At 66.9% G+C, this 57,375-nt stretch carries 48 protein-coding genes (1 of these 48 only partly in view); 34 read left to right on the plus strand and 14 right to left on the minus strand.

Annotation, left to right across the window (positions count from 1 at the left end; all coding sequences use genetic code 11):
- From AC1DOQ_RS20970 to AC1DOQ_RS20995, 6 genes are all read left to right on the plus strand, one after another.
- A partial coding sequence (locus AC1DOQ_RS20970; RefSeq protein WP_477368750.1) for a cell division protein ZipA C-terminal FtsZ-binding domain-containing protein occupies positions 1-970 on the plus strand: 970 nt, incomplete at its 5' end.
- Positions 971-979: 9 nt separating this feature from the next.
- Positions 980-3,361, plus strand: coding sequence for an NAD-dependent DNA ligase LigA (gene ligA, locus AC1DOQ_RS20975; RefSeq protein WP_477368752.1), 2,382 nt, complete (start codon positions 980-982; stop codon positions 3,359-3,361).
- A gap of 10 nt (positions 3,362-3,371) precedes the next feature.
- Positions 3,372-4,247, plus strand: coding sequence for a UTP--glucose-1-phosphate uridylyltransferase GalU (gene galU, locus AC1DOQ_RS20980; RefSeq protein ID WP_477368754.1), 876 nt, complete (start codon positions 3,372-3,374; stop codon positions 4,245-4,247).
- A complete protein-coding gene (gene def / locus AC1DOQ_RS20985) occupies positions 4,244-4,777 on the plus strand; it encodes a peptide deformylase (protein WP_477368756.1) in 534 nt (177 codons plus the stop codon). The genes galU and def overlap by 4 nt, the downstream gene beginning before the upstream one ends.
- Complete coding sequence (locus AC1DOQ_RS20990; RefSeq protein WP_477368758.1) at positions 4,774-5,280, plus strand: hypothetical protein; 507 nt, start codon at positions 4,774-4,776, stop codon at positions 5,278-5,280. Before def ends, AC1DOQ_RS20990 begins: the two co-directional genes overlap by 4 nt.
- A gap of 23 nt (positions 5,281-5,303) precedes the next feature.
- Positions 5,304-6,311, plus strand: a complete 1,008-nt coding sequence (locus AC1DOQ_RS20995; protein ID WP_477368760.1) for a fatty acid desaturase family protein — start codon at positions 5,304-5,306, stop codon at positions 6,309-6,311.
- On the opposite strand, the gene AC1DOQ_RS21000 is transcribed toward AC1DOQ_RS20995, so the two are convergent.
- Complete coding sequence (locus tag AC1DOQ_RS21000; RefSeq protein WP_477368762.1) at positions 6,268-8,028, minus strand: DUF885 domain-containing protein; 1,761 nt, start codon at positions 8,026-8,028, stop codon at positions 6,268-6,270. The two genes, AC1DOQ_RS20995 and AC1DOQ_RS21000, sit on opposite strands and share 44 nt — an antisense overlap.
- Positions 8,028-9,680, minus strand: coding sequence for a M28 family peptidase (locus AC1DOQ_RS21005; protein WP_477368764.1), 1,653 nt, complete (start codon positions 9,678-9,680; stop codon positions 8,028-8,030). The genes AC1DOQ_RS21000 and AC1DOQ_RS21005 overlap by 1 nt, the downstream gene beginning before the upstream one ends.
- 190 nt (positions 9,681-9,870) lie before the next feature.
- Here AC1DOQ_RS21005 and AC1DOQ_RS21010 point away from each other — a divergent pair, with 190 nt between their 5' ends.
- The 3 genes from AC1DOQ_RS21010 to AC1DOQ_RS21020 are packed head-to-tail and all read left to right on the plus strand — an operon-like array spanning position 9,871 to position 13,147.
- Complete coding sequence (locus AC1DOQ_RS21010) at positions 9,871-10,290, plus strand: hypothetical protein (protein ID WP_477368766.1); 420 nt, start codon at positions 9,871-9,873, stop codon at positions 10,288-10,290.
- Positions 10,291-11,751, plus strand: a complete 1,461-nt coding sequence (locus AC1DOQ_RS21015; RefSeq protein ID WP_477368768.1) for an ATPase domain-containing protein — start codon at positions 10,291-10,293, stop codon at positions 11,749-11,751.
- A gap of 25 nt (positions 11,752-11,776) precedes the next feature.
- Complete coding sequence (locus tag AC1DOQ_RS21020) at positions 11,777-13,147, plus strand: hybrid sensor histidine kinase/response regulator (RefSeq protein ID WP_477368770.1); 1,371 nt, start codon at positions 11,777-11,779, stop codon at positions 13,145-13,147.
- A gap of 3 nt (positions 13,148-13,150) precedes the next feature.
- On the opposite strand, the gene AC1DOQ_RS21025 is transcribed toward AC1DOQ_RS21020, so the two are convergent.
- The 6 genes from AC1DOQ_RS21025 to AC1DOQ_RS21050 all read right to left on the minus strand — a co-directional run bounded on the left by AC1DOQ_RS21025 (position 13,151) and on the right by AC1DOQ_RS21050 (position 20,567).
- Entirely contained in the window at positions 13,151-14,362 is a 1,212-nt protein-coding gene (locus AC1DOQ_RS21025; protein ID WP_477368772.1) for a pyridoxal phosphate-dependent aminotransferase, read from the minus strand.
- 14 nt (positions 14,363-14,376) lie between these two features.
- The gene (locus AC1DOQ_RS21030) at positions 14,377-17,220 is read right to left on the minus strand and encodes an EAL domain-containing protein (protein WP_477368774.1); all 2,844 of its coding nucleotides are present in this window, start codon (positions 17,218-17,220) and stop codon (positions 14,377-14,379) included.
- A gap of 16 nt (positions 17,221-17,236) precedes the next feature.
- Positions 17,237-18,082: a phosphate/phosphite/phosphonate ABC transporter substrate-binding protein gene (locus tag AC1DOQ_RS21035; protein ID WP_477368776.1), complete on the minus strand. Its 846-nt coding sequence runs from the start codon at positions 18,080-18,082 to the stop codon at positions 17,237-17,239.
- 127 nt (positions 18,083-18,209) lie between these two features.
- Positions 18,210-18,737 carry a DUF3466 family protein gene (locus AC1DOQ_RS21040; RefSeq protein ID WP_477368778.1) on the minus strand — a complete coding sequence of 176 codons (528 nt, stop codon included), beginning with the start codon at positions 18,735-18,737 and terminating at the stop codon, positions 18,210-18,212.
- A complete protein-coding gene (locus AC1DOQ_RS21045) occupies positions 18,668-18,919 on the minus strand; it encodes a hypothetical protein (RefSeq protein WP_477368780.1) in 252 nt (83 codons plus the stop codon). Before AC1DOQ_RS21045 ends, AC1DOQ_RS21040 begins: the two co-directional genes overlap by 70 nt.
- A gap of 142 nt (positions 18,920-19,061) precedes the next feature.
- Positions 19,062-20,567: a peptide MFS transporter gene (locus AC1DOQ_RS21050; RefSeq protein ID WP_477368782.1), complete on the minus strand. Its 1,506-nt coding sequence runs from the start codon at positions 20,565-20,567 to the stop codon at positions 19,062-19,064.
- A 217-nt stretch (positions 20,568-20,784) separates the two neighbouring features.
- On the opposite strand from AC1DOQ_RS21050, the gene AC1DOQ_RS21055 reads away from it, so the two are divergent.
- The 3 genes from AC1DOQ_RS21055 (at position 20,785) to AC1DOQ_RS21065 (ending at position 27,035) form a co-directional block, all read left to right on the plus strand.
- Positions 20,785-22,959 (plus strand): hybrid sensor histidine kinase/response regulator, encoded by a 2,175-nt coding sequence (locus AC1DOQ_RS21055; protein WP_477368784.1) that lies wholly within the window; start codon positions 20,785-20,787, stop codon positions 22,957-22,959.
- Between the two features lie 347 nt (positions 22,960-23,306).
- Entirely contained in the window at positions 23,307-26,537 is a 3,231-nt protein-coding gene (locus AC1DOQ_RS21060) for a PAS domain S-box protein (protein ID WP_477368786.1), read from the plus strand.
- A 141-nt stretch (positions 26,538-26,678) separates the two neighbouring features.
- The gene (locus AC1DOQ_RS21065; RefSeq protein WP_477368788.1) at positions 26,679-27,035 is read left to right on the plus strand and encodes a hypothetical protein; all 357 of its coding nucleotides are present in this window, start codon (positions 26,679-26,681) and stop codon (positions 27,033-27,035) included.
- On the opposite strand, the gene AC1DOQ_RS21070 is transcribed toward AC1DOQ_RS21065, so the two are convergent.
- The 3 genes from AC1DOQ_RS21070 to map are packed head-to-tail and all read right to left on the minus strand — an operon-like array spanning position 27,008 to position 31,229.
- Positions 27,008-27,754: a pseudouridine synthase gene (locus tag AC1DOQ_RS21070; RefSeq protein ID WP_477368790.1), complete on the minus strand. Its 747-nt coding sequence runs from the start codon at positions 27,752-27,754 to the stop codon at positions 27,008-27,010. The genes AC1DOQ_RS21065 and AC1DOQ_RS21070 overlap by 28 nt on opposite strands.
- A 50-nt stretch (positions 27,755-27,804) precedes the next feature.
- On the minus strand, positions 27,805-30,396 hold the full coding sequence (locus AC1DOQ_RS21075; protein WP_477368792.1) for a [protein-PII] uridylyltransferase: 2,592 nt from the start codon (positions 30,394-30,396) through the stop codon (positions 27,805-27,807).
- 8 nt (positions 30,397-30,404) lie between these two features.
- Positions 30,405-31,229: a type I methionyl aminopeptidase gene (gene map, locus AC1DOQ_RS21080; RefSeq protein WP_477368794.1), complete on the minus strand. Its 825-nt coding sequence runs from the start codon at positions 31,227-31,229 to the stop codon at positions 30,405-30,407.
- Positions 31,230-31,452: 223 nt separating this feature from the next.
- On the opposite strand from map, the gene rpsB reads away from it, so the two are divergent.
- The 17 genes from rpsB (at position 31,453) to AC1DOQ_RS21165 (ending at position 48,182) form a co-directional block, all read left to right on the plus strand.
- Entirely contained in the window at positions 31,453-32,199 is a 747-nt protein-coding gene (gene rpsB / locus AC1DOQ_RS21085; RefSeq protein WP_477368796.1) for a 30S ribosomal protein S2, read from the plus strand.
- 110 nt (positions 32,200-32,309) lie between these two features.
- The gene (gene tsf / locus AC1DOQ_RS21090; protein WP_477368798.1) at positions 32,310-33,218 is read left to right on the plus strand and encodes a translation elongation factor Ts; all 909 of its coding nucleotides are present in this window, start codon (positions 32,310-32,312) and stop codon (positions 33,216-33,218) included.
- 88 nt (positions 33,219-33,306) lie between these two features.
- The gene (pyrH, locus tag AC1DOQ_RS21095; RefSeq protein ID WP_477368800.1) at positions 33,307-34,023 is read left to right on the plus strand and encodes a UMP kinase; all 717 of its coding nucleotides are present in this window, start codon (positions 33,307-33,309) and stop codon (positions 34,021-34,023) included.
- A gap of 33 nt (positions 34,024-34,056) precedes the next feature.
- Entirely contained in the window at positions 34,057-34,617 is a 561-nt protein-coding gene (frr, locus tag AC1DOQ_RS21100) for a ribosome recycling factor (protein ID WP_477368802.1), read from the plus strand.
- Positions 34,618-34,720: 103 nt separating this feature from the next.
- Entirely contained in the window at positions 34,721-35,476 is a 756-nt protein-coding gene (uppS, locus tag AC1DOQ_RS21105) for a polyprenyl diphosphate synthase (protein ID WP_477368804.1), read from the plus strand.
- Positions 35,476-36,303, plus strand: a complete 828-nt coding sequence (locus AC1DOQ_RS21110) for a phosphatidate cytidylyltransferase (protein ID WP_477368806.1) — start codon at positions 35,476-35,478, stop codon at positions 36,301-36,303. The genes uppS and AC1DOQ_RS21110 overlap by 1 nt, the downstream gene beginning before the upstream one ends.
- 21 nt (positions 36,304-36,324) lie before the next feature.
- Positions 36,325-37,503: a 1-deoxy-D-xylulose-5-phosphate reductoisomerase gene (gene ispC / locus AC1DOQ_RS21115; RefSeq protein ID WP_477368808.1), complete on the plus strand. Its 1,179-nt coding sequence runs from the start codon at positions 36,325-36,327 to the stop codon at positions 37,501-37,503.
- Between the two features lie 4 nt (positions 37,504-37,507).
- Positions 37,508-38,851: an RIP metalloprotease RseP gene (gene rseP, locus AC1DOQ_RS21120; RefSeq protein ID WP_477368810.1), complete on the plus strand. Its 1,344-nt coding sequence runs from the start codon at positions 37,508-37,510 to the stop codon at positions 38,849-38,851.
- A 53-nt stretch (positions 38,852-38,904) separates the two neighbouring features.
- The gene (bamA, locus tag AC1DOQ_RS21125) at positions 38,905-41,265 is read left to right on the plus strand and encodes an outer membrane protein assembly factor BamA (RefSeq protein WP_477368812.1); all 2,361 of its coding nucleotides are present in this window, start codon (positions 38,905-38,907) and stop codon (positions 41,263-41,265) included.
- Between the two features lie 65 nt (positions 41,266-41,330).
- On the plus strand, positions 41,331-41,840 hold the full coding sequence (locus AC1DOQ_RS21130; protein ID WP_477368814.1) for an OmpH/Skp family outer membrane protein: 510 nt from the start codon (positions 41,331-41,333) through the stop codon (positions 41,838-41,840).
- Positions 41,841-41,928: 88 nt separating this feature from the next.
- Positions 41,929-42,987 carry a UDP-3-O-(3-hydroxymyristoyl)glucosamine N-acyltransferase gene (gene lpxD, locus AC1DOQ_RS21135; protein WP_477368816.1) on the plus strand — a complete coding sequence of 353 codons (1,059 nt, stop codon included), beginning with the start codon at positions 41,929-41,931 and terminating at the stop codon, positions 42,985-42,987.
- Complete coding sequence (gene fabZ / locus AC1DOQ_RS21140) at positions 42,984-43,508, plus strand: 3-hydroxyacyl-ACP dehydratase FabZ (protein WP_477368818.1); 525 nt, start codon at positions 42,984-42,986, stop codon at positions 43,506-43,508. Before lpxD ends, fabZ begins: the two co-directional genes overlap by 4 nt.
- Entirely contained in the window at positions 43,508-44,299 is a 792-nt protein-coding gene (lpxA, locus tag AC1DOQ_RS21145) for an acyl-ACP--UDP-N-acetylglucosamine O-acyltransferase (protein ID WP_477368820.1), read from the plus strand. The genes fabZ and lpxA overlap by 1 nt, the downstream gene beginning before the upstream one ends.
- Entirely contained in the window at positions 44,283-45,452 is a 1,170-nt protein-coding gene (gene lpxB / locus AC1DOQ_RS21150; RefSeq protein WP_477368822.1) for a lipid-A-disaccharide synthase, read from the plus strand. Before lpxA ends, lpxB begins: the two co-directional genes overlap by 17 nt.
- On the plus strand, positions 45,452-46,120 hold the full coding sequence (gene rnhB, locus AC1DOQ_RS21155) for a ribonuclease HII (protein ID WP_477368824.1): 669 nt from the start codon (positions 45,452-45,454) through the stop codon (positions 46,118-46,120). Before lpxB ends, rnhB begins: the two co-directional genes overlap by 1 nt.
- Positions 46,117-46,920 (plus strand): TrmH family RNA methyltransferase, encoded by an 804-nt coding sequence (locus tag AC1DOQ_RS21160; RefSeq protein WP_477368827.1) that lies wholly within the window; start codon positions 46,117-46,119, stop codon positions 46,918-46,920. Before rnhB ends, AC1DOQ_RS21160 begins: the two co-directional genes overlap by 4 nt.
- A gap of 59 nt (positions 46,921-46,979) precedes the next feature.
- On the plus strand, positions 46,980-48,182 hold the full coding sequence (locus AC1DOQ_RS21165; RefSeq protein WP_477368829.1) for an EAL domain-containing response regulator: 1,203 nt from the start codon (positions 46,980-46,982) through the stop codon (positions 48,180-48,182).
- 84 nt (positions 48,183-48,266) lie between these two features.
- On the opposite strand, the gene ppsR is transcribed toward AC1DOQ_RS21165, so the two are convergent.
- Positions 48,267-49,115: a posphoenolpyruvate synthetase regulatory kinase/phosphorylase PpsR gene (gene ppsR, locus AC1DOQ_RS21170; protein ID WP_477368831.1), complete on the minus strand. Its 849-nt coding sequence runs from the start codon at positions 49,113-49,115 to the stop codon at positions 48,267-48,269.
- A 182-nt stretch (positions 49,116-49,297) separates the two neighbouring features.
- Here ppsR and ppsA point away from each other — a divergent pair, with 182 nt between their 5' ends.
- The 3 genes from ppsA to AC1DOQ_RS21185 all read left to right on the plus strand — a co-directional run bounded on the left by ppsA (position 49,298) and on the right by AC1DOQ_RS21185 (position 54,306).
- The gene (gene ppsA / locus AC1DOQ_RS21175; protein WP_477368833.1) at positions 49,298-51,742 is read left to right on the plus strand and encodes a phosphoenolpyruvate synthase; all 2,445 of its coding nucleotides are present in this window, start codon (positions 49,298-49,300) and stop codon (positions 51,740-51,742) included.
- A gap of 448 nt (positions 51,743-52,190) precedes the next feature.
- Complete coding sequence (gene ltrA, locus AC1DOQ_RS21180; RefSeq protein WP_477368925.1) at positions 52,191-53,552, plus strand: group II intron reverse transcriptase/maturase; 1,362 nt, start codon at positions 52,191-52,193, stop codon at positions 53,550-53,552.
- 208 nt (positions 53,553-53,760) lie between these two features.
- Positions 53,761-54,306, plus strand: coding sequence for a metal-dependent hydrolase (locus AC1DOQ_RS21185; RefSeq protein WP_477368835.1), 546 nt, complete (start codon positions 53,761-53,763; stop codon positions 54,304-54,306).
- A gap of 19 nt (positions 54,307-54,325) precedes the next feature.
- On the opposite strand, the gene AC1DOQ_RS21190 is transcribed toward AC1DOQ_RS21185, so the two are convergent.
- Complete coding sequence (locus AC1DOQ_RS21190) at positions 54,326-54,658, minus strand: YnfA family protein (RefSeq protein WP_477368837.1); 333 nt, start codon at positions 54,656-54,658, stop codon at positions 54,326-54,328.
- A 24-nt stretch (positions 54,659-54,682) separates the two neighbouring features.
- The gene (locus AC1DOQ_RS21195) at positions 54,683-55,852 is read right to left on the minus strand and encodes a GGDEF domain-containing protein (RefSeq protein ID WP_477368839.1); all 1,170 of its coding nucleotides are present in this window, start codon (positions 55,850-55,852) and stop codon (positions 54,683-54,685) included.
- 278 nt (positions 55,853-56,130) lie between these two features.
- Here AC1DOQ_RS21195 and AC1DOQ_RS21200 point away from each other — a divergent pair, with 278 nt between their 5' ends.
- Complete coding sequence (locus AC1DOQ_RS21200; RefSeq protein ID WP_477368841.1) at positions 56,131-56,565, plus strand: NfeD family protein; 435 nt, start codon at positions 56,131-56,133, stop codon at positions 56,563-56,565.
- A 39-nt stretch (positions 56,566-56,604) separates the two neighbouring features.
- A protein-coding gene (locus tag AC1DOQ_RS21205) for an SPFH domain-containing protein (protein WP_477368843.1) crosses the window boundary here: on the plus strand, positions 56,605-57,375 show its 5' portion. The gene runs 150 nt beyond the window's last position; only the first 771 of its 921 coding nucleotides appear in the window; its start codon is at positions 56,605-56,607; its stop codon lies off the right edge, out of view.

A 57,375-nucleotide genomic window follows, 5' to 3' on the forward strand; every position in this document is an offset into this window, starting at 1 on the left:
GGCCCGGGCCGATGCCGTGGCCGAGCCCGCGGTGCGCGAGCCGCAGCCCGGCGCAAGTGCCGGTGCCGGCGCCGCCGCTTCGGCCGGGCCCGCCGCTGCCGCCGCCCTCGATCCGCTCGCCGGCCTGCCTGGCACCAAGCCGGACACGCCGCCGGCCCAGCTGGCCGAGAACCTGGTCGACCCGCTGATCGACTGCCTGATCCCGCTGAACACCGAAGGCGCACTGCGCGGCGACAAGATCCTGCCCGCGCTGCTGAAGCTGCGCCGCGTCGGCAACAAGCCGGTCCACTTCGTCGGCCTGGCCGTCAACGGCGACTGGGAGCCGATCGTGCATGGCGGCGTCTACACCAAGCTGCAGGCCGGCGTCCAGATGGCCACCCGCACCACCTCGCTGAACGAACTCGAATACTCGGAGATGGTCACGCGCCTGCGCGCGGTGGCCGACGAGATTGGTGCCGAGCCGGAAGTGCCGGACATGATCGAGGTGATGAGCGAGGCGAAGAACCTGCACCGCTTCGTCGCCGGCCACGATGCCCAGCTGGGCGTGAACCTGGCCTCGAAGGGCGCGCCGTGGGCGATGTCGACCCTGATCGGCGCGCTCGAGAACCAGGGCTTCGACGTGGGGCCAAGCGGCCGCTTCGCGATGCCGGACAAGGAAGAGGGAAGTGCAGGCGGGGTCCTGTTCACCCTGTCGACCAACGTCAACCTGGGCGCCGACACGACCTCGCGCCTGACCCTGCTGCTCGACGTGCCCTGCGTGACCCCGGCCCGCGACGGTTTCGGCAAGATGGTCGCCTGCGCCAAGTCGCTGGAGCTGCGCCTGGACGCCGCCATCGTCGACGACTTCGACCAGCCGCTGTCGGACGAAGCGCTGGGCGAGATCGCCGGCCAGGTCGGCGAGTTCTACCAGGAGATGGAAGCGGCCGACATCCCGGCCGGCTCGACCCGCGCGCTGCGCCTGTTCAGCTGAGGCTTTTCCATGAGCGAGCAGCAGAACTACCTCGAGCGGATGGCGTGGCTGGTCAAGGAACTGAACCACCACATCTATAACTACCACGTGCTCGACGCGCCGACCATTCCGGACGCCGAATACGACAAGCTGTTCCGCGAACTGCAGGAACTGGAAGCGGCGCATCCGGAAGCGGTGTCCAACGACACGCCGACCTCGCGCGTGGGCGGTGCGCCGATCCCGGAATTCAGCCAGGTGACGCACGCGATGCCGATGCTGTCGCTGAACAACGGTTTTTCAAGCGAGGACATCGACAACTTCGACCGCCGCGTGCGCGAAGGCCTGGACCTGCCGAACGGCGCCCGGGTCGAGTATGCGGCCGAGCTCAAGTTCGACGGCCTGGCGATCAGCCTGCGTTACGAGAACGGCGTGTTCGTGCAGGCCGCGACCCGCGGCGACGGCTATACCGGCGAGGACGTCAGCGCGAATATCCGCACCATCAAGGTGATCCCGCTGCGCCTGCGCGGCGATGCCGATGGGGAGACTGCGCCCGAGGTGCTGGAAGTGCGCGGCGAAGTCCTGATGTTCAAGCAGGACTTCGAGCGCCTGAACCAGCGCCAGCGCGAGCTTGGGCAGAAGGAATTCGCGAACCCGCGCAACGCCGCCGCCGGCAGCCTGCGCCAGCTCGACGCCCGCATCACGGCCCAGCGCAAACTGCGCTTCTTCGCCTACGGCATCGGCGTGCTCGAAGGCGCGGACATGCCGCAATCGCACTCTGCGGTGCTGGACTGGTTCGAACGCCTCGGTTTGCCGGTGTCGAAGGAGCGCGCGGTGGTGAAGGGCTGCGAAGGCATCCTCGACTACTTCCGCTCGATCGGCGAGAAGCGCAAGTCGCTGCCCTACGAGATCGACGGCGTGGTCTACAAGGTCGACCGCATCGCCGACCAGGCGCGGCTCGGCTTCGTCTCGCGCGCCCCGCGCTTCGCGCTGGCGCACAAATTCCCGGCCGAGGAAGCGCTGACCACGGTCCAGGCGATCGACGTGCAGGTGGGCCGCACCGGCGCCATCACGCCAGTGGCGCGCCTGACGCCGGTGTCGGTCGGCGGCGTGACCGTCACCAACGCCACCCTGCACAACGAGGACGAAGTGCGGCGCAAGGACGTGCGCATCGGCGACACCGTGATCGTGCGGCGCGCCGGCGACGTCATCCCCGAGGTGCTGGCGGTGGTGCTGGAGCGCCGTCCGCTTCCCGAGCCGGCCGTCTACGAACTGCCGAAGACCTGCCCGGTGTGCGGTTCGCACGTGGTGCGCGAAGAGGGCGAGGCGGTGGCGCGCTGCTCCGGCGGCCTGACCTGCGCGGCCCAGCGCAAGGAGGCGATCCGCCACTTCGCCGGCCGCCGCATGATGGACATCGAAGGCCTGGGTGACCGCTACATCGACAGCCTGGTGGAGTGCAACCTGATCCACGGCGTGGCCGACCTCTACCGCCTGACCCTGGACGACCTGCTGGCCATGAAGCGCCTGGCGGACGAGCGCGACGACACCACGCCGGAACCGGACAAGCCCGCCGTCAAGCAGGGCAAGGTGGCGACCAAGTGGGCCGACAACCTGCTGGCCGCGATCGCCGCCAGCCGGCGCCCGCCGCTGGAGCGCCTGCTGTTCGCGCTCGGCATCCGCCACGTGGGCGAATCGACCGGCAAGACCCTGGCCGACTGGCTGGGCAGCCTGGCGCTGGTGCGCCGCGCTCCCGCCGCGCTGCTGCGCGTGCTGCCGGACATCGGCGGCACCGTGGCCGAGGCCATCGCCGAATTCTTTGACGAACCGAAGAACCAGGCCGCGCTGGATGCGCTGCTGGCCGCCGGCGTCGAACCGCAGGGCGAGCATGCGCCCAAGGCCCAGCTGCGCGAGCGCCTCGACGAGGTGCAGCTGCTGGCCGCACTCGGCATCCCGAAACTGACCGAGCCGCGCGCGAAGCAGCTGCTGGCGGATGGCCGCACCCTGGACGACCTGGCCCACCTGAAGATCTTCAGCGTGTTCGGCCTGCCGTCGACGGTTGCTGAGTCGCTGGAAGAGTGGATGGCGGTGCCCGCCAATCGCGAGACCGTGCGGAAGCTCGCCGACCTGCGGCGCGAACTGCTGGCACAGTTGCCGGAACAGGCGCCGGCGGGCGAAGAAGGCCCGTTGGCCGGCAAGACCTTCGTGCTGACCGGGACCTTGCCGACCATGTCGCGCGACCAGGCCGGCGCCTTGATCGAGGCGGCCGGCGGCAAGGTGTCCGGTTCGGTGTCGAAGAAGACTTCCTACGTCGTGGCTGGCGCCGAAGCGGGCAGCAAGCTGGAAAAGGCCGAGAGCCTGGGCGTGACCGTGCTGGACGAGGCAGGCCTGCTGGCGCTGCTGCCCAAATCAACCTGACGGAGGCAGAATGAGTGCAATCAAGAAGGCCGTATTCCCGGTGGCCGGCCTCGGCAGCCGCTTCCTGCCGGCCACCAAGGCGCAGCCGAAGGAAATGCTGCCGATCGTCGACAAGCCGCTGATCCAGTACGCGGTCGAGGAGGCGGTCGCCGCCGGCGTCACCGAGATGATCTTCATCACCGGCCGCAACAAGCGCGCCATCGAAGACCACTTCGACAAGGCCTACGAACTCGAGGCGGAGCTGGAGGCGCACGGCAAGGCAGAGCTGCTGAAGCTGGTGCGCGGCGTGATCCCGAAGAACGTCAACTGCATCTACATCCGCCAGTCCGAGCCGCTGGGCCTGGGCCACGCGGTGCTGTGCGCGCAGCCGGTGGTCGGCAACGAAGCCTTCGCGGTGCTGCTGGCCGACGACTTCATGGACAGCGCGCCCGGCCACAAGCCGGTGCTGGCCCAGATGACCGAGCTCTACGACTACGAGAGATGCAGCGTGCTCGCGGTGCAGGACGTGCCGCGCGCGAACACCCGCCAGTACGGCATCGTCAGCGCCAGCGCCTACCGTCCGGACCTGGAACTGGTGTCGGGCATCGTCGAGAAGCCGCTGCCGGACGAGGCGCCGTCGACCCTGGCGGTGGTCGGCCGCTACGTGCTGTCCGGTTCGATCTTCGATCACCTCGCCAGGATCGGCGCCGGCGCCGGCGGCGAGATCCAGCTCACCGACGGCATCGCCTCGCTGATGGCCGACGAGCGCGTGCTGGCCTACCGCTACGCCGGCCAGCGCTATGATTGCGGTTCCAAGCTCGGTTACCTGAAGGCGACCGCGGCGATGGGGCTGAAGCATCCGGAAACGGCGGCCGGTTTCGCCGAGTTCCTGAAGGAGCTGAAATGATCCGCGAGATTCTGAAGATGGGCGATCCGCGCCTGCTGCGCCTTGCCGAGCCGGTAAAGGAATTCGATACGCCCGAGCTGCACGCGCTGGTTGCCGACATGTTCGAGACCATGCACGCGGTCGACGGCGCCGGCCTGGCCGCGCCGCAGATCGGCGTCAACCTGCAGCTGGTGATCTTCGGCTTCGGCCGGAACCAGCGCTATCCGGACGCCCCCGCGGTGCCGGAGACGGTGCTGATCAATCCGGTCCTGACCCCGTTGTCCAGCGAGATGGAAGAGGGCTTCGAAGGCTGCCTGTCGGTGCCGGGCCTGCGCGGCAGCGTGCCCCGTCATACGCGTTTGCACTATGAGGGCTTCGATCAATATGGAAAACATATCAGTCGCGACGTCGACGGTTTCCATGCGCGCGTGGTGCAGCACGAGGTCGACCACCTGCTGGGCATCCTCTACCCGATGCGCATCAAGGACTTTTCCCGCTTCGGCTTCACCGAAGTGATGTTCCCCCATCTCGATCCGAAAGCAGACGATTGAACACGTTTTTCCCCAAGACCGCGGCAGCCTGCCTGGCGCTGGCTGCGCTGGCGCTGGCGCCGCTTGCCCATGCCGACGAGCTGTTCACGAAGATCGACGCCGCGCCGAAGAGCGAGCTCTGGATCGACAGCGGTTTCGCCACCTGGCACTTCAACCGCGACAAGGACCTGAACGGCGCCAACTGGGGCCTCGGCGGCGAATACCGCTTCTCGGGCACGATGGCGGCCGCCTTCGGCCGCTTCTACAACAGCGACCGCGAGTACTCGAACTATGCCGGCGTGATCTGGCAGCCCTACGCGATCGGCCCGGTGCGCCTCGGCGCGGCGATCGCCGCCTTCAACGGCTACCCGCACATGCGCGACGGCGGCTGGTTCCCGGCCGTGGTGCCGACCCTGACCTACGAATACCGGCGGGTCGGCGTCAACGTCGGCATCATCCCGAGCTACAAGGACAGGCTGTATGGCGGGATTTCCGTGCAGCTGAAGCTGAAGCTGTTCGAATAAGCCACCCCTGAACCGGAGCCGCCATGCGCCTCGACTGGACCCAGCCTCTCCCGCGCGAGCAGATCCGTCCATTCCTGGCGAAGTCCGACCTGGCGGGCTGGCGCATGCTGGCCTTCAACTGGGGCCTGGTCGCGGCCTGCTTCGGGCTCGTGATGTGGCGGGCCAATCCCTTGATCGTGGCCATCGCGCTGGTCGTCCTGGGCGGCCGCCAGCTCGGCCTCGGCATCCTGATGCACGAGACCGCGCACCGTTCGCTGTTCAGGACCGCGGCGCTCAATGAGTGGGTCGGCCAGTGGCTGTGTGCGGCGCCGATGTTCGTCGAACTCGGCATCTACCGCCGCTACCATTTCACTCATCACCAGCAGGCCGGTACCGATGCCGACCCCGACCTGCCGAATTACGAAAACTACCCGGTCAGCCGCGCCTCGCTGCGCCGCAAGCTGCTGCGCGACCTGAGCGGCCGCTCCGGTCTGCGCGCGTTCGCCGCCCTGGTGATGCTGTATGCGAGCGCCGACCAGCGCAGCGGCTACAGCTACCGTGCCGGCGGCCAGGAAAAGCGCGTGCCGAGCGCGCGTACGCTGCTGCGCAACAGCTGGCGTTGCGCGCTGGCGAATGCGTTCATGCTCGCCGCCTGCGCCGCGGCCGGGCAGGCGTGGACGTATCTGCTGTGGCCAGCCGCGTGGCTGACGACCTACATGCTGTACAGCCGCATCCGCAACGCCGCCGAGCACGGCGCGCTGCCGGGCACGCGCGAGCCCGACATCTGGCGCAATACGCGCACCGTGCTGGCCTCGTGGTGGGAGCGGCTGACGGTGGCGCCGAACTATGTCAACTACCACTTCGAACACCATCTGGTGCCGGCGGTGCCGGCCTGGCAGCTGCCGCGCTTCCATCGCTGGCTGCGCGAGCATGGGGCCTATGAGGCCGGCGCGCCGCTCGAACGCGGCTATGCGCAGGTGCTCAGGCGCATGACCGGCCGCGGCGGGGTCAGTCCTGGTGCGGATACGGCGACTTCCCGCCCTCCGCAATGAAGGCGTCGATGCGCGCCTCCAGCACCGGCAGCGGCACGGAGCCGAGCTGCAGCACGGTGTCGTGGAAGGCGCGGATATCGAACTTCGGCCCCAGGGCCGCCTCCGCTTTTTTACGCGCATTCATGATCGCCATCTCGCCCAGGTAGTAGGAGAGAGCCTGGCCCGGCCAGGAGATGTAGCGGTCGACCTCCGTCTCGATCTCGTGATCGGACAGCGCCGTGTTGTCGTGCATATAGGCCTGCGCCTGTTCGCGGGTCCAGCCCTGGGCGTGGATGCCGGTGTCGACCACCAGGCGCGCGGCACGCCAGGCCTGGTAGCTCAGCATGCCGAACATTTCGTAGGGCGTCTCGTAGATGCCCATCTCGGTGCCGAGGCGTTCCGAATACAGGGCCCAGCCCTCGCCGTAGGCCGAAATATAGGCTTTGCGGAACGGCGGCACGCCTTGCTGTTCCATCGCCACCGGCATCTGGAAGGCGTGGCCGGGCGCCGATTCGTGCAGGGTCAGGGCCGGCAGGCTGTAGAGGGCGCGGGCCGGCAGGTTATAGGTGTTCACCAGGTAGACGCCGGGTCCGCCGCGCGCCGAGGTGTAGTAGGGCGCCTGGTCGGGCGGCACCGGCACGATGGCGAAGCGGCGACGCGGCAGGTAGCCGAAGTACTGCTCGGCCTTGCCGTCGAACTTCTTGGCGATCCAGGCCGCGCGCATCAGCAGTTCGTCGGGCGTCTTCGCATAGAACTGCGGATCGCTGCGCAGGAAGGCCAGGAAGGCCGGCAGGTCGCCCTTGAAGCCAGCCTGGTTCATGGTCTCCTGCATCTCGGCGCGGATCTTCGCCATCTCGGCCAGGCCGATCCGGTGGATCTCGTCGGCGCTCAGCGACGTGGTGGTGTACTCGACGATCTTCGACTGGTAGTAGGCGCGGCCGTCCGGCAGGCTGCCGGCGGCCAGGGCGACGCGCGCCTTCGGGATGTACTCGCTGCGCACATAGGCCAGCACTTCCGCATGGGCCGGTTGCACGGCATCGCGGATCGCGGCCGCGCCTTCCGCGCGCAGGCGCTCCTGTTCGGCCGCCGGGATCGCCGAAGGCATGTTGCGGAAGGGCGTGTAGAAGATGGTGTCCTGCGGGCTCTTCGCCTCGGCCACCGAGGCCAGCGGCGCATCGCGTCCGGCCAGGGTCACGCGCGGCGGCGTGAAGCCGCGCGCCAGGCCGGCGCGCATGTTCGCCAGCTGCTCGCGGAAGTAGCGCGGCATGTCGCGCAGCTGGGCGATGTAGTCGCGGTACTCCTGCGCCGACTTGAAGGAACGCCGCGCGGCATAGGTGATGTCGGTCCAGAAGGCGCTGTCGGCATTCACCGGCTGCTCGTATTCGCGGAAGCGCTGGGCTTCGTACAAGGCCTGGATCTGGGCGCGGTAGACGGCGTAGTTGATGCGCTCGGGCCTGGACAGCGAGCCGGGGTCGATGCCGTCGAGGCGCTTCAGCACGCCCTCCCAGTAGCGGCGCCGTTGTTCCTGGGTGGCGGCGTCGACGTGGGGCAGTTCCGGGCGCCGGCCCTTGGGCAGGTCCTCGTCGTCGGCCAGGCGCTGGTCGATGCGCCATTGCCATTCCTGCCGGTAGATGGCCTGGAAGCGGGCGTCGGCCTGGGTGGCCGAAGCGATGCCGGAAAGCCCGAGCAGCAGGGCAAGCAGGGCCGGGCGGGAGCAGCGCATGGTCGACTTCATCATCAGCGCTTCACCTTGCCCCAGGCCTCGGCCGCGCGCCACACCGGCATCGCCGGCGCATTCGCCACCGCATAGCCCAGGTTCAGGGTGAACTGGGCCTGCTGCACCATGCCCGACAGGTCCCAGCTCGGGTCGTACTGGTCGCTGACCTGGTGATAATCCTTGGTAAAAGCGCGCATGCGGGCGCCGGACCCCGCCGGATCGTGGACGAAGGTAAAGCTGCCGTCGCCGGAGAACACGGCCGAGCCGACGTTGAAGGCGGGAACGCCGGCCCTGGCGAACATGAAGTGGTCGGCGCGGTAATAGGCGCCGCCCAGGTCCGGCACCGCCGGCGCCAGGCTCAGGCCCATGTCCTTCGCCACCTGGCGCGAGGTGTCGAGCAGGGAGCTGCGCTCGGCGCCGGGCACGCCGATGTCGCGGGTCGGACCGACGAAGTTCATGCTGTCGAGGTTCAGGTCGGCGGCGGTCCTGGCCAGCGGCCACAGCGGCGCGCGCGTATAGGCCAGGCTGCCCAGCAGGCCCTGCTCCTCGGCGCAGGGCCACAGGAAGATCTGGGTGCGGCGCGCCGGATGGGCCACCGCCGCCTGGGCCATCGCCAGCAGGGCGGCGGTGCCGGAGCCGTTGTCGATGGCGCCGTTCCAGATGTGGTCCGGCTGGCCGCCGTCCTGGCCACCTCGTTCGTCGATGCCGAGGTGGTCCCAGTGCGCCGAATAGATCACCGCTTCCTCGCGCAGCTTGGGGTCGGTGCCGGGCACGATGCCGGCCACGTTGTACTCGGCCACCTGGCGTACCGCGCTCTTCACCTCGGCGTGGGCGCTGGCCTTCAGCTCGACCGGGCGGAAGCCCTTCACCTCGGCGCGGGCGCGCAGCTGGTCGAGGTCCTGGCCGGCCGCCGCGAACAGGCGGCGCGCCATGTCTTCGCTGATCCAGCCCTGCAGCGCGTTGCCGGGGCCGGCCAGGTGGAACTGCTCGTGCGAGAAGCTGTTGACCGGCACGCTCCACGGGTAGGAGGCGGACGCCGTCGTATGGATCAGCAGGACGCCGGCCGCGCCCTGGCGCAGCGCCTCCTCGAATTTATAGGTCCAGCGGCCGTACCAGCTCAGCGATTTGCCGGCAAAGCGCTGTGGCTCGGCGGTGGTCGGCTGCGGGTCGTTCACCATCGCCACCAGCAGCTTGCCCTTCACGTCGGCGCCCTGGAAATCGTTCCAGTGTTCCTCGGGCGCATCGATGCCGTAGCCGACGAAGACCATCGGCGCGTCCAGCCGGGTCTCGGCCTGGCCGCTCGCGTTGGCGTACACGGCATCCTGGCCGAAGGCCGCCTCGATGGTCTTGCCGCCGGCCTCGAAACGCAGGCTGCTGCCGGGCCGGGTCTTCTGGCCGACCAGCTCGACCCTCTGGCGATAGCCCTTGCCGGCGGCCGGTTTCAGGCCGATCGCGGCGGCCTGGGTTTCCAGGTAGCGCACCGTCAGCTCGCCGCCGCGCTGGCCTGTGCCGCGGCCTTCGAGCAGGTCGTCGGCGAGGAAGGACAGGTGGGCGCGCAGCGGCGCTTCCAGCACGGCGGGTGCGGTGGCGGCGGGAGCGGCGGCGTGGATGGCGGGCAGGGCGGTAATCAGGATGGCGCCCAGCAGGGCGGCGCGGAATCGGCGGTCTGGCATGGCTACGGCTTGTTGTCGTGTTTGTATGAAGCGAGGATATTAGCAGTCCAGGCCGCCTGGCGGCATTAAATCGGCCAGGAAAATATTGTCACGATTTTACAATTCGTGGCCCGGGGATCCCGTTATAATGTTCGCCACATGCCTTGGCCGCCTCGGCGGTGCCGCACCAAGATAACTCCAGTTGACCTGCATGGAAAGAGACGACAACAAGCGGCGACAATCCAGCGATGACGGGACGGCGCAGCCAAAGGCGAGCGCTACCGTGGACAGGCTGCGCCCGTGGCGCCGCATCAGTGGCCAGTTGGTCACCCTGATCGGCGAGAGCGGGTTTTGCGCATTGTTCGGCCGCGCCCTCCGCACGATGGCGGTCCGTTACGATTGGATGAGCGTGGATACCTCGCGCAAGACCATCGACGGACTGCTCCTTGCGTTGGAGCGCGACCTGGCAGGCGTCGAGCGTGCCGTGGCCGACATCGCGAACGCGGAGTTGCTGAACACATTCACCAGACAGCTGTCGTCGCTGATCGGCGAAGCGCTTACGGCCCGGCTCCTCGAGCAGGCCGGGGCCGCGGAGCAGGACGGACCGGAAGATGTACAGGAGCACAAGTAAATGACCGACAAAGTACGCCTGGGATTGCTGGCAACCGGGGTTCCGGGCCTCGATGTCCTCCTCGGCGGCGGCCTGACCGAATATTCCTTCACCCTGATTGCCGGCGCCCCCGGCAGCGGCAAGACCACGCTCGCCCACCAGATCATGTTCGCGCTGGCCGGTCCCGAACGGCGCGCCCTGTTCTTTACCGTGCTGGGCGAGCCGCCGCTGAAGATGCTGCGCTACCAGCAGCAGTTCGCCTTCTTCGACATGGCCAAGGTCGGGCCGGATATCCGCTACGTGAACCTGGCCGACGATTTGCGTGCAGGCCATTTCCACGGGGTATTGGAGCGCATCATGCGCGAGGTCGAGGATTTCGGCCCCGGGCTGGTGTTCGTCGACTCCTTCCGCTCTGTGATGCAGGCTGCGCGCAGCGGCAACGAGGGACTGTCCGACTTGCAGCAATTCATCCAGGAACTCGGTTCGCGGATGGCGACCTGGCAGGCCACCACTTTCCTGATCGGCGAGTACTCCCAGGCGGATGTCGAAGCCAATCCGATCATCACGGTGGCCGACGGCATGATGACCCTTTACCAGGCTGCCGACGACAATTCGATGTTGCGCAAGATCCGCATCAACAAGATGCGCGGCCAGGCGCACATGACGGGCTCGCATACCATGCGCATCACCGACGACGGCATCCGGGTCTATCCACGCGTGCTGCCGCCGCTGGCCGACGACCGCCTGCCGGGCGGCGCGATCGACCGCATCCCGTGCCGCATCCCGACCGGTACGCCCGGGCTGGACGAGTTGCTGCGTGGCGGCTTGCCGCAAGGCCATACGATGCTGGTGTCCGGGCCCACCGGCATCGGCAAGACCATCCTCGGCACCCGCTTCCTGCAGGCCGGCGCCGACCTCGGCGAGAAGGGTGTCGCCCTGTATTTCGAAAAGGGCACCGCGCGCCTGCGCAACGCCGAGCTGGCCGAGCTGTCGCAGAGCGGCCGGGTCGAGGTGGTCGAGAGCCGTTCGCTGTCGCTCAGCGTCGAGGAACTGCTGGACGGCCTGATGAACGCGATCGAGCGCACCGGCGCTACCAGGGTCGTCATCGATTCGCTGTCCGAAATCGAGCTCTACCTGGCGCCGGAAGTGCGCGCCGACCTGCGCCTCGCGGTGTTCCGCACCCTGACCGCCCTGGCCAAGCGCGGCGTGACGGCCTTGGTGACGGTCGGCATGGAAGACGACTACATGGGCCTGCGTTTCAGCCCGAGCGCCTTGTCTTTCCTGACCGATGCGGTAGTGGCCATGCGCTTCGCCGAGATCGAAGGCGAGCTGCGCAAGGTCATGACGGTGGTAAAGGTGCGCGGCTGCGATCACAGTAACGACCTGCGGGAGTACAAGATCACGGACGCCGGCATCGAGGTCGACGCCAAGCCGAGCGAATACGACGGGCTGCTGACGGGACATCCGACGCTAAGGCGCTGACGGGAAGGGCATGGACGAGGACGCAATGGAACCGCAAGACGACGACATCACGGCCTCGCAACAGCGCGCGAGCACGCTCGAGACACCGCGCGCGGCCCTGCCGGAAGAATACCTGCTGCGCCGCATCCGCGTCCTCGAAGACGAGGTCGAGACCCTGCGCGCCGCCGCCGCCGAACGGCGCCGCCTCGAATCCACCCTGGAGCAGCTGCGCGACGCCAACGAGCACCTGGTGCTGGCGGCGGTGCAGGCCCAGCACCTGCAGGAAGACGCGGAAGCCGCCAACCGGCGCCAGAACGAATTCCTGGCGATGCTGGCGCACGAGCTGCGCAACCCGCTGTCGCCGATCGGCATGGCGGCCTCGCTGCTGGAACGTGCCCCGGATGCCTCGCCCCAGCTGCACAAGCTGTCGCGCGTGATCGCGCGCCAGGTCGACCATATGGCCAAGCTGCTCGACGACCTGCTCGACGCCGCCCGCATCAGCAGCGGCAAGATCACCTTGAGCACCCAGCCGCTGGTGCTGGCCGACGTGCTGCAGCAGGCGGTCGAGACCATGCAGCCCTGCATCCAGGAACGCCGCCAGAGCCTGCAGCTCGAACTGCCGCCGGAAAACGTGGTGGTCGAGGGCGACCAGGTGCGCCTGACCCAGGTCTTCACCAACCTGCTGGCGAATGCCTCCAAGTACACCGGCGACGGCGGCAGGCTGCACGTGCGGACCCGCGCCGGCGCCGACGAGGTGTCGGTGGCGATCGAGGACAACGGCAACGGCATCGCGCCCGAAATCATTCCCTATATCTTCGACCTGTTCACCCAGGGGCCGCGCTCGCTGGCGCGCTCCGAGGGCGGCCTCGGTATCGGCCTGAACGTGGTGCGCAATCTCGTGTCCATGCATGCCGGCACGGTGGCGGCGGAGAGCGGCGGCGCGGGCCAGGGCAGCTGCTTTACGGTGCGCCTGCCGCGTTCCGGCAGTCACAGCATCGACCGCGGCCCGTCACAGGTGGCCGTCACCGGCGGACGCAAGCGGGTGCTGGTGGTGGAAGACAATCCGGATACCTGCGCCACCCTGGCCGCCTGCCTGCGCGAAGAGGGGCACGAGGTGGTGACCGCGCTGGATGGGCGCAGCGGCCTGGCGGCGGCGCTCGAGCGGCCTTACGACGTGATCGTGTGCGACATCGGCCTGCCGGGCCTGGACGGACTGGGCCTGATCCGCGCGGTGCGCGCGGCGATGGGCAAGGGAGAGCAGGGCACGCGGCCGTTGGCGATCGCGCTGACGGGCTACGGCCAGCCCGAGGACGAGGCGCGCGGCCGCGAGGCCGGCTTCGACCACTACCTGGTCAAGCCGGTCGGGCTGGATGCGCTGCTACCGCTGATCGACGCCTCGCAGGCGCAGCACAGTTAATTCCTATTTGCGCAGCAAGCGGGCGAGGCGCTGCACGGCTTCCTCGATCCGCTCGTACTTGGTCGCGTACGAAAAGCGCACGTGGCGGCTCGGCGCCGCGAAGCCGAAGTCGTCGCCCGGCACGATCGCCACATGGGCTTCTTCCAGCACCGCCTTGCCGAAGGCCGTGCTGTCGCCGGCGTGGCGATGCGGCAGGTGCGAGATATCCGAGTACACGTAGAAGGCGCCGTCCGGCATCACCGGCACGGAAAAGCCCAGTTCGCGCAGGGCCGGCACCAGGAAGTCGCGGCGGCGCTGGAATTCCAGGCGGCGCGCTTCGAAAATCTCCAGCGCATCGTCGCGGAAGCAGGCCAGGGCGGCATGCTGGGCGATGGTGGGCGCGCAGATGAACAGGTTCTGGGCCAGTTTCTCGATCGCCGGGACCAGGACTTCCGGCACCACCAGCCAGCCCAGGCGCCAGCCGGTCATGCTGAAGTACTTCGAGAAGCTGTTCACGGTGATGACATTGTCGTCGAGCGCCAGCGCGCTGACCGCCTTGCCGTCGTAGGACAGGCCCTGGTAGATCTCGTCGACGATGGCGAAGCCGCCGCGCTGCCTGACGGCCGCCAGCAGCTCGCGCGCCTGCGGCACGGTCATCGAGGTGCCGGTCGGGTTCGAGGGCGAGGCCACCAGCACGCCGCGGGTGCGGTCGTGCCAATGCTCGGCCACGTGGGCCGCCGTGAGCTGGTAGCGTTCCGCGGCGCTCGAATACAGGAGGGTCGGCTTGCCGCCGAAGGCGCTGACGAAGTGGCGGTTGCAGGGATAGCAGGGATCCGGCATCAGGACTTCGTCGCCCTCGGCCACCAGGGCGGCGCAGGCCAGCAGCAGGCCGGCCGAAGCGCCGGCGGTGACCACGATGCGGCGCGGATCGATGTCCAGGCCGTAGGAGCGGGCATAGTGGCCGGAAATCGCCTCGCGCAGCGCGGGCAGGCCGAGCGATTCGGTGTACTGGGTGGCGCCGCCGCGGATCGCTTCCATGGCGGCCTGCGCCACCATGTCCGGCGCGGTGAAGTCGGGCTCGCCGACGCTCATGCTGATGACGTCGATGCCGGCGCGGCTCATGGCGGCGGCCTGCTTGACCATTTCCATGACGCGGAAGGGTTCGATGGCGTCGACGCGGGATGCGACCTGGAGAGCGCGGGTCGCGAGCGCGCTGGTGTTCTGGGTATCTGGCATCCGCTTATCTTACCTCAGGCCGGCGCCGGCTGCTCGGTGCGCAGCAGCCGGGCGCAGTCGGCGGCCGGCAGCGGCTTGCTGACGTAATAGCCCTGGATCTCGTCGCAGTCGTAGCGTTCCAGCTCGCGTAACTGTTCGATATTCTCGACGCCCTCGGCCACCACTTTCAGGTTCAGGCTGTGCGCCAACCGGATCACGGCCTTGGTGATGGCGGCGTCGTCGAGGTCGTCCGGCAGGTCGCGCACGAAGGTGCGGTCGATCTTCAGGGCGTCCAGCGGGAAGCGCTTCAGATAGGCCAGGCTCGAATAGCCGGTGCCGAAATCGTCCACCGACAGGCGCATGCCGAGCGCCTTGATGCGCGACAGGATCGCCACCGCCGCCTCCGGATTCGTCATCAGCATGGATTCGGTCAGCTCGAATTCCAGCAGGGTCGGGTCGATCCCGGCCGTGCCCACGATGCGCTCGACGACGGCGGCCAGGTCGGCCTGCTGCAGCTGGCGCGCCGACAGGTTGATCGCCACCGGCGGCGCGGGCAGGCCGGCCGCTTCCCAGCTGCGCAGCTGGCGGCAGACCTCGCCGATCACCCATTCGCCGGCCGGCAGGATCAGGCCGGTGTCCTCGAGGATGGAGATGAATTCGAGCGGCGGCACCAGGCCGCGCTGCGGATGGTTCCAGCGCAGCAGGGCCTCGAAGCCGCTGATGTTGCCGCTCGAGAGCTCCAGCTTGGGCTGGTAATGCAGCAGGAATTCGCCGCGTTCCAGCGCCTGCCGCAACTGGGATTCGAGCTGCAGGCGCTGGGCCGCGTTCTCGTGCTGGGCCGCCGAATAGAACTGCCAGGTGTTGCGGCCGCTGTTCTTGGCGCCGTACATGGCGGTGTCGGCGCTCTTGAGCAGCTGTTCGGCGCTGGCGCCGTCTTCCGGATAGGTGGCGATGCCGATGCTGGCCGAGACGAACAGCTGCTGGCCCTGCAGGTGGAAGGGCTGGGCCAGCGCCTCGACGACGCGGGTGGCGATCAGCGAGGCGTCTCCATTGTCACCGAGCCAGGGCAGCACGACCGCGAATTCGTCGCCGCCCAGGCGCGCCACCACATTGTCCTGGCGCGCGCAGGTTTCCAGGCGCGCCGCGGCCTGCACCAGCAACTGGTCGCCGACGCCGTGGCCGAGCATGTCGTTGACGTTCTTGAAGCGGTCGAGGTCGATGAACATCACGGCCGCGCGGTGGCCGTGGCGGCCGGCGCGGGCGATCGCGTCTTCCAGGCAGGCGCCCAGCTGGCGCCGGTTCGGCAGATTGGTCAGCGAGTCGTACTGTGCCAGGTAGGTGAGGCGCCGGCGCGCTTCCTGGCGCTCGACCCAGGTGGCGAGGATGTTGGCGATCCCGCGCAGGAACACGGCGTCGTCCTCGTCGAAGCGGCGCTGGCCGTCGCAGTAGGCGCCCAGCACGCCGTAGCGGCCGACGCCGGTGTCGAGGCCGGCGCGCAGGCCGTGCATCGCCGCCAGCGGCGCGAACCAGGGGCGCAGACCCGTCGCGGCCGGTTCCGCCAGCGGATCGCCGGCGCAGCCGAGCTGCAGTCCGGCCGCCTGCGCCAGCCGGCCGGCGCCGCTGCGCAAGCTCAGCTGGCGATTCGGGCCGATCTCGAACAGGGCGGCGCAGGGCATGCCGAGGCCATGCGCGGCGGCCTGCACGGCGTCGTCGAACAGGTCGTCGAGGTCGTTGGCGGCCAGGGCCTTGCGGCCGAGGTCCGCGATCAGGGTCTGGCGCTTGGCGTTCTCGACGATCGCGCGCTCGAATTCCTTGCGCTCGGTGATGTCGATGTCGATGCACAGGTAGCGCTCGATGCCGCCGTCCGCCTCGAAGATCGGGACGATGGTCCGGTACCATTGCAGGCGGCCGGCGCGGCCCTCGACCACGACCTCGCCGTTCCAGACCTGGGGCGAGGGGCTCCAGGGCGCGGCGCTGCCGGCCGGGCGGCCGAATGCGGACAGCTCGCGGCCGAGCGCCTCGGCGCGCGGGTAACCGCTGCTGCGCTCGAACAGTTCGTTGACGCCGACGATGCGGCCGGCCGGATCGACGTCGCACACGATGGCGGCCTGGTCGACCGCGTTCTTGTGCTGCATGAGCGAGTTCATCAGCGAATCGATGCGCTGGCCGTACTGCACGCGCAGGCTGGCGGCGCCGCGGTTGACGGCGCGGATCGCTTCCTGGATCTCGGTCGGGGCGTCGGCCTGGAGGTCGGCTTCGGCGGTGACGCGGCCGGCGGCGACGTCGTCCTCGAAGGAGCGCAGGCGGCCGAGGTTGGACAGCCAGCGCTTCAGCAGGGTCCGCAACAGCGCCACCCCGAGCACGAAGGCGACCAGGGCGAAGGTCGCGGTCTCGATCACCAGCGCCCATAGCTGGGAGGCGATCTTGTCGGCGTCGAATTCGAGGCGGATTACGCCGTAGTCGCGGCCGCCGACGCTGGCCACGCGGTTGACCTCGTACAGCTTGGAGGCGATCAGCTGCGTGAGCCAGCCTGGTGCCGGCACGCGTTCGAACTTCGGCGCCTGCACCCGCAGCGTGCCGCCGGCGACGTCGATGAAGGCGGCGCTCTTGAACGGCGACTGGAACAGCATCTTGCCGAGGGTGCGCTGGACGGTGTCGTAGTCGCCGATCACGGCGCTGTCCTCGATGTTCTGGGTCGCCACCTCGATCAGGGTCATGGCCGCGTCCTGGGTCTCGTCGATGTGCTGCAGGAACTGGTAGCGGTAGAACAGGGCCAGGCCGATGCCGAGGAAGAGCAGCATCGTCATGCTGAAGACGGCGAATACCCGCCCGGCCAGGGAACGCGGCAGCAGCATCGGAAAGAGACGTAGCACGGTCATGGCGCCGTTCCCGTGGTTAGCGCAGGCTGGCCGGCGCGTCGGCGTAGAAAGCCCGGTAGCCGGCGTAGTCGGCATCGGTGGCCGGGACGAAGGCGACCGGCTTGGGTGCGCGCACCAGCTCGGTTGCGGCGTCGAGGATCTTGCGGCCCTCCGGGTCGTCGCGCATGCCCAGGAAGGCCCTGGCGACGGCGCGCAGCTCGGCGGCGGGAACGCGCGGCGAGGCCATCAGCGCCAGTTCGTTGTAGGGAGGCGAGCTCCACAGTACGCGGAAGGCCTTGCCTTCACGCTTTGCATAGCCGTCGACCAGCTGGGAGTTGGCGCCGGTCGCCTTGACCTTGCCGGCGAACATCTGGCTGAAGGCGGCGTCGTGATTGCCGGTGAAGACGGGGGTGACGGCAATATTCTTGCGCAGCAGCTGGGCATAGGGAATCTTGTAGGCCACCAGGGCTTCGGGTCCCGGGAAGGCGATGGCGTTGCCGGCCAGCTGGCCGACATCCGTGACCGGCGAATCGGCCGGGACCACGATCACGCCGTGCACCGGCGGCGCGTCGCGGCGGCCGAACACGGTCCAGCCCATCTTTTCGCGATCCGGGCTGAACAGGTGGTTGGTGAAGGCGAAATCGACTTCGCGCGCCAGCACGTAGCTGGTGGTGTCGGCCGAGGTGCGGCCCAGCTTGAGGTTCAGGTGCACGCCGCTCTTGTTCGAGACGTAGCGGATGATGGGATTCCAGAAGCTGGCCGAGATCTGCAGGTTGTACTGGTTGACCGGCGAGAAGTTGTAGCTGTGCGGTTCGGCGGCCGCGGCGCGCGCGAACAGGAGACAGGCCAGCATCGACAGGCCGGTTTTGGGGAGCGTGTGCATGGTGTCGTGACGGGTGATGGGCGCGGCTGCGCCCGGTAGAGTCCCGCACTATATATTAGTTTTCTTGTTTGCAACAGATGGAGTCTGTTCGCCAACTTCCTTCTGATGCGCACACGCGACAGCCAGCTCAGCAGGGGCGCCGCAGCCGGCGTGCCCCGCGCAGTCCGATGGCGCCGATGCCGAGCGCCAGCATGGCCCAGCCGCCGGGTTCCGGCACCGGCGATACCAGGTCGAGACGCACCGCGTGGCAGTCGCTGAACACCCCGCCGCGGCAGGCGGTCGCCGCGATCTGCCCGGCGTCGTTGATGGCGTTGGCATCCGTGATCACCCAGCCGCCGTCCGGATCGATCAGCGTGTTCAGGTCGACCATGCCGCCCCGGCGGTCGTACAGGAAGGCATGCGAGCCGTGGGCCGAGGTCGTGTTCGGAATGCCGCCGACGGCCTGGCCGCGGTCGTTCAGGCCGTACACCGCGCTGTCGCCGTAGCCCAGCGGGACCAGCAGCTCGAAGCTGCCGTTGCGATACAACACCGCATGGGAGGGGAATTCCAGAAAGGTATCCATGCCTTCGGAGGCGGCGCCGCCGATCAGTCCCTTGTCATTGATCGCGTACGCATCGCTGCCGGCGCCGTCGGGCGGGGTGCCCAGCGCGCGCATGCTGCCGCCGGCGTAGCGGAAGCCTTGCCGGATGCCGTGGCGGCGCTGCCGACCACCTGGCCATGGTCGTTGATGGCGACGGCCATGCTGTTCTGGCCGCCAAAGGTGCCGATCTCGGTGAAGGCGCTGCTGGTGTACACGAAGCCGCGGGTATTGCCGCCACTGGTGAAGCGGCCGACCACGTCGCCCCTGTGGTTGATGTCGGCCGCCGCGCCGCGGCATCGCGGCCTGAGCGGTATCAGGGATATGCGCCGCGCATGAGTCCGCGGCCAGGAGGAGGGATACGATGGGGGCGCAGGACGCGCCCCCGGATGGTGCTCGCGCTTACTGGTGCGACTGGTGGCTGGCCGTCAGCTTGCGCATCAGCGGCAGGGCCAGCAGGGCGATCACGGTGCAGGCGACCGCGCCCATGCCCAGTTTGTTGAACAGGCTGGTATAGATCGGCAGGGTCTGGACCGGATCGGTCAGGTCCTTCGGCACGCTGGCCAGGTTGGCGACCACGCCGCCCAGGTATTGCGAGATACCGGTGGCAACGAAGTAGGCACCCATCATGAAGCCGCTCATGCGGGCCGGCACGTAGCGCGCCACCATTGCCAGGCCCAGGCCCGACACCAGCAGTTCGCCCAGCGAGTACAGGCCGTAGCCGGCGATCATGACCCACGACGAGGTCATGCCGTTCACCGCGAAGGCGCCGGCCACGCCGTAGGCGAAGAAGCCGGCGGCGACGGCGGCGAAGCCGAGCGCGAACTTGCCGGCGATCGACAGGTCCTTGCCGGTACGGCCGGCGGCCGAATACACCCAGGCGAGCACCGGGCTCAGCACCATGATCCAGATCGCGTTCAGGGCCTGGAACTGGGCCGGCGACCAGGTCCACAGGTGGGCGCCGAAGACGCTGAAGTCGAGGTCGACGTTACGCAGGGCGAACAGCGACAGCGAAGTCGACATCTGCTGGTAGAAGATGAAGAAGAACACGGTCTGCAGGGTCAGCACCAGGGCGGCGATCAGGCCGGCGCGCTCGCTCGGCTCGCTCTTGCGGATCAGGTGCACGAAGATGCCCAGCACGACGAAACCGGCCAGGTAGACGAAGGCGCGCGCCAGGCCCTGGTTTTCCAGGATCTCGGCCGAGCCGAACACCACCAGCACGGCGCCGCCCAGCACGGCGGCCAGCTTGCCGACCTGCAGGGGACGCTCGTCCGGCAGGCTGCCGACGTGGGCGATGGTGGCGCGCATCAGCGCCACGTTCAGCAGGCCGACCACCAGGCCGACGGCGCAGACCGCGAAGGCGGCGTGCCAGCCGAAGTTGTTGCCGTAGGTGGCGTTGACGTAATCCTTGATCCAGGGCGTGGCCAGCATCGAGACGGTCGAGCCGACGTTCACGGCCATGTAGTACAGGGTGAAGGCGGAGTCGATCTTCGAATCGTCGCCTTCATAGATCTTGCGCACCAGGTTGGCGGTGTTGGGTTTGAACAGGCCGTTGCCGACCACTACCACGCCGAGGGCGCAGAACAGGAAGCGGGTGCTCTCGGTCGGTACCGCCATCAGCGCGTAGCCGACGGTCAGGACCATGGCGCCGAGATACATCGAGCGCTTGGTGCCCAGCACCTTGTCGCCGATCCATCCGCCGATTGCGGGCGCCACGTAGATCAGGGCGGCGGCCGCGCTCCAGACCAGGTTGGCGCGGCTGTCCTCGAAGCCGAGGCGTTCGACCATGTAATAGACGATCAGCGCCTGCATGCCGTAGTAGCCGAAGCGCTCCCACAGCTCGATCAGAGCGACGGTGAGGAAGGAACGGGTTTGTGTGTAGGGTAGGGGTAGGGTTTCGGTTTTCATGGGTCTCCCGGATTCTCGGATGCCTGCCTTGTGGACAAGCAATCCCCGGATGCTACGCGACCCCGGCCCTTCGCGCAATGCCGGAAAACACCGCGTAAAGACTGTTGTGGCGGGCCCTGCGGCTTTTTTCGCTGTCGTGCGGCACGAAAAAACTTGCTGAATATAAAATGGAATGCTGCCGAGTCCGCCCCGACCAATTGAGGATCGAAACGACATCATGAGAGTGCGCACCCACCTGAGCCTGCTTGCCGCGGCGGTCTTCCTGCCCATGATCGTCGGCGCCGGCGTCGCCATCAAGCTGCTGCTGGATGCGGAGCGCCATGCGGTGCTGCGCGGCATGCAGGAACTGGCGCGGGCTTCCGTGCTGGCGATGGACCAGGAGCTGACGGCCGCGATCGCCGCCGGCCAGGCCCTGTCGACCTCGGCCCGCTTGCAGCAGGGCGATTTCGCATCCTTCTATACGCAGGCGCAGGCGGCCAACGCCGGCAGCGCCCGCCAGACCGCGGTGCTGCTCGAGGATGGCCGGCAACTCTTCAATACCGCAATCCCCTACGGCCAGCCGGCCGCGGCCCCGGCGCGCGGCGCCCTGCAACGGGTACGCGCCGTGTTCGAGCGCCGGCGCCCGACCGTGTCGAACCTGATCGTCGGCAGTGCCACCCACCGCTACATCATCTCGGTCGAGCTGCCGCTGGTGCTCGACGACGGCCGCCGGGTGCTGCTCGACCAGTGGTTCGGTATTTCCCACCTCAACAGCCTGCTGCCGCGCGACGTGCCGGCCGGCTGGCAGGTGGCGGTGTTCGACCGCGACGGTGCGACCCTGGCGCGCAACGGCGCCTGGTCGGCCGAGATCGCCTCGCGCGCCCGGCCCGACCTGCTGGCGGCGCTGAACGCCGGCGCGGTCCAGGCCGAGGCCGCCGATGCCGGCGGCGCGGCGCTCACGGTGGCGCTGGCCCGCTCCGCCCTGTCCGGCTGGACGGCGGCGATCGGCGTGCCGTCCAGCGAGCTGGCGGCCACCGCGGCGCGCGCGGTGTCGCTGATCGCCGCCACCCTGCTGTGCGCGGTGGTGCTGGCGCTGGCGGGGGCGATCCTGTTCGCGCGGCGCCTGCTGGCCGCCACCGAATACCTGGGTGCCGCCACCGAGGGCATGGCCGAAGGCTGGCTGCCGCCGCCGGCCGACTTGCGGATCACCGAACTGAACAGCCTGCAGCAGGTGCTGCACGCCGTCTCGCGCCGCCTGCAGAAGGCCGAGACCGGCCGCCGCAAGCACCTGGCCGAAGTGCAGGCGGCGCGCAGCGTGGCCGAGTCGCAGAACCGCGCCAAGGACGAATTCCTGGCCATGCTGGGCCACGAGCTGCGCAATCCGCTGGGCGCGATCAGCTCCGCCATCGCCCTGATCCAGATGGGGGCGAAGGGGCCGGCGGCGGAGCGCGCCCACCAGATCATCGGGCGCCAGAGCCGTCACCTGGCGCACCTGGTGGACGAGCTGCTCGACGCCAACCGCGTGTTGAGCGGCAAGGTGGTGCTGGCGCTGGCGCCGCTCGACCTGGCGGCCGCCGTGCGCGAAGCTGCGCTGACCCTGCAGACCCGGGGCGCCACCAGCGAGCATCACGTCGAGCTCGACCTCGAGCCGGTATGGGTGAACAGCGATCCGACCCGGCTGCAGCAGGTGATCGGCAACCTGGTCGAGAACGCCGCCAAGTACACCCAGGCCGGCGGCCACATCCGCGTCAGCACGCGCCGGCGCGAGGACATGGCGGAGCTGGTGGTGGCGGACGACGGCAAGGGCATCGAGGCCGAGTTGCTGCCGCGCGTGTGGGATGTGTTCGTGCAGGGCAAGGTGGCGAACCGCAGCAAGGGCGGGCTCGGGATCGGTCTGGCGGTGGTCAAGTCGCTGGTCGAGCAGCAGCGCGGCTCGGTGGCCGTGGTCAGCCGCGGCGCGCGGCAGGGCAGCACCTTCACGATCCGGCTGCCGCTGGCGCCGGAGGCGGTGGCCGCCGTCGAGGCGCCCGCGCCCGAGGCGCCGCCGCTGGACGGCCTGCGCGTGCTGGTGGTCGAGGACAACGAGGACCTGCGCGAGATGATGTGCGCGCTGCTGGCCTCGCGCGGCTGCGCGGTGGACAGCGCCGCCGACGGCCACGGCGCGATCGCCCTGGCCCGCAACGCGCTGCCGCAGATCGCCTTCGTCGACATCGACCTGCCGGACATCTCCGGCCACGAGGTCGCGCGGGCGCTGGCCGGGCAGGGCGGGATCCGGCTGGTGGCCGTCACCGGCTATGGCCAGCCCGACGACGTGCGGCGCGCGCTGGCGGCCGGCTTCGACCGCCACCTCAAGAAACCGGTGCGCCTGGAAGAACTCGAACGCGCGATCGGCGAGCTCGACGTGGTGCGCTGAATACACTCGGGCCGTAAAGAATGCGCCGTCTGCCGCAAACGCTTGCGGCAGCATTTCCTTCTCATTGGCAGCGCTACCATTTGTCCTGGACAAGCGCCTGGCGCAGGCGCGCGGTCGGCGTGTTTTCGCCGCCGGCGCCGATCGAGCTCATCTTTATGCAAGCAGGCTACTGCACGATTGAAATCCCATTGGAGATTATCGAGTTGTAAAGTATTCTTGGTTTCAAATGTGAGTTACCAGATACTCACAACAACTTCCTATCCTCATTTATGGCTGACTCCTCTCCAGGTTCTGCCGTTGGATACCGTGATGACGCCGTCATCGCGGGACTGCTTCATGAGCGCGGCGTGCACGTGCAGGGCCGCGACCCGGCCGCCGAGCGCAGTGCGCTGGCCTTGCTGGCCCAGTGCCTGGCCGACGAGCCCGAACAGTTGCTGCAGCGGGTGGCCGAGACGGCGCGCGCGCTGTGCGGCGCGAGCGCGGTGGTGATCGCCGTGCGCGAGCCCGGCAAGGATGGCGAGGAAATCTGCTGGTGTGCGGTGGCGGGAGGTATCGACGGCCAGGCGGGAAAGCGCTTTCCGCTGCACGCCTGCCCCTGCGGCGTCTGCGTGCAGGCGGACGGCGCGGTGCTGTTCGAACGGCCGGAACGGGAGTTCGAATCGGTCCGTGAAGCCGGCGTGAAGGTGGCGGAAGCCCTCGGCGTGCCGTGGCGCGTACGCGGCCGGCCGGCCGGCGCGCTGATGGCGATCCTGGCCGACGACGGCGAGAACTTCGACGCCCACGACCTCGAGCTGCTGCGCGAACTGGCCGGCTTCGCCGCCGCCGCGCACCGGACCGGCGGCGCCCTGCGCGGCAATCCGGACCCCGAACGGCTGGAGCGCGAGCTGGAGCAGCGCCTGCGGCCTGTCCTCGAAAGCAAGCAGACGCTGGAGCGGGAAGTCGAGGAAAGCCGCGCCGCCGAGCGCGCGCTGCGCGAACACAAGGCCCTGGTCGACGCCACCCTCAGCATCAGCACCGTCGGCGTCGCCTACTTCGACCTCGACGGCACCATCCACGAAGTGAACCAAGCCTACCAGCGCATGACCGGCTACAGCGGGGATGAGCTGCGCGACTTCGAGAACTGGAAGGCCTCGACCGCGCCCGAGTTCTGGGACCTGACCATGCGCTCGGGCTACGAGCTGCGCGACATCGGGGTCACGCGCCCCTATACCAAGCAGATGCTGCGCCGGGACGGCAGCCGCTGGTGGGGGCTGTACGCGCCGGCCAGGATATCCGGCGAGGGCGCGAATGCGCGCTGCGTCTGCTTCATCCTCGACGTCACCGAACTGAAGGAGGCCGAGGCGCGCCTGGCCGAGAGCGAGGAGCGCTTCCGCGCCCTGGTGGAAGGCTTCGGCCAGGCGGTCTGGGAGACCGATGCGGACGGCAATTTCGTGGCGCCTTCGCCCAGCTGGTGCGCGTACACCGGGCAGCGCGAGGCGGCCTCGATGGGCAAGGGCTGGCTCGACGCCGTGCATCCGGACGACCGCGACTACGTGCGGCGCGAATGGCTCGCCGCGCTGGCGATGCGGCGCGGGATCAACATGGAATTCCGCGTCCACGTGGCGATGGGCGGCTGGCGCTGGACCAATGTGCGGGCCGCGCCCCTGTTCGCGCCGGACGGCGGCCTGCGCAAGTGGTTCGGCATGAACATCGACATCGACGAGCGGCGCCGCACCCAGGCCGCGCTGGCCGAGAGCGAGCGCCGCTACCGCATGCTGTTCGAGGCGATGGACGAAGGCTTCCTGCTGGCCACCGTGCAGCACGACGAGAACGGCCGCGCGGTCGGGCTGGCGTATCTGGAAGCGAATCCGGCGGCGGTGCGCATGACCAGCATCCATTACGTCGGCCCCGGCCAGCTGAAGGTGAGGCCCGAGCACGAGCCGTGCTGGCTGGATGCCTGCGCCCAGGTCGCGCGCACCGGCGTCAGCGCGCGCTCGCAGTGCTTTGCCGAGGCGCTGTCGTGCTGGTTCGATTTCTACGTGTATCCGGTCGGCGGCGGCGAGGCGCCGCGGGTGGCGATCCTGTTCCACGACATCACGGTGCGCAAGCGTGCCGAGGACGCGCTGCGCGAGAGCGAGGCCCGGTTCCGTGCGCTGGCCGACGCCTCGCCGGCCCTGATCTACCAGTTCGATGCCGACGGCAGCCTGATGTACCTGAACCAGCGCGGCCCCGACGAGGGCGACCCGGCGGGCGAGGCCGACGGCTGGCGCGCCATCGTCCAGCCGGACGACATGGGCGCCTACCTGCAGGAAGTCTGCGAGGGCATCCGCCAGCGCGCCGCCTACACCCAGCGGGTCCGGGTGCCGGCGCGCGACGGCAGCTGGCGCTGGTTCGAGTCGCACGCCGCGCCCTGGTACACGGGCGACGGCCAGCATCGCGGCTATGTCGGCATCTCGCTCGACATCACCGGCGCCGTGCAGGCCGAGGAAGCGCTGAAGGAGGCCGACCGCCGCAAGGACGAATTCCTCGCGACCCTGGCCCACGAGCTGCGCAACCCGCTGGCGCCGATCAGCAATGCGGTCCAGCTGATGCGCCGGCCCGACGGACGGCGCCAGTCCGACCGCGTGGTCGAGATGGTCGGGCGCCAGGTGCGCCAGATCGTGACCCTGGTCGACGACCTGATGGAAGTCTCGCGCATCACCCGCGGCAAGATCGACCTGCGGCTGGAGCGGGTGCCGATCTCGGAGATCATCCATAGCGCGGTCGAGACCAGCCAGCTGGCGATCGAGCGCGCCGGCCACCAGCTGGCGGTGGCGCTGCCGGAGGAAGCGCTGGTGCTGCAGGCCGACCGCGTGCGCCTGACCCAGGTGTTCGCCAACCTGCTCAACAACGCCGCCAAGTACACCGATCCGGGCGGCCGCATCTGGGTCGAGGTCTGGCGCGAGGATGGGCAGGTGCTGACCTCGGTGCGCGATACCGGGATCGGCATCCCGTCCGAGTCGCTGGGGCGGGTGTTCGACATGTTCGCCCAGGCCCACCGTGCGGTCGGGCGCGGGCAGGGCGGTCTCGGGATCGGCCTGACCATGGTCCGCAGCCTGGTCGAGATGCACCACGGGACCGTCGAGGCGCACAGCGCCGGCAGCGGGGCGGGCAGCGAATTCCTGGTGCGCCTGCCGCTGGCGCCGGTGGACGAGGAGCGCGGCGAGCGCCCGGGCCTGGCCCTGGCGCGGCCGGACGCGCCGTTTGCCGGCCAGCGCCTCATGGTGGTGGACGACAACCGCGATGCCGCCGATACCCTGGGCCTGCTGCTGGAAGCCGACGGCGCCGACGTGCGCGTGGTCTACGACGGCCGCGCCGCGCTGGCGATGGCGGAAAGCTTCCTGCCGTCCAGCGTCCTGCTCGACATCGGCATGCCCGGCATGGACGGCTACGAGGTCGCGCGCCGCCTGCGCCAGGACGAGCGCTTCGCCAACATGCGCATCATCGCGCTGACCGGCTGGGGCCAGGATTCGGACCGCCGCCAGACCCGCAACCGCGGCTTCACCCATCATTTGACCAAGCCGGTCAGCCTGGAGGATCTCCACCGGATACTGACTTGACGCAAGATATCGGCAAATTCGCAATAATTTCCGGGCGTTTTCATTCACCCTGCATTTTTTATGCAATGTGAGTTATCTAACGTCAAAGCCCGATAGCGGCTGATAGACTGAAATCACGTCAACCCGTGTTGGGAGGCAGCGATGACGTGGATTTCAGAATTTGTCAGGTATCTATCCGTGCTGGGCGATCCCAGGCTGGAGCCGGGCACGGTCGAAGGACTGCCCCCGTTCGCGTTGCGCCAGACGGCCGATGCGCTGAAGGCTGCCGGCTGGACCACGACCTATGAATACAATGGCGATGACGCCTGGGTCGACTACGCCCGCATCGACATGCGCAAGGGCCGCTCCAAGCTCAGGATCCTGTGGGACCCCGACGGCGGCGGCAGCATCGACGGGCCGCAGACCGTGCTCGAAGGGCTGCGCCCGCTCGCTCCATGGATGGATGACGCCGGCGAGGGCCGGATCGATTATCAGAAGCGCTCGTCCGGTCCCAGGTAGCGCCACTGGCCCGGGGGCAGCTCGCCCAGCTTGACGCGGCCGATCCGCACCCGCTTCAGGCCGATCACCTTCAATCCGACCATGTCGCACATGCGGCGGATCTGGCGCTTGCGGCCTTCCTTCAGGGTAAAGCTGAGCTGGTCGTCGTTCTGCCAGCGCACCTTGGCCGGCAGCAGCGGCTTGCCGTCCATCCACAGGCCGTGGTTGAGCTTCTTGAGCTCGGTGTCCGGCAGCTTGCCCGGCCTGGTGTACTGGACCCGCACCAGGTATTCCTTCTCGATCGCCGTGTCCTCGCCGATCAGCTGGCGCGCGATGCGGCCGTCCTGGGTCAGCACCAGCAGGCCGACCGAGTCGATGTCGAGGCGGCCGGCCGGTACCAGGGAGCGCAGCTGGGTCGGATGGAACTGCTCGGGCGAGGGGTCGTCCTTCCAGCGGTTCTCCGGCTTGACCAGCACCACGGCCGGCTTGTAGCCATCTTCGGCCTGGCCGCTGACGTAACCGACCGGCTTGTTGATCAGGACCGTCACGCGCTTGCTCTGCTCCGCCGCGGCCTGGCGCTCCACCGTGATCTTCTGGTGCGGCAGCACCTTGCTGCCGAGCTCGCTGACGACCTTGCCGTCGACCCGCACCCAGCCTTTGGCGATCCAGTCATCGGCTTCGCGGCGGGAGGAGAGGCCCAGTTCGGACATGCGTTTGGAGAGGCGTACGGCTTCGGTCATAAGTGGTAAATGTTAAACCGTCATTCCCGCCTTCGCGGGAATGACGTCGGTTAGATTTTCAGTGCATCCAGCAATTCGGTTTCCAGCTGCACCTGCACCCGCTGGTTGTTCAGCGCCGCCCCATCGATCAGGAACACGTCCTCGACCCGCTCGCCCAGGGTCATGATCTTGGCGGTATGCAGGTTGATGCGGTAGCGCGCCAGTACGCTGGCGATCGCGTACAGCAGGCCGTTGCGGTCGTTGGCGGCGATCGACAGCAGCCAGAACTGGCCGCGCTCGTCCGGGCGCAGCTCCACGGTCGGGATGATCGGGAAGTTGCGCGACATGCGGGACAGGCGGGCGCGCAGCGGCGGGCTGAGCGCTTCCTGGCGGGTCAGCACCTCGCACAGCTCGTGCTCGATCAGGCTGATGATGTCGCGGTAATTGTTGGCGAAGTGTTCGTCCGTGATCAGGAAGGTGTCGAGCGCGTAGCCGTCCCGGGTCGTGTGGATCTTGGCGTCCAGGATCGAGAAGTTTTTGCGGTCGAAATAGCAGCAGATGCGCGCGAACAGGTCGGGCTGGTCCTTCACGTAGACCGTCACCTGCAGGCCTTCGCCGATCGGCGCCAGGCGCGATTTCACCACCGGCTTGTCGCGTCCCAGCTTGTCGACCAGGGCCCGGGTCTGCCAGGCGATGTCGGAGGCGTCGTGGCGCAGGAAGTAGGCGACGTCGAGCTGTTCCCAGAGTTTCTCGTGGGCGTGCGGACCGAGGCCGAACAGGCGCAGCGTGGCCAGGGCTTCCTGCTGGCGCGCGCGCAGTTCGCGGTCGGCCGACGGCGGCTCGCCGCCCAGCACCCGCAAGGTGATCTTGTACAGGTCTTCCAGCAGCTTGGCCTTCCAGGCGTTCCACACCTTCGGGCTGGTGCCGCGGATGTCGGCCACCGTCAGCAGGTAGAGGCCGGTCAGGTGGCGCTCGTCCTTCACCAGGCCGGCGAAGGCCGCGATCACGTCGGGGTCGGACAGGTCCTGCTTCTGCGCCACCTGCGACATGGTCAGGTGCTGTTCGACCAGGAATACCACCAGCTCGGTGTCTTCCGCGGAGATGCCGTGGTCGCGGCAGAACTCCAGCACGTCCTGCTTGCCGAGTTCGGAGTGGTCGCCGCCCCGGCCTTTCGCGATGTCGTGGAAGAGGGCGGCCACGTACAGCAGCCAGCGGTCGCGGAAATTCGCGATCAGCTGGCTGCAGAACGGGTATTCGTGGGCGTGTTCCGTCATCGTGAAGCGGCGCATGTTCCGCACCACCATCATGATGTGCTGGTCCACCGTGTAGACGTGGAACAGGTCGTGCTGCATCTGGCCGATGATGCGGCGGAAGTTCGGCAGGTAGCGGCCCAGCACGCCCATGTCGTTCATGCGGCGCAGCGCGTGCACCAGGCCGACCGGGGCCTGCAGGATGCGCAGGAACATCGCGCGATGCAGGGGATTGGCGCGGAAGGACTCGTCGATCAAGGTGCGCGCATGCCACAGCGCGCGCGTGGTGCGCGCCGTCATGCCCTTGATGTCGGGGCGCTCCGTCATCACCACGAAGATTTCCAGTACCGCCGACGGGGTAGCCTCGAAGGTATCGTCGGCGGCGATGTCGATGAAGCCGTTGACTTCGTTGAAGCGCGGATTGATCGGCATCGGGACCGAGGGTTGCGGGAACAGCTGGGCCTCGATGTTCTGCAGCAGGATGGTGTTCATCTGCGTCACCACCTTGGCGGCCCAGTAGTAGCGCTGCATCAGGTATTCGCTGGCGCGGCGCGCTTCCAGGCCCTGGCCGGTCGAGGTCAGGCCGAAGGTCTCGGCGATCTGGGTCTGGACGTCGAACACCAGGCGGTCTTCGCGGCGCCGGGTCTGCAGGTGCAGGCGCACGCGGATGTCCTTGAAGGCGTATTCCTTCTCCATCAGCTGGCGCGCCTCGGCGCGCGTGATCAGGCCGCGGATCGCCAGCTGGGTCCAGGAATTGCCGAGCCCCGCCGCCTTCGCCACCCACAGGATCACCTGCAGGTCGCGCAGGGCGCCCGGGCTCTCCTTGACGTTCGGCTCCAGGCTGTAGGGCGTGAACTCGTACTTGGCATGGCGCAGCCGCATCTCGGCGGTCTTGGCGTGGAAGAAGGCCTGCGGATCCATGGCCTCGGCATAGCGCCGCTGCAGCTCGGCGAACAGGGCCTGGCTGCCGCTGACCAGGCGCGCCTCGAGCAGGCTGGTTTGGACCGTGATGTCGGCCGCCGACTCGCTCATGCATTCGTCGACGGTGCGGATGGCGTGGCCGATCTCCAGGCCCAGGTCCCACAGCAGCTGGACGAACTGCTCCAGCCTGGCCTGGGTGAGGGCGTCGGGCGGATCGCCCAGCAGGATCAGGAGGTCGACGTCGGAGTGCGGGAACAGCTCGCCGCGGCCGTAGCCGCCGACCCCGACCAGTGCCGTCTCGGGCGGCAGCCCGGCCGCGCGCCAGGCGTCGCCCAGCACCCCGTCGACGCTGTGGCGCAGGCCGCGCAGCAGCTTCTCGGGTTTGCCGTTCGCGCGGAAGTCGGCAATGATGCGCTGGCGCTCGTCCTTCAGGCGCTGCCGCAGCTGCGTCTGGAGGCCGGCCTGCGGTTCGGTGGCGATGGTGCCGCTCATGGAGCGATTCAGGCCGGGACGGCGTCCTGGTTCAGCACGATCGCCGGCGGCGGCGGCGTGCCGCTCGACGTGGTCAGCACCTCGTAGCCGGTTTCCGTCACCAGGATCATGTGTTCCCACTGGGCCGACAGGCTGCGGTCCTTGGTCTTGATGGTCCAGCCGTCCGGCATTTCGCGGATGTCGCGCTTGCCGGCGTTGATCATCGGCTCGATCGTGAAGATCATGCCGGCCTTCAGCTCCTCGCCGGTGCCCGGGCGGCCGTAGTGCAGCACCTGGGGTTCTTCGTGGAAGACCTTGCCGATGCCGTGGCCGCAGAACTCGCGCACCACCGAGAAGCCGTTCTTCTCGGCGTGCTGCTGGATCACGTGGCCGATATCGCCCAGGTGGGCGCCAGGCTTGACCTTGCTGATGCCCAGCCACATGCATTCGTAGGTGATCTCGGACAGGCGGCGCGCCTGGATCGAGGGTTCGCCCAGCAGGAACATGCGGCTGTTATCGCCGTGGAAACCGTCCTTGGTGATCACGGTGACGTCGATGTTGACCGAATCGCCGGCCTTCAGGACCTTGTCGCCCGGGATGCCGTGGCAGATCACGTCGTTGACCGAGGTGCAGACGGCCTTGGGGAAGGGCGGGTAGCCCGGCGGCGCGTAGTTCAGCGGGGCCGGCACCGTGCCTTGCACCTGGACCATGTATTCGTGGCAGAGGCGATCGAGTTCGCCGGTGGTGACGCCCGGCTTGACGAAGGGCGTGATGTAGTCGAGCACTTCGGCGCCGAGGCGGCCGGCGATGCGCATGCCTTCGATCTCTTCCGGGGTCTTGATGGAGATAGACATAATAATTCAGTTCTGCAATGGGATATCCGTCCATTATATGTGATCGGGCGGCACGTATGAACTTGAAATCGGAGGCAAATCCGGCTAGAATCTCGGGTTGCTCGTGTTCGTATCGAGCAAGCTTGTAAAAAACGTCTTTTTTATTGAATCGCGAATGCGGCCGACAAGGGTGCCTGATACAGGTGTACCGGCCGTTATTCAAGACTTAACCCTGGAGAATCAAATGTCCGTTACTATGCGCGAAATGCTGGAAGCCGGTGTCCACTTCGGCCACCAGACCCGTTTCTGGAACCCGAAAATGGCACCGTTCATCTTCGGTCATCGCAACAAGATCCACATCATCAACCTGGAAAAAACCATGGCGATGTACCAGGATGCGATGAAAACCATCAAGCAGATCGCTGCCAACCGCGGCACCATCCTGCTGGTCGGCACCAAGCGCCAGGCCCGCGACATCATCGCTGCTGAAGCCCAGCGCGCCGGTGTGCCGTACGTCGACCAGCGCTGGCTGGGCGGCATGCTGACCAACTTCAAGACCATCAAGACCTCGATCAAGCGCCTGAAGGACATGGAAGCCATGATCGAATCGGGCGAAGTCGAGAAGATGTCGAAGAAAGAAGCGCTGATGTTCTCGCGCGAAATGGAAAAGCTGCAGAAGTCGATCGGCGGCATCAAGGACCTGGGCGGCGTGCCGGACGCGATCTTCGTGGTCGACGTCGGCTACCACAAGGGCGCCATCACCGAAGCCTCGAAGCTGGGCATCCCGGTCATCGGCGTGGTCGACACCAACCACTCGCCGGAAGGCGTTACCCACGTGATCCCGGGTAACGACGACTCGTCGAAGGCCATCACCCTGTACGCACGCGGCGTCGCCGATGCGATCCTGGAAGGCCGTGCCAACGCCACCAACGAAGTCGTTGAAGCGGCCAAGGCTGGCGACGACTTCGTCGAAGTTTCCGAGCAAGCATAATGCCGGCGGGCGTCAGCCCGCTGGAGTGAAAGAAGGGGCGCCGAGCCTGGATCGAGCGCCCTTTTTTGCAAGCAGATTCAGCAAGAACAAACCTATTTAGGAGAAATGACATGGCAGCGATTACTGCAGCGATGGTTGGCGAACTGCGCGCCAAGACCGATGCCCCGATGATGGAGTGCAAGAAGGCACTGAACGAAGCCGAAGGCGACATGGCACGTGCCGAAGAGATCCTGCGCGTCAAGCTGGGCGGCAAGGCCTCGAAAGCAGCTTCGCGCATCACCGCCGAAGGCGTGGTGACGGCTTACGTCGCCGGCAACATCGGCGCGCTGGTCGAAATCAACAGCGAAACCGACTTCGTCGCCAAGAACGAAGAGTTCATGGCCATGGCCAACCTGGCTGCCAAGCTGGTCGCCGAGAACAACCCGGCCGACGTCGCCGCCCTGGCCGCCCTGCCGGTCGACGGCAAGACCTTCGATGACGTGCGTACGGCACTGATCGGCAAAATCGGCGAGAATATGACCGTTCGCCGCTTCCAGCGCTTCGACACCACCGGCAAGCTGGCTTCCTACCTGCACGGCTCGCGCATCGGCGTGATCGTCGACTACGACGGCGCCGACGAGCAAGTGGGCAAGGACGTCGCCATGCACATCGCCGCGATGAAGCCGGTCGCCCTGTCGTCCGAGCAAGTGCCGGCCGAGCTGATCGAGAAAGAACGTTCGGTCGCCCAGCTGAAAGCCAAGGAAGACGCCGAAAAGGCCGTCGCCGAAGGCAAGCAGCCGCAATCGGAAGAGATCGTTGCCAAGCGCATCGACGGTTCCGTGCAGAAATATCTGAAGGAAGTGTCGCTGTTCAACCAGGCTTTCGTGAAGAACGACAAGCAGAGCATCGAGCAGATGCTGAAGGCGAACAACGCCACCGTCAAGGCATTCACCATGTACGTGGTGGGCGAAGGCATCGAGAAGAAGGTCGACGACTTCGCAGCAGAAGTTGCAGCCCAGATGGCCGCAGCGAAGCAGTAATCAGCAGTAAAAAAGAAGACGGGCCGAAAGGCCCGTTTTCATAGCAGTACCCCGAATTCGAATCATCTAACATCCAGGAGCCCCATTCATGACCAAACCAGCCTACCAACGAGTCCTCCTCAAACTGTCTGGCGAAGCGCTGATGGGCGACGACCAGTTCGGCATCAACCGCGCCACCATCGAGCGCATGGTGGCCGACGTGGCGGAGGTGCAGAAGCTGGGCGTGGAACTGGCGGTCGTGATTGGCGGCGGTAACATCTTCCGCGGCGTGGCCCCGGGCGCGCAGGGCATGGACCGCGCGACCGCCGACTACATGGGCATGCTGGCCACCGTCATGAATGCGCTGGCCCTGGCCGACGCCATGCGCCAGCAGGGTATCACCGCGCGCGTCATGTCGGCGATCGGCATCGAGCAGGTGGTCGAGCCCTACGTGCGTCCGAAGGCCCTGCAATACCTGGAAGAAGGCAAGGTGGTCGTGTTCGCCGCCGGCACCGGCAATCCCTTCTTCACCACCGATACCGCGGCCGCGCTGCGCGGCTCCGAAATCTCGGCCGAGATTGTTTTGAAGGCAACCAAGGTCGATGGCGTATATACTGCCGATCCGAAGAAGGATCCGCACGCGACTCGCTATGAGTCGATTTCCTTCGACGAAGCGATCGCCAAGCATCTGCAGGTGATGGACGCCACCGCGTTCGCCCTGTGCCGCGACCAGAAGCTGCCGATCAAGGTGTTCTCGATCGTCAAGCCGGGCGCGCTCAAGCGCGTGATCATGGGCGAAGACGAGGGTACACTGGTACACGTTTAACAATCCTTATTTAGCAAAACACAGGAGAGCAGTATGTCCGTCGCTGACGTGAAGAAAAACGCCCAGGACAAGATGGCCAAGTCCATCGACACCCTGAAGGCCGACCTGGCCAAGGTCCGCACCGGCCGCGCCCACACCGGCATCCTCGACCACGTGATGGTGGATTACTATGGTTCGCCCACCGCGCTGCCGATGGTTGCCAACCTGACCCTGATCGACGCCCGTACGATCGGTGTGACGCCGTACGAAAAGAAAATGCTCAGCACCATCGAGAAGGCGATCCGCGATTCCGATCTCGGCCTGAATCCGTCGACCTTCGGCGAAATGGTCCGCGTGCCGACCCCGGCCCTGACCGAAGAGCGCCGCAAGGAAATGGTCAAGCTGGCCAAGTCGGAAGCCGAAGACGCCAAGATCGCCGTGCGTAACGTGCGCCGCGACGCCAACGAACAGCTGAAGCGTCTCATCAAGGACAAGGCCATCTCGGAAGACGACGAGCGCCGCGCCCAGGACGAGATCCAGAAACTGACCGACAAGTCCGTCGTCGACATCGACAAGCTCGTTGCCGAAAAAGAGAAAGAAATCATGACGGTGTAAACTGCGGGGGCGGGGCGCCTTTGTGCCCGCAGCCGCAAACTGTCCGCCGGCCGGGTCCGCCCGTGCCGGCGCCTTGTTTTTACCGCCGATACCGGCCTGATTTATGATTTTCAAAAGTTCGACCACCGCAGTTCCCGACGCGCCGGCGGTACCGCGCCATATCGCCATCATCATGGACGGCAATGGCCGCTGGGCGACCAAGCGCCTGCTGCCGCGCGTGGCCGGTCACGTCAAGGGCGTGGACGCCGTGCGCAAGATCGTCGAGGCCTGCGTGGAGCGCGGCGTCGAGTACCTGACGCTGTTCGCTTTTTCCTCGGAAAACTGGCGCCGTCCGGCCGATGAGGTGTCCTACCTGATGGGCCTGTTCGTCACCGCGCTCGAGCGTGAAGTGGCGAAGATGCACGCCAATAACATCCGCCTGAAGGTGGTGGGCGACCTGTCGCGCTTCGATCCGAAGCTGCAGGACATGATCGCCAACGCCGAGCGCAAGACCGCCAACAATACCCGCCTGATCGTGACCGTGTGCGCCAACTACGGCGGACGCTGGGACATCATGCAGGCGACCGGCAAGATGGTGGCCGCCAATCCGGGCGTGACCGAATTCACCGAAGAGATGCTGGCGCCGCACCTGGCGATGGCCTATGCGCCGGAGCCGGACCTGTTCATCCGCACCGGCGGCGAAGAACGCATCTCGAACTTCCTGCTGTGGCAGCTGGCCTATTCGGAGCTGTACTTCACCGACGCCTTCTGGCCGGACTTCTCGCCGGCGTCGCTCGACACCGCCATCGCCTCCTACCAGAGCCGCGAACGCCGCTTCGGCCGCACCGGCGAGCAGGTAGCAACCAAGGCCGCACGCTGATGCTGAAAACCCGCGTCATTACCGCAATCGTCCTGCTGGCAGTCCTGCTGCCGGTCCTGTATTTCAACAATTTCACGGCATTTGCGGTGGTGGCCACGGTGTTTTTCGGCGCCGCCGTGTGGGAATGCGTACGCCTCTTCAATCCCGGCACCGGCAGCGCGCACATCATCGCCCTGGTCTGGACCGCGGTGTTCGCCGTCTCGGTGCTGACCGGCCACTTGAACGCCGCCTTCTGGGCCGCGCTCAGCCTGGCCCTGTGGATCGCCCGCTTCACGCCCTCGCTCAAGTTCGGCCTGCCGCCGCTGGGCAGCCCGTCCAACACGCTGCTGAGCCTGGTCTACGGCTTCGCGATCTTCGGCTGTTTCGTGGCCATCGTGGTGCTGTTCTCGTCCTCGCCGCTGTACCTGCTGTCGGTGATGGCGATCGTGTGGGTGGCCGACATCGGCGCCTATTTCTCCGGCAAGGCCTTCGGCAAGCGCAAGCTGGCGCCGTCGATCTCGCCGGGTAAATCCTGGGAAGGCGCGATCGGCGGCGGCATCGCCGTGCTGGTCCTGGCCTCGCTGTCCGTCGTCTACGGCGGGGCCGCCTTCGCAGACACCTTCGCCGCGCGCGTCCAGCGCGGCTACGGCTGGCCGGCCCTGCTGGCCATCCTGGTCCTGATGGTCGCCGCCAGCATCGTCGGCGACCTCTTCGAGTCCCAGCTCAAGCGCCGCGCCGGCATGAAGGACAGCAGCAAGCTGCTGCCCGGCCACGGCGGCGTCCTCGACCGGATCGATGCCCTGATCCCGGTCCTGCCGCTCGCAGCCCTCATCGGCTCGCGTCTCTGAGCGGCTCTGAAGGAGCACATCATGCAACGCGTTACCATCCTGGGCGCCACCGGCTCGATCGGCGTCTCGACCCTCGACGTGCTCGCGCGTCATCCCGAACACTACCAAGTCCACGCGCTCAGCGCCCACGGCCGCGTCGACGAACTGGCGGCCCAGTGCCGCCGGTTCCGCCCGGCGCGCGCGGTGGTCGGCTCGCCCGAAGCCGCGGCGCGCCTGAGCCAGCTGATCGCCGACCTGCCGACCGAGGTCTCGTGGGGCGAGCAGGCCCTGTGCGAGATCGCCTCCAGCAGCGCGACCGATACCGTGATGGCAGCCATCGTCGGCGCCGCCGGCCTGGCGCCGACCCTGGCCGCCGCCCGCGCCGGCAAGAAGGTCCTGCTGGCGAACAAGGAAGCGCTGGTGATGTCCGGCCAGCTGTTCATGGACGCCGTGCGCGAGCACAAGGCGACCCTGCTGCCGATCGACAGCGAACACAATGCCATCTTCCAGTCGCTTCCAAGCCACTATGCGCGCAAGCCGGATGCGGCCGGCGTGGCGAAGATCCTGCTGACCGCCTCCGGCGGCCCCTTCCTCAAGCGCGAGGTCGAGACCCTGGAGCAGGTGACGCCGGAAGAGGCCTGCAAGCATCCGAACTGGTCGATGGGCCGCAAGATCTCGGTCGACTCCGCCACCATGATGAACAAGGGGCTGGAAGTGATCGAGGCCCACTGGCTGTTCGGCGCCCCGGCCGACCTGATCGAGGTGGTGATCCATCCGCAGAGCGTGATCCACTCGATGGTGTCGTATGTGGACGGCTCGGTGCTGGCCCAGCTCGGCAACCCCGACATGCGCACCCCGATCGCCCACGCGCTGGCCTTCCCGGAGCGGATCGCTTCCGGCGTGGCGCAGCTCGACCTGACCAGCATGGCGGCGCTGGAATTCCATGCGCCCGACTTCCGCCGCTTCCCCTGCCTGGCGCTGGCCTTCGACGCCCTGCGCGCGGGCGGCACCGCGCCGGCACTCCTCAACGCGGCCAACGAAGTGGCGGTGCAGGCCTTCCTCGACCGTCGCATCGGCTTCCGCGACATCGACCGCGTGGTGAGTCGCGTGATGATTGAAGTGCCGCACGGCGCGGCATCGAGCATCGACGCGGTGCTGGCCCAGGACGCGCAGGCGCGCCTGGCCGCCGGCCGCATCGCCGAATCCCTGGCGCGGGCCTGACGCCATGTTCAGCCACATCCTGATCGGCTTCCTGCTTGGCCTCGGGCCGCTGATCATCGTCCACGAACTGGGCCACTACTGGGTTGCGCGCCTGTGCGGCGTGAAGGTGCGCCGCTTCTCGATCGGCATGGGCAGGGTGGTGTGGTCGCGCCGCTTCGGCGCCGACCAGACCGAATGGGCGCTGTCGGTGCTGCCGCTCGGCGGCTACGTCAAGCTGGTGGACAGCCGCGACCCCTCGACCGCCCCGCAGGACGCCAGCGAGGAGGCACGCGAATTCACGCGCCAGAACGTGTGGAAGCGCATGGCCATCATCGCCGCCGGTCCGGCCATCAATTTCGCCCTGGCGATCCTGCTGATGGCGGGCCTGTTCATGGTCGGCAAGGAAGAGCCGGGCACGCGCCTGCGCGCCATGCAGCCCGACACCCCGGTGTACGTGGCCGGCGTGCGCGGCGGCGATGCCGTCACCGAAGTGAACGGCAAGCCGGTCGCGGCCTGGAACGACCTGCGCTGGGAGATCCTGCGCGCCGCGATCGACAAGCATGACGCCGAACTGAGCCTGCGCGGCGCCGGCGGCAACAGCTACCGCGCCGTGATCCCCGCATCCACGCTGGCGCGCTTCGACCCGGACGGCAAGGTCGACGTCATGGAGCAGCTCGGCATGCAGATGTGGCGCCCGCGCCCGAGCGTCGAGAAGGTCATCCCGGGCGGGGCCGCCGAACGCGCCGGCCTGCGCCACGGCGACCTGCTCACCGCCATCGACGGCAAGCCGGTCAACGACGGCGTCGACGTCATTACCACCGTGCGCAAGGCGCCTGGCCGGACCCTGCAGCTGGACCTGCTGCGCGACGGCCAGCCGGTCCACCTGGCGATCACCCCGGACCGCGACCCGGCCAGGGGAGACGGCGTGATCAAGCTGCTGGTGGCGCAGATGCCGGAGATGGTGAAAGTGCAGGCCGGCCCGCTGCAGGCGGTCGCCAAGGGCGCCGGACGCGCCTGGGACGGCGCCGTCACCACCCTCAAGATGATCGGCAAGATGCTGACCGGCGAAGTCTCGCTGAAAAACGTGTCGGGTCCGATCACGATCGCCGGGGTGGCCGGACAGGCCGCCGACGCTGGCTTTGCGACGTATATCGAGATGCTGGCCTTCATCAGCCTGAGCCTGGGTGTAATGAATCTGTTACCAATTCCCGTTCTGGATGGCGGCCAATTGCTGTATTATTCGCTGGAAGTTTTGACCGGGCGCCCCCTGTCCGCGCGGATCGGAGAGATCGCGCAGCTCGCCGGGTTTGGCCTGATGCTCATGCTGATGGCGCTCGCCGTCTTCAACGACCTGGTGCGGCTGCTCTGATACCGGGCGCAGAATTCGAAGTTCGTCCAATGACTGACCCATTGATCTAACCAATGAAATTACACTCTGATCGTCCTGCCTTGCCCCGCTTCGCCATGCCTTCCCGTCGCAGCCTGATCGGCGCCGCCGTCCTGGCGCTTTGCGCCGGCCACGCTCAAGCCGTCGCTCCCTTCGTCGTGAAGGACATCCGGGTCGAAGGCATCCAGCGGACCGAGGCGGGCACGGTGTTCAGCTACCTGCCGGTACGCGTCGGCGAAACCTTCGACGACGACAAGGGCACCGCTGCGATCAAGGCGCTGTATGCCACCGGCTTCTTCAAGGACGTGCGCCTGGAAGAAGAGAACGGCGTGCTGGTCGTGCTGGTCGAGGAGCGTCCCGCCATTTCGAGCGTGGACTTCACCGGCACCAAGGAATTCGAGAAGGACATGCTGGTCAAGGCGCTGAAGGAAATCGGCGTCGGCGAAACCAAGATCTTCGACAAGGCATCGGTCGACCGCGCCGAGCAGGAACTCAAGCGCCAGTACCTGTCGCACGGCCTGTACGGCGTGAAGATCACCACCACGGTCACCCCGATCGAGCGCAACCGCGTGACGATCATGTTCAACGTCGACGAAGGCGACGCCGCCAAGATCAAGGGCATCAACATCGTCGGCAACAAGGCCTTCTCCGACAAGCAGCTGCGCGAACTGCTGCAGCTGAATACCTCGGGCTGGTTCACCTGGTATTCGAAGGCCGACCAGTATTCGAAGCAGAAGCTGACCGGCGACCTCGAGTCGATCAAGTCCTGGTACGCCAATCACGGCTACCTGGAAGCGACCGTCGAATCGACCCAGGTCGCGATCACCCCGGACAAGAAGGACATCTACCTGACCATCAACATCACCGAGGGCGAGAAGTACACCGTCACCGGCATCAAGATGGAAGGCGAGACCTTCGGCCGCGAGCAGGAACTCAAGCAGCTGATCCTGCTGCGTCCGGGCGCGACCTATTCGGGCGAGCTGCTCGAAGCCTCGAACAAGCGCATCTCCGACCGCCTGGCGAGCTTCGGCTACGCCTTCGCCAACGTGAACGCGAATCCGGAAATCGACCAGGCCAAGCACGAAGTCAAGTTCACCTTCATCGTCGATCCGGGCAAGCGCGCCTACGTGCGCCACATGACGATCTCGGGCAATACCATCACCCGCGACGAAGTCATCCGCCGCGAATTCCGCCAGTTCGAGAGCTCGTGGTACGACCCGAACCGCGTGAAGCTGTCGCGCGACCGCGTCGACCGCCTCGGCTACTTCAAGGACGTGACCGTCGAGACCCCGGAAAACCAGGGCACCACCGACCAGGTCGACGTCAACATCGCGGTCACCGAAAAACCGACCGGTAACTTCATGATCGGCGGCGCGTTCTCGCAGGCCGAGAAGTTCACCTTCACGGCATCGGTCACCCAGGCCAACTTCGCCGGCAGCGGTAACACGGTCGGCGTCGAACTGAACACCAGCAAGTACAACCGCACGATCTCGTTCGCGCAGACCAATCCGTACTTCACCGACGAAGGCGTGTCGCGCGCCTTCCAGCTCTACCTGCGCACCTCGCGTCCGCCGGCGCTCAACATCGGTTCCTACACCGTGCGCCAGATGGGCGGCAACCTGACCTTCGGCGTGCCGTTCTCCGAGACCGACACCGTCTACTTCGGCGCCGGCCTCGAACGCACCAAGCTGGAAACCGACGACAGCTCGCCGACGCTGTACAAGGAATTCGTGCGCCAGAACTCGAGCGACAAGACCACCAAGCTGACCGGCGTGGGCACCGCGACCACCGACGCGATCCCGTTCACCGTGGCCTGGGGCCGTGATTCGCGCGACAGCGCCATCACGCCGACCCGCGGCCGCTACCAGCGCGCCAACCTGGAGATCGACCTGGTCGGCGACGCCAAGTACTACCGCGCGATCTACGAACACCAGTGGTACCGTCCGCTGACCCGCTGGATGACGTTGGCCCTGAAGGGCGAGCTGGACATCGGCGGCGGCCTGCACGGTCACGCCTACCCGGTCTTCAAGAACTTCTACGGCGGCGGCATCGGTTCGGTGCGCGGCTACGAGAGCTCGTCGCTGGGCCTGGTCGACCCCTACACCCTGGACGCCCTGGGCGGCGCGCGCCGCGTGATCGGCAACGCCGAACTGCAGTTCCCGTTCCCGGGCAGCGGCACCGACCGCTCGCTGCGCTGGTTCACCTTCGCCGACACCGGCCAGGTCTACCAGGAAGGCCAGCGCATGCGCCTCGACCAGCTGCGCTACTCGGCGGGTATCGGCCTGTCGTGGATTTCCCCTGTCGGTCCGCTCAAGTTGAGTTATGCTAAGCCCTTGAACGCCAAGCCGGGCGACCGCCTGGAACGCTTCCAGTTCCAGATGGGTACCGGCTTCTGACAAGGATTGCGGAGCTCATGTTGGAGCTCATGTTGGAGATTATGTTGAATAAATCGATAGCCTCGTTGTCCAGAACTCTGGCGCTGGCCGCCGTGTGCGCGGGCGCGCTGCTGCATGTGAATGCGCAGGCGCAGGCGCAGGCGCCGACCGGCCGGATCGGCTTCATCTACACCGAAAGGCTGATGACGGAGTCGCGCCTGGCAAAGTCGGCGGACGAGAAGATCCAGGCCGAGTTCTCCAAGCGCCAGAAGCAGGTCGACGACATGGTCAAGCGCTTCAAGACGGCGCGCGAGAAGTTCGACGACGATGCGCCGAAGCTCAACGACATCGACCGCACCCGCCGCACCCGCGAGCTGCTGGACATGGAGAAGGACGTCCAGCGCATGCAGCGCGAGTTCAACGAGGACCTGCTGCAGCGTAAGAACGAGGAACGCGCCGCCATCGCGCAGCGCGCCTTCAAACTGATCGAACAGGTGGCCGAGCAGGAGCACCTGGACGTCGTGCTGCAGGAAGCCATCTGGTCCAGCCCGCGCATCGACATCACCGACAAGATCCTCAAGCTGCTCGACAAATAAACGGCAGCGCACAAGACCAACGCCGGCCGGACGGATGCGCCCGGCCGGCGTATCATATTTGAGTTTTTACTTTTTCACGGACGACCAGATGGGCACTCGACTGGGTGAATTGGTCGAACGCTTCGGCGGACAGCTGGTGGGAGACCCGAACCTCGAGRTTCAGGGCATCGCACCCCTCGACAGCGCCGACGCTTCGCACATCAGCTTTCTAAGCAATAGCAAACTGCGCGCACTGGCGGCGCAAAGCCGGGCGGCGGCACTGATCGTCGCCCCGCTGGACGACGCCACCGTCGCCGCCACCTACGAGGGCGCGCGCATCGTCACCACCAACCCCTACGCCTACTTTGCCCGCGCCGCGCAGTACTTCGCCGCGCTGGAAGAGACGCCGCCACAACCGGGCATCCACCCGACGGCCAGCGTGCACGAGAGCGCGCAGGTCGACCCGACGGCCCATATCGGCCCGCAGGTGACGGTGGAGGCGGGCGCCAGGATCGCGGCCGGCGCGGTGATCGACGCCGGCTGCTTCATCGGCCGCGAGGCGGAGATCGGCGAGGGCAGCCGCCTGTTCGCCAACGTGACCTTCCACGCGCGCTGCACGATCGGCAAGCGCGGCATCCTGCACTCCGGCGCGGTGATCGGCACCGACGGCTTCGGTTTCGCCAAGGAGAACGGCGTCTACATCAAGATCCCGCAGACCGGCCGCGTGATCCTGGGCGACGACGTCGACGTCGGCGCCAACACCACGATCGACCGCGGCGCCCTGGCCGACACCATCATCGAGGATGGGGTCAAGCTCGACAACCAGATCCAGATCGGCCACAACTGCCATATCGGCGCCAACACGGCCATGGCCGGCTGCGTGGGCGTGGCGGGCAGCGCCAGGATCGGCAAGAATTGCACCTTCGGCGGCGCCGCCATGGTGCTCGGCCACCTGGAAATCGTGGACAATGTCCATATTTCCTCGGGCAGCATGGTCTCGCGCTCGGTGCTGGAGCCGGGGCAGTACACCGGCTTCTACCCGCTGGCCAAGAATGCCGAGTGGGAGCGCAGCGCCGCCATCGTGCGCAACCTGTCCTCGATGCGCGAGAAGATCCGCACGCTGGAAAAGCAAATCAAAACCCTGACTGACAACGCAGAACAAAAATGACCGAATCGCTCACCACTTCCAAGACACTCGCATCCAAAACTCTTGGTATCACCCAGATCAAGGAATACCTGCCGCACCGCTATCCGCTGCTGTTGGTCGACCGCGTGGTCGATTACGAGCTGGGCAAGACCATCACCGCGATCAAGAACGTCACGGTGAACGAGGAGTTCTTCAACGGCCACTTCCCGCACCAGCCTGTGATGCCGGGCGTGCTGATGGTCGAGGCGCTGGCCCAGACCGCGGCGATCCTGTCCTTCATGACCATGGGCGTGAAGCCGGACGAAAACTCGGTGGTCTACTTCGTCGGCATCGACAACTGCCGCTTCAAGCGTCCGGTCGGCCCCGGCGACCAGCTCAGGATGGACGTCGAGATCCTGCGCAGCTCGCGCGGCATCTGGAAGTACAAGGCCCAGGCCAGCGTCGACGGCAAGGTCGCCGTCGAAGCGGAACTCATGTGCACCATCCGCGCCAACGAATCGGCGTCCGGTTCGGCTAACCCCCAAGCGGCAGCGGGGCAGTAATGAGCGGCCGGATTCACCCGACCGCGATCGTCGATCCGAAGGCCCAGCTGGACAGCTCGGTCGAGGTCGGCCCTTATTCGATCGTCGGCCCGCACGTGCGCATCGATGCCGGCACCGTGGTCGGCCCGCACGTGGTCATCGAAGGCCATACCACGATCGGCAAGGACAACAAGATCTTCCAGTTCGCCTCGCTGGGCGCGGCGCCGCAGGACAAGAAGTGGGCCGGCGAGCCGACCCGCCTCGAAGTCGGCGACCGCAACACCATCCGCGAATTCGTCACCTTCAACCTGGGCACCGCCCAGGATGCCGGCGTGACCCGCCTCGGCGACGACAACTGGATCTCGGCCTACGTCCACCTGGCGCACGACTGCCAGGTCGGCAGCAACACGATCTTCTCGAACAACGCCCAGCTGGCCGGCCACGTCCACGTGGGCGACTGGGCGATCCTGTCGGGCTACTGCGGCGTCCACCAGTTCTGCAAGATCGGCGCGCATGCCTTCATCGGCATGTACACCAGCCTGACGCAGGACGTGCCGCCGTACGTGCTGGTCTCGGGCAATCCGGCCGAGGCCCACGGCGTCAACATCGAAGGCCTGAAGCGCCGCGGTTTCACGCGCGAGCAGATCAACGCCATCCGCGCGGCCTACAAGACCATCTACCGCAGCGGCAAGACGCTGGAAGAAGCGAAGGCGCAGATGACGGAAGAGGCGGCCGAGGGCGGCGAGGGTGCAGTGCAGATCCAGGCCATGCTCGACTTCCTCGGCACCACGACCCGTGGCATCGTCCGCTGATTTGACCGCGCCCGTTCATCTGGCGCTGGTGGCGGGCGAGGTCTCCGGCGACATGCTGGCGGCCCGCCTGATGGCCGGCCTGAAGCCGCAGCTGCCCGAGGTCCGCTACTCGGGCATCGGCGGCCCGCGCATGCTGGAGCAGGGCCTCGTTTCCGACGTGCCGATGGACACGCTCACGGTACGCGGCCTGCTGCCGGTGCTGATGCGCTACCGCGAACTGAAGGGCATCCAGAACCGCCTGCGCGACCGCCTGATCGCGGAGCGGCCGGCCGCCTTCATCGGCGCCGACTACCCCGGCTTCAACCTGGGGCTGGAAGAGCAGCTTCGCGCCGCCGGCATCCCGACCCTGCACTTCGTCGGCCCGCAGATCTGGGCCTGGCGCGGAGGGCGGATCAAGAAGATCCAGCGCGCGGTCTCGCACATGCTGCTGATCTTCCCTTTCGAAGAAGAGATCTACCGCAAGGCCGGCGTGCCGGCGACCTATATCGGCCACCCGCTGGCCGAACAGATCCCGCTGCAGCCCGACGTGGCGGCGGCCAGGCGCCAGCTCGGCATCCCCGAGGACGCGAAGGTCGTGACCGTGATGCCGGGCAGCCGCATGGCCGAGATCAAGTACCTGACCGGCCCCTTCGCCGGCGCCGTGCAACTGCTGGCCGCGCGCGACAGCAGCATCCGTTTCATCGCGCCGATGGCGGGCGAGCGCCAGAAGGCGTATTTTATGGAGCTGATGGCGAAGGCCGGGCTGCAGGATGCGCCGATTGAACTGATCGACGGCCAGTCGCACGCGGCCATCGCCGCCGCGGATGCGGTGCTGGCGGCCTCCGGCACGGCGACCCTGGAAGTGGCGCTGTTCAAGAAGCCGATGGTGATCGCCTACAAGGTGGTGCAGGCCGAGTGGCTGCTGATCCGGAACATGGGCTACCTGCCGTGGATCGGGCTGCCGAACATCCTGGCGCGCGAGTTCGTGGTGCCGGAATTCCTGCAGCATGCGGCGGCGCCGCAGGCGCTGGCGGACGCGGTCTGGTTCCAGCTGACGGACGAAGCCAACCGCCGGCGCCTGCAGCAGCGCTTCCTGGACATGCACCACAGCCTGCTGCGCAACAGCGCCGAGGCCAGCGCCAAGGCGGTGCTCGAGGTCATAGGACAAGGATAATGAGCAAGAAGAAGTTCGATTTCTATCCGGGACTGCCCGCCAGGGGCCGTCCCTTCACCGTCGCCGACGTCGTCTGCGGCGTGGACGAGGCCGGACGCGGCCCGCTGGCCGGCCCGGTGTTCGCCGCCGCCGTCATCCTCGACCCCAGGCGGCCGATCGAGGGCCTGCGCGATTCCAAGAAGCTGACCGAGGCGCGCCGCGACGAGCTGGCGCCCATCATCCGCGAACAGGCGCTGGCCTGGGCCATCGCCGAGTGCTCGCACGTTGAGATCGACACCCTGAACATCCTGCAGGCGACCATGCTGGCGATGCGCCGCGCGGTCGAGCAACTGGGCACCGTGCCCACCATCGCCCTGATCGACGGCAACCGCTGCCCGCAGCTGCCGGAGGCAATCCGCGCCCACGCCGTGGTCGAGGGCGACGACAAGTGCCACGCCATCTCGGCCGCCTCGATCCTGGCCAAGACCGCGCGCGACGCCGCCCTGGTGGCCCTGCACGACGCCTATCCGCAGTACGCCTTCGACCAGCACAAGGGCTATTCGACCGCCCTGCACCTGGAGCGCCTGCGCCTGCACGGGCCATGCCCGGTGCACCGCCGCTCCTTCGCGCCGGTGCGCGCGCTGCTGCAGGCCGATCTACTGGCACATTGCGAGGTCGATCCGGCATGAAGACCGTCAGCTCGCGCGACAACCCCTTCTACAAGGACCTCAAGCAGCTCGCCACCAGCTCGCAGGCGCGCCGCAAGGCCGGCCGTTCGCTGCTGGATGGTGTCCACCTGTGCCAGGCCTGGCTCGACCTCAAGGGCATGCCGGCGCATTGCGTGGTGTCCGAGGATGCGCTGTCGAATCCGGAAGTGGCGGCCATCGTCGCCCGCGTCGAGGCCGAGCGCGGCTTCGTCACCGCGCTGCCGGACGCCCTGTTCGGCGCCATCAGCCAGGTCGAACACGGCGTCAACCTGGTGTTCGTGGTCGAGACCCCGGCGCCGCGGGTGCCCGACGTGCTGGACGAATCGGCGGTGCTGCTGGACGGCGTCCAGGATCCCGGCAACGTCGGCTCCATCCTGCGCAGCGCCGGCGCCGCCGGCATCAGGCAGGTATGGTGCAGTCCCGGCACCGCCTTCTGCTGGTCGCCCAAGGTGCTGCGCGCCGCGATGGGCGCCCACTTCGTGCTGGAGATCTTCGAGAACGTCGAGCTCGCGCCGGTGGTGCGCAAGGCGCAGGTGCCGGTGCTGGCGACCAGCGGCTATGCCGCCGACTGCCTGTACGACGTCGAGCTGGCCGGGCCGGTGGCCTGGATCCTCGGCCATGAGGGGCAGGGCGTGTCGCAGGAGCTGCTGGACCTCGCGAGCCGCCGCGTCGCCGTGCCGCACGCTGGCCAGGTGGAGTCGCTGAACGTGGCGGCCTGCGCGGCGGTGTGCTTTTTCGAGCAATTACGGCAAACCAGGCAACAGCCGCAGCGCCGGGCATAGACGGCACCGCCTGCTCCATGTACCCTTGTGGCTGGGCAAGCGGAGTCGAGATGGACACAATGCAGTCAGCTTTACAGAACCTACATTTCCTGGTGGCGGAAGCCGAACCGGTACAGCGCCGCGCGCTGATCGAGGCGCTCGGCCAGCTGGGCGCGAGCCGCGTCACCGACGTCCCCGACGGTCCCACCGCGCTGCGCACGCTGCAGGCCGGCTTCACGCCGAAAGTCGACGTCGCCGTCATCGACCTGGCCCTGGGCGGCATGGACGGCCTCGAACTGCTGCGCGCGATCGCCGCGCTGAAGTCGTCGGTTCGCCTGATCGTGGTCGGCGCCCAGCCGGCCAGCGTGCTGTTCTCGGTCGAGACCCTGGCCCAGGCCTACGGCGTCGAGCTGCTAGGCACCATCGCCAAGCCGGTCTCCAGCGCCAAGCTCAAGACCCTGCTGGACAATCTCCAGCCCGCGGCGCGGCCGCGCACGGTGGCGCAGTCGCCGGCGTTCAGCTTCGCCGAAGTCGGCGTCGGCCTGCAGCAGCGCCAGTTCGAACCCTTCTTCCAGCCCAAGATCGAACTGGCCACCGGCCAGGTCAAGGGCCTCGAGACTTTCGCGCGCTGGCGCCATCCCGAGCACGGCGTGCTGGGCCCGGGCGCCTTCATCGACGCGCTGGAACAGAACAACCGCATCGACTTCCTCGACTGGACCATGATCGAACTGTCGGTCGAACGCTGCCGCCAGTACCATGACCAGGGCATCCCGATCTCGATCTCGCTGAACCTGGCGCCCGAGACCCTGGCGCATCCGAATTTCATCCGCCAGGTTCAATCCTGCATGAAGCGCCACGGCGTGATGCCGGACTACCTCACCTTCGAGATGACGGAATCGTCGATCCTGAAATTCGACGTCGACTTCATCGAACGCCTGGTGCGCCTGCGCATGATGGGCTTCGGCCTGGCGATCGACGACTACGGCACCGGACGCTCGAACCTGCAGCTGCTGGCGCGGATCCCGTTCTCGGAACTGAAGATCGACCGCTCATTCGTCGACGGCGCATCGAAGAAGCGCCCGCTGGGCACCGTGCTGAAATCCTGCCTGGGCCTCGCGCACAGCCTCGACCGCATGTCGGTGGCGGTGGGCGTGGAGACGCGCCAGGACTGGGACTTCCTGCAGGGGCTGGGGTGCACGTATGCGCAGGGCTACCATATCGCCAATCCGATGGAGGCGGGTGCTTTCCCGGGTTGGCTCGAGGATTGGCGGCACTTTTTCTGATCCGCCGCCACGTGGGCTCGGTGAGCCCACCCTACGACAAGCACCGTATCGTAGGGTGGGCACCCCGTGCCCACGCTGTGCTGCCTAGTACTCGCGGCGATCCGGCTTGATCTCCTGGAGGATGGTCGTCGAGATCTCCTCGATCGACTTGGTCGTCGACGACAGCCACCGGATCCCCTCGCGCCGCATCAAGGTCTCGGCCTCGTTCACCTCGTAGCGGCAATTCTCCAGCGACGCATATTTGCTGCCGGCCCGCCGCTCGTTGCGGATCTCGGCCAGGCGTTCCGGCGTGATCGTCAGGCCGAACAGCTTGTGCTTGAACTGCGGCAGCGCCGAGGGCAGGCGGCCGCGTTCGAAGTCGTCCGGGATCAGCGGGTAGTTGGCGGCCTTGATCCCGTACTGCATCGCCAGGTACAGGCTGGTCGGGGTCTTGCCCGAGCGCGAGACGCCCACCAGGATCACGTCCGCGTCCGCCAGGTTCTTGTGCGACTGGCCGTCGTCGTGGGCCAGCGAGAAGTTGATCGCCTCGATGCGGCTCTTGTATTCCTCGCTGTCGACCACGTTGTGGATGCGGCCGATGGTGTGGGTCGACTTCACGCCCAGTTCCTGCTCCAGCGGCGCGACGAAGGTCTGGAACAGGTCCATGTGCATGCCCTGGGCGGCGCGGATCACGGCCGAGAGATCGTGCTTCACGAGGGTCGAGAACACGATCGGGCGCTGGTTGTCGGCCAGCGCGACCTCGTTGATGCGGCGCGCCGCCTCGTAGGCTTTTTCGATGGTATCGATGAAGGGCAGGCGGATCTGGCGGAAGCGCATTTCGAACTGGCTCAGCACCGCGTGGCCGAAGGTTTCGGCCGTGATGCCGGTGCCGTCGGACACGAAGAAGACGGTGCGCGCGCCGCTCGGAGTGGTGGGGGTGCTCAAAGAGGTCATGGTGCTTGTTTGCTAAGATGATGACAATGTTGCAGCCGGCGTACTGTGAATCAGGCCGGCGCGCGGTAAAATGCTCGGCAACGGTTTTTGGATTGTGCGGCACGGCGCGAAGAATAACAAGAAAACACCGCCGCCCGGCACAGCCAGCGAAAGATTTCCATCATCAAAAAAGGTGTTTCATCATGACTAACCTGTCTACTGCAGCATTGAAGACGCCCGACCCCGCGGCGTCGGGAGAAAGCGTCTACGTTGCTTCCTTCGAAAACCTGCGCATGACCGACGTCGAGTCGGTCGGCGGCAAGAACGCCTCGCTGGGCGAGATGATCAGCCAGCTGGCCGAAGCCGGCGTGCGCGTGCCGGGCGGTTTCGCCACCACGGCCGACGCCTTCCGCGACTTCCTGCGCCACAGCGCCGACGGCGGTCCTTCGCTGGGCCAGCGCATCGCGCAGCGCCTGGAAAGCCTCGACGTCGACGACGTGCGCGCCCTGGCCGCGGCCGGCGCCGAGATCCGCCAGTGGATCGTCGAGACCCCGTTCCAGCCGCGCCTGGAGCAGGAAATCCACGCCTTCTACGACCGCCTGGTTGCCGACTCGGATACCGAAGTCTCGTTCGCGGTGCGCTCCTCGGCCACCGCCGAAGACCTGCCGGACGCCTCCTTCGCCGGCCAGCAGGAGACCTTCCTGAACGTGGTCGGCATCGACAACGTGCTGGAAGCCATGAAGCACGTATTCGCCTCGCTGTACAACGACCGCGCCATCTCCTACCGCGTGCACAAGGGCTTCACCCACGCCGAGGTCGCGCTGTCGGCCGGCGTGCAGCGCATGGTCCGTTCCGACACCGGCGCGGCCGGCGTGATGTTTACCATCGACACCGAATCGGGCTTCAAGGACGTGGTCTTCATCACCTCCAGCTACGGCCTGGGCGAGACCGTGGTGCAGGGCGCCGTCAATCCGGACGAGTACTACGTGCACAAGCCGATGCTCGAGCAGGGCAAGAAGCCGGTCATCCGCCGCAACATCGGCTCGAAGCTGATCAAGATGGAGTTCACCAAGGAAGCCAAGGCGGGCCGTTCGGTGCAGACCGTCGACGTGCCGGTCGAGCTGCGCAACCGCTATTCGCTGAACGACGAGGAAGTCGTCGAGCTGGCCAAGTACGCCGTCATCATCGAGAAGCACTACGGCCGCCCGATGGACATCGAGTGGGGCAAGGACGGCCGCGACGGCAAGCTGTACATCCTGCAGGCGCGTCCGGAAACCGTGAAGTCGCAGCAGAAGGCCGGCGACGCCCAGCAGCGCTTCAAGCTGAAGGGCACCGGCACCGTGCTGGCCTCGGGCCGCGCGATCGGCCAGAAGATCGGCGCCGGTCCGGTCCGCGTCATCAGCGATCCGTCCGAGATGGAACGCGTGCAGCCGGGCGACGTGCTGGTGGCCGACATGACCGACCCGAACTGGGAACCGGTCATGAAGCGCGCCTCGGCGATCGTCACCAACCGCGGCGGCCGCACCTGCCACGCGGCGATCATCGCGCGCGAGCTGGGCGTGCCGGCGGTGGTCGGCTGCGGCGACGCCACCGAAACGCTGAAGGACGGGACCTTCGTCACCGTCTCCTGCGCCGAAGGCGACGAGGGCAAGATCTACGACGGCCTGCTGGAAACCGAGGTGTCGGAAGAAGTGCGCGGCGAACTGCCGCCGCTGAAGACCAAGATCATGCTCAACGTCGGCAACCCGCAGCTGGCCTTCGACTTCCAGTCGGTGCCGAACGGCGGCGTCGGCCTGGCCCGCCTCGAGTTCATCATCAACAACAACATCGGCGTGCACCCGAAGGCCATCCTCGAGTACCCGAACATCGACGCCGACCTGAAGAAGGCCGTCGAGTCGGTGGCCCGCGGCCACGCCTCGCCGAAGGCCTTCTACGTCGACAAGCTGGCCGAAGGCGTGGCGACCATCGCCGCCGCCTTCTGGCCGAAGCCCGTCATCGTGCGCCTGTCCGACTTCAAGTCGAACGAGTACAAGAAGCTGATCGGCGGCTCGCGCTACGAGCCGGACGAAGAGAACCCGATGCTGGGCTTCCGCGGCGCGGCGCGCTACCTGGCCGAAGACTTTGCCGAGTCCTTCGAGATGGAATGCATGGCCATGAAGCGCGTGCGCGAAGAAATGGGCCTGACCAACGTCGAGATCATGATCCCCTTCGTGCGTACCCTCGGCCAGGCCGAGAAGGTGGTCGAGCTGCTGGCCAAATACGGCCTCAAGCGCGGCGAGAACGGCCTGCGCCTGATCATGATGTGCGAAGTCCCGTCGAACGCCATCCTGGCCGAGCAGTTCCTGCAGTACTTCGACGGCTTCTCGATCGGCTCGAACGACCTGACCCAGCTCACCCTGGGCCTGGACCGCGACTCCGGCATGGAGCTGCTGGCCAAGGACTTCGACGAGCGCGACCCGGCCGTGAAAGCCATGCTCTCGCTGGCGATCAAGGCCTGCCGCGCCCAGGGCAAGTACATCGGCATCTGCGGCCAGGGTCCTTCGGACAACCCGGACTTCGCGGAATGGCTGGTGGAGCAGGGCATCGAGTCGATGTCGCTGAACCCTGACTCGGTGATCGATACCTGGAAGAAGCTGGCGGCGATGTAATACCTCGCCCGACCCACACCCACGACCCTCGCCGGCGCCCCGCCCGCGAGGGTTTTTTCATGTGCGCTCAGCATGAGCGCACTCTTGTGGGTGAAAGTCCCGCCGCAAGCTGACCACAGCGAGCGAAGCGAAGCACAACTGCGGAAGGGTGACCAACTGTGGGAAGGAAGTGTGGAGCGAAACTGCGAGCCGATGGACAAGAACCGGATACAAGGCGCTGCCAAGCAGGGCGAGCGGGCATGAAACCGCAAAGCTCTTGTGGTCAAGGCGAAGTGGCGTAAATCCGGCGGCTGTGCAGGGAAGGAGTGCGCTCTTACCTGAGGAGATCTCGCCTTGTGCCTGAAAGGGCGACGAAAAAAAAAAAATCGGAGCGAGAAGTCAGCAGAGGCCATAGTAGCCGCAGCCTTGGCGAAGGGCCGAACGAGAAGGAGCGTCAAACGCCTTGTCGATGAAACGTGTATTGCATCAGATGCCCGCGCCAGCGGGGCGGGTCGCGGAAAGGCGGGGTGAAGCCTCGTCCAAAGCGACCAGCGATGAAACACGTCCCACGCGACAAGAACCGGAAGACGCAGGGCGAGGCTTGCTCGCGCAAGCGCTCGCGAGAGAGAACATGCAGCGCGCCTGGAAGCGCGTGAAGGCGAACAAGGGAGCTGCGGGTGTCGATGGTTTGGATATTGTTCAGACCAAGGAACACCTGAAGCACGCCTGGCCCGAGATCAGGAGGCGCCTGATCGACGGCACGTACAGGCCGCAAGCTGTACGGCGGGTGGGCATCCCGAAACCGGATGGCAGCGAACGTGAGTTGGGGATACCCACCGTGACCGACCGTCTGATTCAGCAGGCACTGCTGCAAGTGCTGCAACCGCTGATCGATCCGACTTTTAGTGAACACAGCTATGGGTTCCGGCCCGGCCGACGAGCACGGGATGCCGTGCTCGCTGCACAGCAGTATGTGCAGGAAGGCCGCCGCATCGTGGTGGACGTGGACCTGTCGAAGTTCTTCGACCGCGTCAATCACGACATCTTGATCGACCGTTTGAGGAAACGCGTGAACGACGCTGGCGTGATCCGGCTGGTTCGTGCCTATCTGAACGCGGGCGTCATGGATGGCGGCGTGGTGGCCGAGAGGATGGAAGGAACGCCGCAAGGCGGGCCGCTGTCTCCATTGTTGGCCAACGTGCTTCTCGACGAAGTGGATCGTGTGCTTGAACGAAGGGGGCATCGCTTTGCCCGCTATGCCGACGACTGCAACGTGTACGTGCGCAGCCGGAAAGCTGGCGAGCGGGTGATGGCTCTGCTCCGACGCCACTACGACAAACTGCGTTTGAAGATCAATGAATCGAAAAGTGCGGTCGCCAGCGCGTTCGGCCGCAAATTTCTGGGCTATGCCTTTTGGGYAGCTCCGAAAGGCGAGGTGAAAYGCAAGGTGGCAAGTCAGGCGCTGGAAAACTTCAAACAGCGCATCCGGGAACTTACCCGGCGATCCGGTGGCCGCAGTACCGAACAGGTAGTCGAAGGTCTACGCCCGTATGTACTGGGATGGAAAGCCTACTTCGGATTGGCACAAACCCCTAAAGTCTGGCGCACGCTGGACGAATGGATGCGTCATCGGATGCGGGCAATCCGACTCAAACAATGGCGGCGCGGACCGACGATTTACCGTGAATTGCTGGCCATGAGGGCCCCGGCTGCTGTAGCCCGTCAAGTGGCGGCGAACAGCCGCAGATGGCAACGCAACAGCTGCTGTCTGCTCAACAGCATACTCACCATTGCCTACTTTGACCGCCTCGGCATGCCAAGGCTCTCATGACCTCAACTTCTCGAACCGCCCGGTGCGGACCCGCATGCCGGGTGGTGTGGGAGGGGATCCGTCAGTTAACCTGACGGCCCCTATCCCGATTCCGCCGATGAGCCCTCGGCGGGAAAAGTGCAAGGAAACGTTTCAAATCCGTTTTTAGCGAAGCCAGGAAGTATATTCCTCCCCCTCGTCGTTACTTGTGGAATGGTTCGCCCCCATCATGGCTTCTCATAGCGCACATCATTCAACCGGCGTGGCCGCCGGACTGATTGCCGCCGTCCTCGTCCATCACGCCGGCGCCGGCGGCCCCTGGGACGCGTGGAGCGTACTCGCCGCAATCGCGGGAACTGCCGGAGGGACCGCACCCGACTGGCTGGAAGTCGCGTGGTGGTCGAGGAAAAGGAAGCTGTGGATCGCCCATCGGACGTGGACGCACTGGGGAATGGGCTGGCTTGCCCTGTTGGGCGCTTCTTATCTTTTACTGGATACGATCGCCTGGGCGCCGCTGGCGTTCGGGTTTGCGGCCGGCGGGGTGATGCATCTGCTTGCCGACTGGCCGAACCCCATGGGAGTCCCCTGGATCATGGGGAGGCACTCGCTTAAATGGTGGAAAAGCGGCCGATGCGACATGATCGTCGTCGCCGCCGCGTGGGCTGCGGCATTGCTCGTTGCCGACAGAGTGTTGTTCGCCGACGGGAGAGTCCACACACTTGCCGGCTTCGCGGCCCGCCTCGGCCGCTCGCTCGCACACAGGATTGTCACTTGAGGGGCCCGGGCGGCCCGGCTCAGGCCTGCGGCTGCAGCGCGATCAGCGCCATGCCCGCCAGCGCGAGCGCGGCGCCCGCAAGGTCCCAGCGCGTCAGCGCAATGCCGTCCACGAAGCGCAGCCACAACAGGGCGACGGCAATGTACATGCCGCCGTACGCGGCATAGGTCCGGCCCGCGGCCGTCGGATGCAGCGTCAGCAGCCAGGCGAACAGCGCCAGCGAAATGGCGGCCGGCAGCAGCAGCCAGGCGCTCCTGCCGGCCTTCAGCACCAGCCAGGGCAGGTAGCAGCCGAGGATTTCGGCCAGCGCCGTCAGTGCGAACAGGGCGGCGTATTTGGCGGCGAGGAGCATGCCGGTCTTATCCAGCTAAACAGTTCATGCGATTTTCGCGACCATGCTGCGCGCGTCGACCACCGCGTTGCGCCCGCCGGCCTTGGCCGCGTAGAGGGCGGCGTCGGCGCGCGACAGCATGGCATCGATGCCCTCGCCCGGATGCAGGGTGGCCGCGCCGATGCTGACCGTGTAGTCGACGCCGATGCGGTCGTTCTCGCCCGGCGTGCGGTCGAGGCCGTGGCGCAGGCGCTCGGCCACCAGCAGGGCGGTGTCGGCGGAGGTGTCGGGCAGCAGGACCGCGAACTCTTCGCCGCCCAGGCGGGCCACGGTGTCGATGTTGCGCACCACCGCCCCGGCGCGTTCGACGATGTCGGCCAGCACCTGGTCGCCGGTGGCATGGCCGTGGGTGTCGTTGATGCGCTTGAAATAGTCGACGTCGAACAGCAGCAGCGACAGCGGGCTGCGGCGGCGCTGGGCGCGGGCCAGCTCGCGCTCCGCCACTGCGAAGAAGGCGCGGCGCGAGTGCGCGCCGGTCAGGTGGTCGTGGTTGGCCGCGTGCTGGGCGCGGGCGATCAGGTCGGCGTTCGCCATCATGACGGCGCCGAGGGTCAGCGCGGGCAGCGACAGCGCGCCGGCCGAGAAGAAGACCATGCTGATGGTGGCGTCGCTCCAGGGCAGCTGGACACCGGCCAGCTGGACGCCGTAGACGATGCCGCGCACGACCTGGGCGAGGGCGTTGGCGTAGGCCGAGAAGACCGTGAACAGGACCGGATAGCGGCGCTCGGAGCGGCCCAGCTGCGGCCACAGGATCGCGCCCATCTCGAAGCACAGGGCGCCGTGCAGGACCGACATCGCGACGATGCGGGCGCCGGCGGAATCGACGCCGTGGTGGAGGGCGACGACGAGCAGCAGGCCCAGTGCGACATAGGCGCCCAGGCGGCCGTAGGGCACGGCCAGGCCGAGGTGGCGCCGGAAGCCGGCCAGCACCATCGTCGTGGTGCCGAGCAGCAGGGTGTTCGCCACTTCGATCGACAGGAAGTCCGGCACCACGCCGCGCGCCGCGAACAGCGGCAGGCAGGCCACCGCCATCGCGTTCGCCGCGAACCATTCGCGGATACCGCGCGCCCCGCTATCGCGCAGCGAGGACAGCACGAGCAGCATGACGGCGGACAAAGCCATCGTCACCAGCAGCAGGCTTACGACGATCAACATGGACGGGTAGGGGAAGGAAGGTGTAGATTTCTCTATGGTATCAAAACTTGACGAAATCTTGACGCCAAACCCCATATGCATATCAATTTTCGTCCCCAAAATGGTGCAAAAGCAACTACAACGTTGACTCCTTGTACAGACGGGGTAGACTAGGGATAACGAATTGTCTATTCAAGTCATCATCGAAAACGCAAAAAACAATCTAAACCCTCGTCACCCAAGCCGGGAGACGGGGGTTTTCGACTTTTTCAGGCAAGTGGAAAGAGGAGGAGGAAACCATGGCTGAGTGGATGGGCTGGCTCGTCGCGGCCGGCGTGCTCGTGATCCTGGAGCTGTTCACCGGGACGTTTTATCTCTTGATGATCGCCATCGGACTGGCGATCGGCGGGCTGGTGGCCCTGCTTGGCGCCGGCGGTCCCGTGCAGACCATCGCGGCGGCCGCGGTCGGGGTGCTGGCCACCGCGCTGCTGCACCGTTCGCGCTTCGGCCGCCCGGCCAGGCACGACGCCGCGCGCGACCGCAACGTCAACCTCGACATCGGCCAGCGGGTGACGGTGCCGGGCTGGGACCACGGCCGTGCCCGCGTGATGTACCGCGGCGCGCTGTGGGATGTCGAGCTGGGCCAGGGCGCCACGCCGCAGGCCGGGGAATACCGCATCGTCGAAGTGCAGGGCAGCCGGCTGGTGGTGTCGAATGCGGTCTCGCATTCATAAGATTTGCTTAAAATTACAACTCTTCTATAAGGGATGCTCATGGAATTTTCATTCGGTACCGTGGCACTGGTGATCTTCGTCATCGCGCTGGTCTTCGTCCTGAAGACCATCAACGTGGTGCCCCAGCAGCACGCCTGGGTTGTCGAGCGGCTCGGCAAGTACCACGCCACGCTCGCGCCCGGCCTGAATATCGTCGTGCCCTTCGTCGACCGCATCGCCTACAAGCACAGCCTGAAGGAGATTCCGCTCGACGTGCCGCCCCAGGTCTGCATCACCAAGGACAACACCCAGCTGCAGGTGGACGGCATCCTGTACTTCCAGGTGACCGACGCCATGCGCGCCTCCTACGGCGCCTCGAACTACATCCAGGCCATCACCCAGCTGGCCCAGACCACGCTGCGTTCCGTGATCGGCCGGATGGAGCTGGACAAGACTTTCGAGGAGCGCGACCACATCAACACCACGGTGGTCAACGCGATCGACGAATCGGCCGCCAACTGGGGCGTGAAGGTGCTGCGCTACGAGATCAAGGACCTGACGCCGCCGGCCGAGATCCTGCACTCGATGCAGCGCCAGATCACCGCCGAGCGCGAGAAGCGCGCCCTGATCGCCGCCTCTGAGGGCCGGCGCCAGGAAGCGATCAACATCGCCAGCGGCGAGCGCGAGGCGAACATTGCGCGCTCGGAAGGCGAGAAGCAGGCCGCGATCAACCGCGCCCAGGGCGAGGCGACCGCCATCGTGGCCCTGGCCGACGCCAGCGCGACCGCACTGCGCCAGGTGGGCGATGCGATCCGCAGCCCGGGCGGCATC

The organism is Massilia sp. 01N417 (assembly GCF_056399645.1).

What these genes read in the sequence shown, in the direction of transcription:
- ligA (WP_477368752.1), top strand. Translation starts at nt 980, where the DNA reads ATGAGCGAGCAGCAGAACTACCTCGAGCGGATGGCGTGGCTGGTCAAG.
- galU (WP_477368754.1), top strand. Translation starts at nt 3,372, where the DNA reads ATGAGTGCAATCAAGAAGGCCGTATTCCCGGTGGCCGGCCTCGGCAGC.
- def (WP_477368756.1), top strand. Translation starts at nt 4,244, where the DNA reads ATGATCCGCGAGATTCTGAAGATGGGCGATCCGCGCCTGCTGCGCCTT.
- AC1DOQ_RS20995 (WP_477368760.1), top strand. Translation starts at nt 5,304, where the DNA reads ATGCGCCTCGACTGGACCCAGCCTCTCCCGCGCGAGCAGATCCGTCCA.
- AC1DOQ_RS21000 (WP_477368762.1), bottom strand. Translation starts at nt 8,028, where the DNA reads ATGATGAAGTCGACCATGCGCTGCTCCCGCCCGGCCCTGCTTGCCCTG.
- AC1DOQ_RS21005 (WP_477368764.1), bottom strand. Translation starts at nt 9,680, where the DNA reads ATGCCAGACCGCCGATTCCGCGCCGCCCTGCTGGGCGCCATCCTGATT.
- AC1DOQ_RS21010 (WP_477368766.1), top strand. Translation starts at nt 9,871, where the DNA reads ATGGAAAGAGACGACAACAAGCGGCGACAATCCAGCGATGACGGGACG.
- AC1DOQ_RS21015 (WP_477368768.1), top strand. Translation starts at nt 10,291, where the DNA reads ATGACCGACAAAGTACGCCTGGGATTGCTGGCAACCGGGGTTCCGGGC.
- AC1DOQ_RS21020 (WP_477368770.1), top strand. Translation starts at nt 11,777, where the DNA reads ATGGAACCGCAAGACGACGACATCACGGCCTCGCAACAGCGCGCGAGC.
- AC1DOQ_RS21025 (WP_477368772.1), bottom strand. Translation starts at nt 14,362, where the DNA reads ATGCCAGATACCCAGAACACCAGCGCGCTCGCGACCCGCGCTCTCCAG.
- AC1DOQ_RS21030 (WP_477368774.1), bottom strand. Translation starts at nt 17,220, where the DNA reads ATGACCGTGCTACGTCTCTTTCCGATGCTGCTGCCGCGTTCCCTGGCC.
- AC1DOQ_RS21035 (WP_477368776.1), bottom strand. Translation starts at nt 18,082, where the DNA reads ATGCACACGCTCCCCAAAACCGGCCTGTCGATGCTGGCCTGTCTCCTG.
- AC1DOQ_RS21040 (WP_477368778.1), bottom strand. Translation starts at nt 18,737, where the DNA reads ATGCGCGCGCTGGGCACCCCGCCCGACGGCGCCGGCAGCGATGCGTAC.
- AC1DOQ_RS21050 (WP_477368782.1), bottom strand. Translation starts at nt 20,567, where the DNA reads ATGAAAACCGAAACCCTACCCCTACCCTACACACAAACCCGTTCCTTC.
- AC1DOQ_RS21055 (WP_477368784.1), top strand. Translation starts at nt 20,785, where the DNA reads ATGAGAGTGCGCACCCACCTGAGCCTGCTTGCCGCGGCGGTCTTCCTG.
- AC1DOQ_RS21065 (WP_477368788.1), top strand. Translation starts at nt 26,679, where the DNA reads ATGACGTGGATTTCAGAATTTGTCAGGTATCTATCCGTGCTGGGCGAT.
- AC1DOQ_RS21070 (WP_477368790.1), bottom strand. Translation starts at nt 27,754, where the DNA reads ATGACCGAAGCCGTACGCCTCTCCAAACGCATGTCCGAACTGGGCCTC.
- AC1DOQ_RS21075 (WP_477368792.1), bottom strand. Translation starts at nt 30,396, where the DNA reads ATGAGCGGCACCATCGCCACCGAACCGCAGGCCGGCCTCCAGACGCAG.
- map (WP_477368794.1), bottom strand. Translation starts at nt 31,229, where the DNA reads ATGTCTATCTCCATCAAGACCCCGGAAGAGATCGAAGGCATGCGCATC.
- rpsB (WP_477368796.1), top strand. Translation starts at nt 31,453, where the DNA reads ATGTCCGTTACTATGCGCGAAATGCTGGAAGCCGGTGTCCACTTCGGC.
- tsf (WP_477368798.1), top strand. Translation starts at nt 32,310, where the DNA reads ATGGCAGCGATTACTGCAGCGATGGTTGGCGAACTGCGCGCCAAGACC.
- pyrH (WP_477368800.1), top strand. Translation starts at nt 33,307, where the DNA reads ATGACCAAACCAGCCTACCAACGAGTCCTCCTCAAACTGTCTGGCGAA.
- frr (WP_477368802.1), top strand. Translation starts at nt 34,057, where the DNA reads ATGTCCGTCGCTGACGTGAAGAAAAACGCCCAGGACAAGATGGCCAAG.
- uppS (WP_477368804.1), top strand. Translation starts at nt 34,721, where the DNA reads ATGATTTTCAAAAGTTCGACCACCGCAGTTCCCGACGCGCCGGCGGTA.
- AC1DOQ_RS21110 (WP_477368806.1), top strand. Translation starts at nt 35,476, where the DNA reads ATGCTGAAAACCCGCGTCATTACCGCAATCGTCCTGCTGGCAGTCCTG.
- ispC (WP_477368808.1), top strand. Translation starts at nt 36,325, where the DNA reads ATGCAACGCGTTACCATCCTGGGCGCCACCGGCTCGATCGGCGTCTCG.
- rseP (WP_477368810.1), top strand. Translation starts at nt 37,508, where the DNA reads ATGTTCAGCCACATCCTGATCGGCTTCCTGCTTGGCCTCGGGCCGCTG.
- bamA (WP_477368812.1), top strand. Translation starts at nt 38,905, where the DNA reads ATGAAATTACACTCTGATCGTCCTGCCTTGCCCCGCTTCGCCATGCCT.
- fabZ (WP_477368818.1), top strand. Translation starts at nt 42,984, where the DNA reads ATGACCGAATCGCTCACCACTTCCAAGACACTCGCATCCAAAACTCTT.
- lpxA (WP_477368820.1), top strand. Translation starts at nt 43,508, where the DNA reads ATGAGCGGCCGGATTCACCCGACCGCGATCGTCGATCCGAAGGCCCAG.
- rnhB (WP_477368824.1), top strand. Translation starts at nt 45,452, where the DNA reads ATGAGCAAGAAGAAGTTCGATTTCTATCCGGGACTGCCCGCCAGGGGC.
- AC1DOQ_RS21160 (WP_477368827.1), top strand. Translation starts at nt 46,117, where the DNA reads ATGAAGACCGTCAGCTCGCGCGACAACCCCTTCTACAAGGACCTCAAG.
- AC1DOQ_RS21165 (WP_477368829.1), top strand. Translation starts at nt 46,980, where the DNA reads ATGCAGTCAGCTTTACAGAACCTACATTTCCTGGTGGCGGAAGCCGAA.
- ppsR (WP_477368831.1), bottom strand. Translation starts at nt 49,115, where the DNA reads ATGACCTCTTTGAGCACCCCCACCACTCCGAGCGGCGCGCGCACCGTC.
- ppsA (WP_477368833.1), top strand. Translation starts at nt 49,298, where the DNA reads ATGACTAACCTGTCTACTGCAGCATTGAAGACGCCCGACCCCGCGGCG.
- AC1DOQ_RS21185 (WP_477368835.1), top strand. Translation starts at nt 53,761, where the DNA reads ATGGCTTCTCATAGCGCACATCATTCAACCGGCGTGGCCGCCGGACTG.
- AC1DOQ_RS21190 (WP_477368837.1), bottom strand. Translation starts at nt 54,658, where the DNA reads ATGCTCCTCGCCGCCAAATACGCCGCCCTGTTCGCACTGACGGCGCTG.
- AC1DOQ_RS21195 (WP_477368839.1), bottom strand. Translation starts at nt 55,852, where the DNA reads ATGTTGATCGTCGTAAGCCTGCTGCTGGTGACGATGGCTTTGTCCGCC.
- AC1DOQ_RS21200 (WP_477368841.1), top strand. Translation starts at nt 56,131, where the DNA reads ATGGCTGAGTGGATGGGCTGGCTCGTCGCGGCCGGCGTGCTCGTGATC.